Source organism: Xanthomonas albilineans, assembly GCF_002939705.1.
Lineage (GTDB): Bacteria > Pseudomonadota > Gammaproteobacteria > Xanthomonadales > Xanthomonadaceae > Xanthomonas_A > Xanthomonas_A albilineans.
On sequence record NZ_MDCB01000018.1, the window covers coordinates 1 to 53241 of the forward strand.

Sequence of the window (53241 nt, forward strand, 5' to 3'; positions counted from 1 at the left end):
TGGAGATGCTCATCCGAACGCGGTGGGCGCGTCGGCGGGGTATACAACATCGCCTCGCCCGCTTGGCGCTGTTCGTGTTGATGCGACCGGGGGTCTTGGCTGTAGCGCTGTTCGTGTTCGCGTTGCTGCGCATCCATGGCTTGGCGGTGTAACTGCGCGTGGTGCTGCGCTAGCTGGTGTTGCTGTTCGCGCGCTGCCTGCGCTTGCTGTTCCTGCTGCTGCAATTGTGCGATCCGCGCCTGCTCATGCATATCCACGCTGGCCGGTTTTTCATGGGCCGGGTTGCTGTGAGCGGGTGGCTGTTGTGTCTGCCGGTGTGCTTGCGCCAGGTGCGCCGCCTGCTGCTGCGCCTGCCGTATGTGTTCCTGGCGCTGCTGGATGACATGCTCTTCCTGCTGGGCCGTGTGCCTGTCCATGGCCGGAGGCGGCATGGACGCGGCAGCGGATGAGGATGAAGATGAAGAGGCAGATGAAGAGGAGGACGTGTCCGCGTTCGTCGATGTTGGAGGCATGGACGCTGTCGGCCCGCTGTGCTGGAACCACTGCTCAGGATGGGTGAGCGTGTCGTAGGCTTGCCCGGCGGTGTGTTCGACCGCATGGATGCCGCGCTCCACGGTTTGACGATCGGCATCGTAGGCATGTTCGGCACGCACCTGCACCGCCAGTGCTTCCACCTTCGCCGCCATGGCGGCAGTCGCGACAGGATTCAGGGCCATGTTCAGTAGCTCGCGGTCCTGATGGACGTCCTGGCGAAAATGGTCAAAGGCGGCCTTGTTGTGCGCGTAGTTGGCTTGGAACTGCACCAGCCTCTCCGGGGACAGCACGCTCTGCGGGCCAGTGAAGTGTGTGCCGCTGTGATCGCCCAGGCGCATCGCCCGCAACGGATTGGGTGACGATGCGCCGTGGCTGACGTCGAGGTAGTGCGCGTCTTTGAGCGCTTGCACATTTTCTGGAGTCGCCAGGGTCAGCACCGTACCGTAATGCCGACTGGCCGCACTCACCGGATCACCTGCCAGGACGTAATTGGTCACCGCCGTGCCACCTTCCGGCACGTGGTGGCTCAGGCTCACCGCGCCGTAAGCGTTGTAGGTCGCGCCGCGCAGACCGAATTCCGCCGCCTCAATCTGCGCCAGTGCACCGCCGAGGGAGTGGCCGGCGACGGTCACGTGCTCTTTGGGAATGCCCTGTTTGGCTGCCTTGGCGAGCATCTGCGCCGTGAACGCATCAGCGGCGGCTTTTTGCGGGTTGACGGCATCGCGCACCATCGTGGCATCGACGGCGATGTCCTGGACGGTGGTGAGCGCATGGCCTGCTTTTTCCGCCGTGGTATCGCCAGTAAATAGACCTGGGTCGGTGCCACGGTAGGCGATGATGATGCGGCGCGGCACTTCCACACTTTGATACGCGGTTGCGTGGAAACCACTGATAGGATCGTTCGCGTAGCCAAAGACGGTGTAGTGCTGACCGCCAAGAGTTATGGGTTTTGTGCCATCAACTTCACTCTGCAAACGGTTTCTATAGGAATTAACAGCAGCGTCGGCACGTGCTTGATCGGCAGTGTTCATAGCTTGGCTTCCCTGACAGTAATGGTGACTTGGAAGTGAGCATCTGGATGCTGAACAACCTCATCGTCTTCTCCAGTGAGCGTTGGAGCGCCATAGGGAGCGAAAGAAGTATCCCCATACACGCTCTTCTTGAAGTAGAAGGGCCGCTCACCATCACGTAATAGAGGTTCAAGCCCGTTCCCCCAATTGAACCTTACCCCCTTGGCAGTCGCCACAATGACAGCACCGGTCGCATCCCAGTGGCACACGCCAAGCTTGAAGTAGTCCTCATCCAATAAGGCGTCGCGGTAGAAATATCCCTTCCACGTGTGATCGTCCACCTGTGTCATAGGAACATCGAGTCCGGTACCAGGCACTTGCTGCACACCAACGAACGGCATCATCGGCACGCATTTCTCATTGATGACGTCATACCCGATATATGCCTTGATCGTATCCCATGGCCCCGGCGCATGGGAGGTGGCAATCACTTCGTAGCGTCTGACCGGGTGCGGGTTGAGGTGACCGGTGGCGCCGTCATTGCCGACATCGATGCCTTTGGAGCAGCCCGCAGCGGTCAGGGCCAGGGGCATGATGGCGGTGGCGGCAAGGTGTTGCAGTTTCATCGGGTCGTCCTCGGGGGGATGGGTCGCGGATACGGCGGCAGGCAGGTACGGTGGCCGCGCAGGTTTACGCTTGGGCTCCACCGGCAATCCGCCGGGTGGCAGCGGCCCCAGCTCGGCGCGCACCCGCGCATTGATGATCGCCATATCGCGCAGCAGCTGCAGATCGTGCAGCGGATCGCGCACCTTGAGTTTGCGCGGGCGATAGGGATTGTCGCTGTGATCGTCTTGATCGTCGGTGTCCTGGCTCATCGCGCGTGACCTCTCCTTTTGATTTGGACCAAGCCTCTCCCCTGCACCTGCGATCTTACGCCACGCAGCCGATGCCGCAACGGCCTGGGGCGACGAGGCTATGGCCGGGGTGTTCATGGCCTGGCGCTCGCCCAACCAGCGGCGCGACAGGGTTCACCGACAAAGCTGCGGCGCGGGCTTGGTGCGCAACCGAGGCCACATGTTCGCCCATACACTATACGGAAATTCCAATCACGTGTATGGAATTTCCGTCGTTGTGCAGGACGTGTGCGCATCCTGCACCGACGCGTTATATTCCATTGCATTGTGCAGTGACGGGCCCGCGTTGAGTGCCACATATTCGCTCACCTGCCGCTGGATGTCCGCTGGCAGATGGCTAGACCGGAGTGCGCGCAAATCTGGCGCAGCGCCTGGGACAGTGCGCCACGTTCGTGAAACAACTCGCGGCTGAAATGCTTGAAGGCGGTCTGGTGATCCACGTAGCGCTGCGACGTTTCGCTGAAGCGATGCGGGACCAGGCCGTTGTCCGGGCTTTTGCTGCCGAAATACTGTTTGCTGCCGTGCTCGCCCAGCCCGCATCGCCAGCAGCGCATTGCCCACAACGACGCACTGCGATGCGAACGATCCATGCGCGATCGCGTCAGGCATCCACAGCAGCGTCTACAGCGCGCGCCAACTCCCCGGCGCCAGGCCGTCGAGCCGGTGCGTCCCCATCGCCACGCGCACCAGGCGCAGGGTCGGTAAGCCGACCGCAGCGGTCATCCGCCGCACCTGGCGGTTGCGGCCCTCGCGCAACACGATCTGTAACCAGGCATCGGGCACGGTCTTGCGGAAACGCACCGGCGGATCGCGCGGCCACAACGCCGGTGCGGCATCCAACCGGCTGACCTGAGCCGGCGCGGTGGGACCATCATTCAACGCCACACCATCGCCCAAACGTTGCAGTTGCTCCGGCTGCGGCACGCCCTCCACCTGCACCCAGTAGGTCTTGGGCTGTTTGTGGCGCGGGTCGGTGAGACGATGCGCAAGCGCGCCGTCGTCGGTCAACAGCAACAAGCCTTCGCTGTCGTAATCCAGCCGCCCGGCGGCATACACACCACCAGGCAGACCGAATTCGGCCAGCGTCCGCCGCGGCGACGCGCTGCGGTCGGTGAACTGGCACAGCACGTTGAACGGCTTGTTGAAGGCAATCAGCACGACGGTGGGGACCGCGCTACACCCGCGCCGCACGGCACGGTGCGGGACATGTCGCACGCGCGCATACCGCCATACGCAACGACCGCATCAGCGCTTGACGAACTTCAACGTCATCCGGTCGCTCTCTCCGATCGCCTGGTACTTGGCGTTGTCGGCCGCATCGTGCTGGTTGCTCGGCGGCAGCGTCCACACGCCGCCCGGATAGTCCTTGGTGTCGCGCGGATTGGCGTTGATCTCGCTCTTGCCGACCAGGGCAAAGCCCGCCGCCTCGGCCATCGCGATCACCTGCGCCTGCCCCACGTAGCCGCTCTTGTCGTCGGCCGGCACGTCGGCCTTGGCGCGATGTTCGACCACACCGAGCACGCCACCGGGTTTAAGCACCTGGTAGAACCCCTTGAACATACCTTCGGCCTGTCCGGCCGTGCGCCAGTTGTGCACGTTGCGGAACGTCAGCACCAGATCCGCCGATCCAGGCGGACCGAACACCGGAGCGCTCGGGGAATACGCCACGATGCGGGCGTGGTCGTACTGCGCCGGCGCGGCGGCGAATTTTTGCTCCAGGCCGCTGCGGGCCTTCTGCTGATAATCGCGGCGTCCTTCCGGTACCGCCGCCGGATCGACCACGGCGGCGATGTAGTGGCCGCGTTCGCGCAGATACGGTGCCAGGATCTCCGCATACCAGCCGCTGCCGGGAGTGATCTCGATCACTGTCTGCGTCGGCTTGATACCGAAGAAGGCGAGGGTCTGGCCCGGGTGACGATAGGCATCGCGCGCGACGTTGGCAGGGTCGCGCCAGCGGCCATCGATGGCCGCCCGCAGCCCCGCATCCGCTGCGGGCAAGCCCGTGCTGTGAGCGGGCTTGAGCGCCTGCGCCATAGGCGCGAGCAATGTGCTGGCAACGGCCAGCGTACAGACACAGGCAAGCGAGGTTCGAAGCGTCATGGCAGGCGTCCACACAAAGGTGGCAGGAGCCTAGCACGCATGCGCGTCACCGCCGACGGCGACGTGCGCAGATCACGCAGACAGAACGTTATGCTTGCCAACATTGCAGCATCTCCGAAAGCACACGCGACACGCCTGTCGCCGTCCCCACACTGGAGGATTTCGCCATGTGGCACACACGCGAACTCGGCCGTTCCGGCCTGCATGCAGCACCGCTTGCGTTCGGCGGCAACGTGTTCGGCTGGAGCGCCGACACCAAGACCTCGTTCGCCCTGCTCGATGCCTTCGTCGATGCCGGATTCAACCTGATCGACACCGCCGACATTTACTCGGCCTGGGTGCCGGGCAATCGCGGCGGCGAATCGGAAAGCATCATCGGCCAGTGGCTTAAACGCAGCGGCAAGCGCGACAAGGTACTGATCGCGACCAAGGTCGGCAAATGGGCCGAGCGTCCAGGTTTATCCGCCGATAACATCGCCGCAGCGGTGGATGATTCCTTACAACGTCTACAAACCGACGTCATCGACCTCTACCAGGCGCACGCCGATGACGATGCGATACCGCTGGAAGCATCGCTGGCGGCGTTCGGGCGGTTGATCGAGCAAGGCAAAGTGCGCGCGATCGGCGCATCCAACTATAGCGCCGCACGCCTGGCCGAAGCGTTGCGGATCTCGGCGCAATACCACCTGCCGCGCTACGAGACGCTGCAACCGGAGTACAACCTGTACGATCGCGCCGGCTACGAGGCCGCACTGGAACCGCTGGTGCACAAGCACGGGCTGGGCGTGCTGTGCTACTACGCGCTGGCCAGTGGTTTTCTCAGCGGCAAATATCGCAACGCCGGCGACGCCGACAAGAGCCAAGCGCGCGGCGCCAGCGTGGTCGCGCGCTACCTCAACGCACGTGGCCTGCGCATCCTGGCGGCGCTCGACGACCTCGCCGGCAAGCATGCCGCCACCCCGACCCAGGTAGCATTGGCCTGGTTGATCGCGCGTCCCGGCATCACCGCACCGATCGCCAGCGCCACCAGCCTGACGCAACTGCAAGACCTGCTCGCCGCCGCGCGCTTGCAATTGTCGTCCGCGGACATCGCGCAATTGAACGCCGCCAGCGAAGACAGCGCATGAGCACGGCCCCCTGGACCACCCGCATCGTGCTCGCCTCGCGCCCGCAGGGCGCGCCGAGCGCGGAAAATTTCCGCCTCGAACAAGTGCCCCTGGCGCCGCCCGGTCCGGGCCAGGTGCTGCTGCGCAACCGCTGGCTATCGCTGGATCCCTACATGCGTGGTCGCATGAGCCAGACGCCTTCGTATGCGCCGCCGGTGCAACTGGGCGAAACGATGGTCGGCAGCACCGTGGCCGAGGTGCTCGTCTCGCATGCGCCTGCGCTCGCCCCGGGCGATCTGGTCCTGGTGCAGAACGGCGGCTGGCAGACGCACCTGGTCGCCGAAGGTGCCAGCCTGCGGCGCAAGCTCGATCCGCAGTCGCCGCTCCCGCCCAGCACCGCGCTCGGCGTCTATGGCATGCCCGGCTTCACCGCGTATGCCGGCCTGCACGAGATCGGCAGGCCACAACCCGGCGAAACCGTCGCGGTCGCTGCCGCCACCGGCCCGGTTGGCGCTAGCGTGGCGCAGATCGCCAAGCTGCGCGGCGCGAACGTGATCGCCATCGCCGGCGGCGCGGAAAAGTGCCGTTACCTGCGCAAGGAACTGGGTATGGACACGGTCCTGGACCATCGCGCCGCGGATTTCGCCGCGCAGTTACGCACCGCCGCCGCCGACGGGATCGACGTGTACTTCGAGAACGTCGGCGGCCATGTGTTCGACGCGGTGCTGCCGCTGTTGAACGACTTCGCACGGATACCGGTGTGCGGCACCATCGCCACCTACAATGCCGAGGGCGCATCGCCGCCCGGCCCGGATCGGCTACCAGCACTGATGAACCAGATACTGCGCCAGCGCCTGACTGTGCGCGGCTTCATCGTCGGCGACTTCGTCATGCTCTATCCGGAGTTCCTGCGCGAGATGGGCGCATGGCTGGCCGAGGGCCGGGTGCGCTACCGCGAACAGGTGGTGGATGGGCTTGAGAACGCGCCACAGTCATTCATCGACATGCTTGATGGCGGCAACTTCGGCAAATTGGTGGTGCGGCTGAACGTGTAGCCGCAATCCAACCGACAGCACCAGACGACTCACAATGCGCGATGCGGTGGCGATATCCCGCGACACCATCATGCGGCTTATCCAGTCCGCAGCTTAGAGTAGCTAACAAAACTACTGCGTCGCTGTCGTGGATGCCAACCGCAATAAGAAAATCGAAACCGCTAACGTGCTTGTGCTCATTGCGTTGCTCTGCGTTGCACGGATCCTGTGGTGCGATGGGTTATCTTCTCTATACCCGCGCCAGTGATGAATCGATCAACTTCGATTCGACGCACCAGGGTTCTCGCGTTTCATCCGCGTACAACGCAGAGGTCAAATCGTAGACGGGTGGACTTACAAGGCATGGCGTTTGTTCGACGGAAACACGCTCGGCGAGGAACGTCAGGAAGAAATCCTCGCCTTCGGCATCATGCGTTGCAGTTGAATCTTGAGGCCACCCAATCCAGACACTACCATCGGTGATAACGCCGTCGTTGCCTTTTTCATGTCCGATTCTCCAGCTCCACCCCGTGTGCGCCGCAGCCCACGTACCCGCCCGTCAGCGACGACGCCGGAACACGGTCTGCCCGCGGAGCTGATGCGCCGCATCGGCGCCTGCGAAGGCGATCCGAATTTCATGACCTCGCTGGCGCGTGGCCTGGCGGTGCTCAGCGCGTTCGGTCAGCACAGCCGCGACGTCAGCATGGCCCAGCTCAGCGCCGACACCGGCATCCCCCGCGCGGCGGTGCGACGGGTGTTGTACACCCTGGAAAAGCTGGGCTACGTCGGCGTGCATGGTCGCGGTTATGTGCTGCTGCCACGCGCGCTGGGGATCGGCAGCGGCTATCTGTCCACTGCGGCACTGTCGGTGGCGGCACAGCCAGTGCTCGATGCACTGCGCGACACGTTGCACGAGTCCTGCTCGTTGGGCGTGCTCGATGGCGACGATCTGTTGTACGTGGCACGCGCGGAGACGGTGCGGCTCATGTCGATCAGCCTGCGTGCGGGGAGCCGGCTACCGGCGTATTGCACCTCGATGGGACGGGTGCTGCTCGCCGCGCAACCACCTGACACCCTGCACAGTTATCTGGAGCGCAACCCGCTGCGTCCACGCACCGAGCGCACCATCACCGAGCGCGTGCCGTTCCAAACACTGCTCGAACGCGTGCAACGCGACGGCTATGCAATCGTGGATCAGGAACTGGAGATCGGCCTGCGCTCGGTCGCGGTGCCGGTGAACAACCGTCAGGAACGCGTGGTCGCCGCGCTCAACGTCGGCACTTCAGTGTCGCGGATGACGCTAGGCCACCTGCAAAACAAAGTATTGCCTGCGCTGAAACACGCGGCGCAGCAGTTGCGCCTGTTGCTGGATTGACACCTCACCCGATATTGCGGCGACGAAGGCGGATGCAAGCTGTTAGCGCCGAAGTAAAAAGTCGGCCTTGGGCTGCTGCACCCTCAATCCGCAGGCCCGAACGCCGGCAGCTTTTTCAAGTCCTCCGCCGACAGGCCCCGCCGGTCCATGACGGCGGGCATGAAGAATTTCCGCCACCGCTGCTCGAATGCGTCTACCTGGTCCCGATACCGGAGCTGGCTCGCCGCGTCGGTGCCGGCCAGAAATTCGCCCCACAGCACCAGGGCCAGGCCCGGCGACACCCAGGCCCAGCGGTTGACGAAAGCAGCCTGCTCGGCGCGGCGCGCATCGAACGATCGCGCGAGCGGCCCGAGTGCCGCTTCTTGGCCCAGCGCGCGTGCAACGAAGGTCGCAGGCCAGACGGCGGTAGCCGGTGCCTGCACACCGGGGTGTGCCGCGTACCAGGCTTTCGCCAGGTCTTGTTCGTGCGCTTCGCTTTCCTGCTGGGCTGTGCGGATCTGCACGATGGACAGCAGCCGGGAGGGCATCGGCGCGGCGCGTTCTGCCGCCAGCGCCAGCGCAGCGGGCACTGCGAAGGTCAAGGCAAGCCAGAGACCCAACGCGGCCAGCATGCTGCTTGCGCCAGAGACAGGTGCCCACGACAGGCATCCACCGAGCACGACCCACACCGACGTGAATACGGCCAGTGCGCCGATCCAGGCCAGCGTCACTGGCGCGTTCGAACCCGGATCCAGCAGCAGCGCCGGGAGCGTAGCCACCGCGGTGACGGCCCAGATGCAGAGGCAGCGCCAACCCAGCGCTGCGGCCACCAGGGGCCACATGCCGTGCGTCGACTGCACACGCAGCAGGCCGAGGCGACCGTGCTCCCGCTCTTCTTGCAGGAGGCCGCCGCACAGCACGAGCGCCACCAGCGGCAGGAGCAGCGCGACCATGGCCGGTACGCCGGGCAGGCCGGTGTCGTTCAAAAGAGGATTGCGCAGAGGTCCCGGGTCCCGCAATTCGACCAGCCGGTTGTCGAGCGAAGCCTTCAGACGCGTGGGCAGCACCGAGAGCCGCTGCACACCCAAGCCCAGGCCTGCCTGGACCGGCATACGCGTGACACCGAGGTCGCCGCGGCCCAGCTCGTAAGCGGCGATCGCGGCGGCGGGGCCTGGCGGGGTTTGCACCTGCGCCGTTGCGGAGTCGATCGCGGCGGCTCTCGCTGCTGCATCCAGCGCGGCTGCAGAGCGCCATGCACGCGCGTCGAGCCCTGCGGAGACGGCCGAGGCCAGCAGAACCGCGAACAAAGCGCTCAGCGCGATCCACGCCAGGGGCTGTCGCCACAGCTTCGAACCTTCCGCGCGCCAGTAGTGCCGGGACGGGATCAGTTGCATGGGTCGAGTCTCCGCGAACCCAGCCACAGCACGCCGACGACCGCCACGAACCATGCCACCAGCACGGCGCCGTCGGCAACGACCGCACGCAGCGAAAATCCCAGGCCGGGGTCTGCGTACCGCCAGGGCGGGATCGCCTGCCACTGCAGGTCGCCGGCGTATTTGTCTTCGAGCGAGGTGACGCCGCGGGTCGCGGCCAAGTCCCATTCGTCCATCCGCGTAGTGAACTGCTGCCGGTACGCTTCGGCCGATTCCTCGAAATGCTGGCGGTGCGCCAGGTCGGCGCCGGCCAGCGCGCTGGCCACGGACCGCATCGCGGCGTAGGGGCTCAAGACCGTGCACCACCGCAGAAGGCCTTGCTGTGCCAACTGCGCATCTTCGAGTTCCTTGAACCGCAGCGCGTGTACCTTGGTCGAATACGCATCCCGGAACAGGCGCCGTTTGGCGTTCGCGCCGAACGGTAGGTCTTCGAGGCGGGCCACCCGATATTCGGCCAGCAGGTGCGCATCGAAAGCCCCGAGCCGTGCTGCGGCTGCGCCGTCTCCGGGCAGACCGTTCTCGATACCGTCGTGGATGCCCGACCAGAACTGTTCGCCCGTCGGGAGGGGGTCGATGCGCTCCACCCACGATGCCGCCAACCGGGGAACGATGAAGACAGCCGCGACCCAGAACGCGATCATGACCAGCAGCGCCGCGCGCGAGCTGGTGCAGAAAGCCGAGACGAGCACGGTGCCCGCGGCCCAGGTCGCGTAATAGAGCAAGAGGGCTGCGCCCAGCACCGCCGCCGCCGGCATGCCACGCGGCTCCGCCACCATGCCCCAGGCGCTCACGACCAGGGCCGGGGCGAGCACCAGGGCCAACCCGGCACACAACCCCAGCCACTTGCCCAGGAGCAACGGAGTCGCGCGCACGCCACAGGCATGCAACATGCGCAGCGTGCCGAGTTCGCGCTCCTGCGTCACGGTGCTGTGCCCCAACACCGCGATGAGCAGCGGGACCAGCGCGAGCAGAACGAATGCGGGCGTGAAGGCCCCCAGTCCCAGCGCGGGCGCTGCATCGGCCGCGGGCATGAACATCGCCATGTTGCGTTTGTGAGGCTCCAGCCAGAGGGCCTGGCCTGTCTGTGCATCCACGCCCGGTTCTACGCTGGAAAGTGCGGTCCTGGGCTTGAATGCATAGAGGCCGAAATGAGCTGCGCGGTGCGGATTCTTCTCACCCTGGTGGTCCCACTGGTCGCGGACCGCATGTTCTACCGCGCTGCGTTCCTGTTCGGCCTTATCGCGCCGATCGGCTGCCGTGAACAGCATCGCGATGAAGAGCAGCGCCAACGTCAGGCCCAGGCCCCACAGCCTGCCGTCCCGGAGCAGTGCACGGGTTTCCTTGCGCGCGATCGAGGCCATCATCGCGCCATCGCCTCCGGCGTGCCCCGCGCATGCGCGAGGTAGATGCGCTCGAGTTCGGCGTGGGCGACATCCGCGGTTTCGAACTCTGCGACCAACCGACCCTCGCACAGGATGCCGATCTGGTCGGCGACCTGGAGTGCGTTGAAGAGATCGTGCGTCGCCATCAGAATGGCCATGCCCCCCGCCTTGGCCGCAAGGATGCCTTGTGCGAATTCGTTAGATGCCGACGGATCGAGGCCCGAGGTCGGCTCGTCGAGGAGCATCGCCGTGGCCTTGCGAGCCCGGGCGATGGCCAGGCCGACCTTTTGCCGCATGCCCTTGGAGTAAACCGCCACCCGGCGGTCGTGCGCGTCGCCGGCCAGACCGGTGCCGTCGAGCAGGGCCCTGGCCTGTGGCTTGGTCAGCGCGACTTCCGACAGGGCGCAGAAATACCGCAGGTTCTCCACGCCCGACAGATAGGGATACAACGCGACGTTTTCGGGCAAGTACGCCAGGCGCGCACGCGCCGCTTCGGGTTGCCGCGACGCATCGATCCCGTCCACCAGAGCGCAGCCCTGCGATGCCGGAACAAAGCCCAGAAAGGCGTTCAGCGTCGTGGTCTTGCCTGCACCGTTACCGCCGAGGAGCGCATACACGCGGCCTGCGGGAATGCGCAAGTCCAACGCGACGAGCGTGTCTTTGCCGCCCCGGCGAACCGTGAGCTTGCGTGCCTGAAGCGTCGCGTCGTCGCCCATCAGAAGAAATAACGCAGCGTGGCACCGACCGTGGTTTTCGGAACCGGCGAAACCAACAGCCCTGCCGCCGTACCGTAGGCGATTTCCGATCCGTAACGTTGGGGTTGGAACGTCGCGTACAACGAGCACTGGGCGGAACCATAGTCGTAGGTCGACCGTACGTCGTACCGTGTGTAAAGCGGCATGGTTCGTTCCTGCGTCGTGGGTGTCCCGACGTAGTAGGGGATGTCGTCGATCAGGGACGCGTCGGCATTGAGCGTCATCTGGCCCGCGCCGAGGCCGAACTTGTGCTGCGCACCCGCCTTGAGCTGCACGCCGGGAACGGAGAGCTTCGCGCCGGTATTGGCGGCCGGGTTGTTGACCTTGGCCTCCAGGATGCGGCCGACGCTCGCATACACGCTCGATGCGGTGCCGAGCTTCCAGCGCGTCTCGATTTCCACGCCCTTACGCGTGGTATCGCCGACTGACTTGAACGAGCCGTCGGCCTGCGAGACGATCTCGTCGCTGTTCAGAATGTAATAGGCCGCTCCCGAAACCATCACGTCCGTCGCGGGATTCGCGGTGAATCCCATGTCGTAGGAACGCACCTTGCTCGGCTTGACCAGGCTGATGACGCCGCCGGGCGCCCCGAGCGGTCCGGGCGCGCCGCTGCTGCTGATTTGCTCGGTGGCCGGCGACCGCATCCCCTCGGCGACGTTGGCGAAGAGCTCCAGCTGCGGCAGCGCCGTCCAAGAAGCACCCAGCTTGGGCGTGAAGACGCCTTTCCGGTACCCCGTGCTGGCCGCTGGAAGTTTCAGGTTGGCGATGTCGTAGTCGAAGCGGTCGTACCGGGCGCCAGCGCTCAGTTTGAGGTCCCGTGCCACCCTCCACTGCCCCTGCGCGAAAAAGCCGTAGGTGACCAAATCGAGGTCGACGTCGTTCGGGTAGTTCGCGGAAGGCAGCCGGTTCACGTAGATGCGGCGGAAGGCGCTTCCAGAGTCTTTGCGCAGTTCCGTTCCCATCACCAAGCTGGCGTCGCCGAAGACGGTGTTGTGGTAGACGCGGGCACCATACATGTCGCGGTCGTCCTCGCCCAGGAGATGTCGGGTCGCACTCGTCGCGACGGCGCGCTGGCGGTAGAGGCTCTCGCCGTAGGCGGTCGCGTACCAGCCCTCTTCCCCGGTCGTCGGCGCCCGATTCACGACCACGCTGGTGCGCCGCGCAACCCCGAAACCCGGGTTGTTGAATTGGGTCGAGCGCGGGTCCAGGCCTTTCTGCAGGTCGGAGAGCGCCAGGTAGCCAGCGGCCTGGAAATCCGACACATAGCGTGTCAGGCGCAGGCTGTATTTTCCGCTGGCTTGTTGCGTGGACAGCTTCCAGGAGAGGCTGTCCCGATCGGTATTGGACGCATAGCGGTAGCCATCGTTGCGATACCGGTCGGCCACCAGCAGGGAGTCGACTTCCGAGAGCTTATTGGACAGCACCAGAGTCGTGCGCCTGAGCCCGTAGCGCTCGGCGCTGACGCTCACACTCGACGGGGTCGCGTCGCCGCCGTCGCGGGTACGGATGTCGACCGCGCCGGCCCGGTTCTGGTCGCCATAGAGTGCCGAGACGGGGCCCTTGATGACGTCGATGCCGCCGATCAACTCGGGTGTCAGCCATTCGAGAAACACCGCACCGTGGCTAGCGATGCTCTGGATCGACGGGATATTCTGCGGAACACCATCCACGTACACGGCCGTGTCGGCTCCATGCGTGCCCTGGGTCGCGAAGCCGCGCATCCGGAAACCGTTGCCGGTATCCCCCTGGTCGATGTTGTTGGCCAGGACACCCGGCACCCGGCGAAATATATTCGAAACGTCGCGACCGACATTGGTGTTGGCGATGTCTTCCTGACCGACGTGCTGCACGGTGGTGGGCAGGGCCTGCGGGTTGAGGGTGATGTCTGACCGGTCGCCGACTTGGCGGGAGTCGCTGTCGGAACCGTCGAGCACCCGCACCGAGGGCAGCGTGCCGGCCGCCGTGGTGGTGATGGCCGATGGCGCGGTGGCCTCCGCGCTCTGGGCGTGGGCGGTAAGGGCAGTGCCCATCGTCGCCGTCAACACGGCGACGGCGAGCAGGGGGCGGGACAACGGCTGCGGCGATGGGCTGTTGGCGAGGAAACTGTTTTTCATGGAAATATAAATAATTTTTCCTGCGGCCATTTTTATAAATGGCCGCGCAATAGTGATCAAACTGACGGCAATTGCTACTGCAAGCCAGACCAAGAGTAAATCGGAAATATATGCGCCCCAAAATCCCTTAAATTATAAAGATTTCTGGCAACCTCAACAACAACCTCAAACTGACCCACCTTGATCGCTGATCAGCAACTTAGAGTCGCCACGCCCACATCGTGCAGATCAGCGGGGAGAACTACCGATTGAAGGACAAACGCAAGGCCGGACAGACGGCAAAGAGGGCGACGGCGGCGGCATGACCGGCGTAGTGCTGCTGGGCGGCTAAGGGCTTTGCCCTGCGCAGCCGAGCAGCGCGATGAAAAAGACCCTGGTGGGTCAGATTTAAATCGGCGTTGACAGCCAGCACAACGCGGATGGCAACACGCCCGCGGGCGTGGGTCACTCCGTGCCTTCGGCCGCCTGTTCGGCCAGGATCGGCGCGGCCAGGGCGAACGCATGATTGGCGGCGGGCACACCGCAGTAGATCGCCGCCTGCAACAGCACCTCTTTGATTTCGTCGGCACTGACACCGTTGTTGCGCGCCGCGCGCACATGTAATTTGAATTCCTCGTCGTGGCCACACGCCACCATCATCGCCAGGGTCAACAGCGAGCGGGTGTGCCGCGGCAATCCCTCGCGGGTCCACACCGTGCCCCACGCGGTACGGGTGATGAAATCCTGGAATTCCTCGGTAAACGGCGTGCGTGCGGCTAGCGCGCGGTCCACGTGTGCATCGCCGAGGACGGCGCGGCGCACCCGCAAGCCGGCCTCATAGCGCTCGTTCTCGTCCATCGGTATAGCTCCTCGACAGTGGAAAACACACACGCCGCGCGGCTACTGCAACAGAAAGCGCAGCAACGCGTCGTTGAAGGCATGCGGAGATTCCACATTGCACAGGTGTCGACCGTGTACTTCAGTGAAACTACCGTTGGCGACCTGCGCGGCAATCGCCTGCAATTCAGCAGGCGGGCACACTGGATCGTCGTGTCCGGCCAGCGCCAGCACCGGCACCTCGATGACGCCCAGCTGGTCGCGCAAGTCGGCCTCGGCCAGTGCGTGGCAACAGGCGATGTAGGCCTCCACGTCGGTGGCCTGGCACGTGTCCAGAATGGCGTGGACCGTCGCCGGCTGGGACGCGACGAAAGCGGGGGTGAACCAGCGCACGCACGTACCCTCGCGCAGCGACGCCATACCCTCGGCACGCACCTGTTCGATGCGTGCCTGCCAGCTCTCGGCACTGCCGATCTTGGCTGCGGTCGCGCAGAGCGTTAGGCTGAGCAGGCGTTGGCCGGCATGCACGCCCAGCCATTGCCCGGTCAGCCCGCCGATCGACAGACCGCAGAAATGGCTGCGCTCGATCGACAGGGCGTCCCATAGCGCCAAGACGTCGCCGCCGAGATCCTGCAGGCGATACGGCCCCGGAGCCGTCGTCGAAGTGCCATGGCCACGGCGGTCGTAGCGCAGCACGCGAAAATGCGGTGCCAGCGCCGCGATCTGCGCATCCCACATGTGCAGGTCGGTGCCGAGCGAATTGCATAGGGTCAGCCACGGACGGCCTTCGCTGCCGTCGATGCGGTAATGCAGGCGATGCGCGGGCAACTCGAGGATGGGCATGGACGATAAGCTCGCAGAAAAAGGGGACGCCGCAGGCAGACGGCGATGCTTGCATTTTAGAGCGTGCTATGTACTTTGGAATGTGTACGCCGCCACCTGGAGCGGGTTGAGACAAGGCGTGTGCCACCCAGGCAAATGTCGCATCCCCGTCTCGGCGCGCTGCAGTCGGCTTCCCGCCCAGATCGCGCCATCGCCCCCGGTTCAGCCAGGCGCCTGCGCGGCGAGGACGCGCTCGATCCACACCGCCGCCATGCCGCGCCAACTGTCGTCGCCGAATAATGCGTCCAGTTGCGTCGGCGACAGCACGGCGACGACCTGCGCGTCCTCGGCCAAGACCGTGCGCAGATGCCGCTGCGTCTCCAGCGCGCGGTGGACCGCCCTCTCCACCAGGGCATGCGCGGCGGCCTTACCCAACTGCCCGGCCAGATTCACCGCGACCGCTTCGGCATAGAGCAGGCCGCCATGGCTATCCAAGTGCGCAGCCATACGTGCGCGGTCCAATTGCAGACCTTCGATCAACACGCGTATCTGGGCCAGGCTACCGGCACTCAAGCGCACGATCTCCGGCAGGGTCTCCCACTCAGCATGCCAGCCGCCGACGGCGCGCTCGTGTTCCTGCGGCAGCGCCGCGAACAGTGTCGACAGCAGACCCGGCACGCGTGTGGCAGCGGCAATCGCCACCACACAGCCGACCGGGTTGCGCTTGTGCGGCATCGCCGAGGAACCGCCCTTGCCCGCTGCCGCGGGTTCGAACGCCTCGGCCACTTCCGACTGCATCAGCAAGGCAACGTCACGACCGATCTTGCCCAGGCTACCGGCCAGCAGCGCGAACGCCGCGCCAATCTCGCCGACACGATCGCGCGCCGCATGCCACGGCAATGCGGGCAGCGGCAAACGCAGCTCCTGGGCCAAAGCATCGGCCACCTGCAAGCCACACTGCTGCAACGCCGCCAGGGTGCCGGCGGCGCCGCCGAATTGCAGCACCAGCGCATCGTCGCGCAATGCGTGCAGGCGACGACGGCTGCGTTGCAGTGCGTCCAGCCAACCGGCCGCTTTCAGCCCGAACGTGACCGGCACGGCGTGTTGCAACAAGGTGCGTCCGGGTAGGCCGGTGTCGCGCTCGCGTTGCGCTAGCGCTGCCAGCGCGGTGCACAAGGCCTCCAGTTGCGCTTCCACACGGTCCAGCGCGGCGCGCAGTTGCAGAACCGCGCCGCTGTCGATGATGTCCTGACTGGTCGCGCCCCAATGCACCCAGCGTGCGGCCTCGGCGTCGGTGGCGGCCACTTGCGCGGTGAGCGCCTTGACCAACGGGATGGCCGGATTGCCGGCCAGCGCGGTGGCGGCGGCGAGGCTGTCCAGGTCGTAGTGCGCGGCCTCGCACGCGGCGGCGATGGGCGCCACGGCGCTTGTCGGAATCACCCCGCAACGCGCCTGCGCACGCGCCAGCGCCGCCTCGACATCGAGCATGGCTTGCAGACGGGCGCGGTCGTCGAACAACGCATCGACGGCGGGGTCGCCGAACAACGGACGCAATAGCGAATCGGAAACGCTCATCGGATCGTGCGCAATGGCAATGGCGAGGCGGGCAGCGTAACCGCTGCGCGCCGTAGTCAGTAGGAGAAAAACACCGTTTCGCGTTCGCCCTGCATCCGCACGTCCCATTGGTAGCGCCCCGGCGCGCGCAGTTGCGCGATGAGCGTGGCACGGCGCTCGACCGGCACCTGCGCCAGGATCGCGTCGCCGTCCAGATCGTCGTCGCCGAAGTACAGGCGTGTGGGTGCGGCGCGCAACAGCCCGCGCATGAACACCAGCACGACCAAATGGGGCGCCTGCGGTCCCTTCGGTCCGGGCACGCGACCGGGCTTGATCGTGCGAAAAGCGAAACGGCCCTGCACGTCGGTCGGCACCCGGCCCCAGCCGTGAAAGGCAGGGTCGTGGTCGCCACGACGCGGATCGGCGACATGGTCGTAGATGCCAGCGGCATCGGCCTGCCAGATCTCCAGCAACGCATCGCCGACCGGCGCGCCAAGGCCATCGAACACGCTGCCGGCGACCTCCACCTGCGTGCCCTGCGCCTGTGCTGGCGCGATCTCGGTGCAATACAGCGGCTCCAGCCCGATCCGGTAGTAGGGGCCGACCGTCTGCGAGGGGGTTGCCTGGAAACTCATCGCGCTTACTCCCAAGGGGTCTGTTTGCGTCCGCGCAGGACGATGTCGAAACGGTAGGCCAACGCATACTCGTTGGCCGCGTGTTCCCAATCGAACGCGGACACCATGCGCTCGCGCGCTTTGGGGTCGTCCACGCAGTTGAAAATCGGGTCGTAGGCCAGCAGCGGGTCGCCAGGGAAGTACATCTGGGTGACCAGACGCTGGCCGATGCCGTCGCCGTGCAGCGAAAAATGGATGTGCGCCGGGCGCCAGGCGTTGTAGTGGTTGCGCCACGGATACGCGCCCGGCTTGATGGTGGTAAAGCGGTAGCGACCATGCGCGTCGGTCAGCACCTGGCCGGTGCCGGTGAAGTTGGGGTCCAGCGGCGCATCGTGGCGGTCGCCATCATGCAGATAGCGGCCGGCCGCATTGCACTGCCAGACTTCGACCACGCGATTGCACACCGGTTTGCCGTTCTCGTCGAGGACACACCCACCGACGCTGATGCGCTCGCCCAGCGGCGCGCCCGGGAATCCGGCGGTGAGGTCGGCGGCGTGCGCGCCCAAGGTGATCCGGTCCAGCGTGGGGCCGGTGGCTTCGGACAGCGTCACCGCGATCATGATCGGGTCGCGGGTCGGGCCACGGCTGACGGTGGAGGCATAAGGCGGATGCCGATAGGCCGGTTGCGTGCCCGGGTACGGGCGACGGTAGCCGAGCAAGGGATCAATCGGGGAATCGTCGTGCATCGTCGTATTCTCGCGGGCTCCAGGCGGAGCCGGTTGACTGGAAGTGGATCATGCAGGTCCGCACGCGCAGCCGGCTACAGTCGCTCGATCGCCAGCGCCACGCCCTGGCCGACGCCGACGCACATGGCGGCCAGGCCACGCTTGCTACCGCTGGCCTCCAACTGGCGTAGCAGGGTCAGTGCCAGGCGCGCGCCGCTCATGCCCAGCGGATGGCCGAGTGCGATCGCGCCACCATTGGCGTTGACGTGCGGCGCCGCGTCGTCCAGGCCCAGCGCGCGCGTGCACGCCAGCGCCTGCGCGGCGAAAGCCTCGTTCAGTTCGATGGCGTCGAACTGCTCCAGGCGCAGGCCCAGCCGTACCAGCAAGGCCTGCGTCGCCGGCACCGGGCCCATGCCCATATAGTCCGGTTCCACGCCAGCGCTGGCGAAGCCGAGCACGCGCGCGCGCGGCGTCAGCCCCAGTTCGCGGGCCCGGGTCGGCGTCGCCAGCAACAACGCAGCAGCCCCGTCGTTGATGCCCGAGGCGTTACCGGCGGTGACGCTGCCGGGCTGACGGAACAACGGCGCCAGCCTGGCCAGCGCCTCGGCGGTGGTGTCCGCACGCGGATGCTCGTCACGCGACACCGTGACCGTCTCGCCGCGTTTGGCGCCCGGCACATCGACCGCGACGATTTCCTCGTCGAAGAATCCCGCCGCCTGCGCGGCCGCGGCGCGCTGCTGGCTGCGCAGCGCGAACGCGTCCTGGTCTTCGCGGCAGATACCGTGGCGCGCAGCCACGTTTTCGGCGGTCTCGCCCATCAGTGCCACACCGTAGCGTGCGCGCATGCGCGGGTTGACGAAGCGCCAGCCCATGGTGCTGTCCTCGATCTGCTGGTTGCGGGCGAAGGCACTATCGGCCTTGCCCATCACCCATGGCGCACGCGACATCGACTCGACCCCGCCAGCGATCGCCAAGCCCAGTTCGCCGGCGCGCAGCGCGCGCGCCACCGTGCCGACGGCGTCCAGGCCCGAGCCGCACAGGCGGTTGACGGTGCAACCAGGCACGCTGCACGGCAGCCCAGCCAGCAGCAGGCTCATGCGTGCGACATTGCGATTATCCTCGCCAGCCTGGTTGGCGCAGCCGAGGTACACCTCGTCGATGCAGGCCGGATCCAGCTGCGGCTGCCGCGCCAGCAGCGCTTGCAGCGGTAGTGCGCCGAGATCGTCGGCGCGCACGCCAGCCAACGCGCCACCATAGCGGCCAATCGGGGTACGGATCCCATCGATGATGTAGGCTTCGCTCATGCGACCGCCGTCAACGGGGCCAGGTTCAACGCCAGACCGGTGGCCTGACGCAGGTCGTCCAGACTCACCCCATCGACCAGTTCGAGCACCGTGGCACCGGCCGGGCCGAGCGCGAACACGCCCAGATCGGTATACACCCGCGACACGCACCGCAGCCCGGTCAACGGATAGCTGCATTCGGCCACCAGTTTGCTTTCCCCGCGCTTGTTCATGAGTTCCATCATGACGTAGACCTGTTTGGCGCCGATGGCCAGGTCCATCGCGCCGCCGACTGCGGGGATCGCATCGGCCTCGCCGGTGCTCCAGTTGGCCAGATCGCCATGCACCGAGACTTGGAACGCACCCAGCACGCATACATCCAAGCGACCACTGCGCATCATCGCGAACGAATCGGCGTGGTGGAAATAACAGCCACCGATCAGCAACGTCACCGGCTGCTTGCCGGCATTAATCAGGTCCGGATCTTCTTGCCCTGGCGGCGGCGCCGGACCCATGCCGAGGACGCCGTTCTCGCTGTGCAGGAAGATGTCCTTGTCCGCCGGCAGGAAGTTGGCCACCGCCGTCGGCAGACCGATGCCGAGGTTGACGTAGGCGCCTTCGGGAATGTCGCGCGCCACGCGCGCGGCCAGCGCATTGCGATCCAGGCCACGACCGCTCATGGCGTGCATACGCCCTCCTGCCTGGTCGCCACCGCCACCAGTCGTTGCACGAAAATGCTCGGGGTAATCACCGCTTCCGGATCCAGATCGCCCAACTCCACCACGCGCTCCACCTGCGCGATCGTGCAATCGGCCGCCATTGCCATCAGTGGGCCAAAGTTGCGCGCGGTCTTGCGGTAGACCAGGTTGCCCCAGCGATCGCCGTACTGCGCTTTGATCAGCGCGAAGTCGGCGCGGATCGGATACTCCAGCACGTAGTGGCGGCCGTCGATCTCGCGCGTCTCCTTGCCGGCGGCCAGCGCGGTGCCGTAGCCGGTGGGAGTGAAGATCGCCCCCAGGCCGTTGCCGGCGGCGTGGATACGCGCGGCCAGATTGCCCTGCGGCACCAACTCCAGTTCCAGTTCGCCAGCACGATAAGCGCTGTCGAAATGCTGTGAGTCGCTCTGGCGCGGGAACGAACAGACGATCTTGCGCACGCGCCGATGCTTGATCAGCGCGGCCAGGCCCGTCTCGCCGTTGCCGGCATTGTTGTTGACGATAATCAGTTCGCGCGCACCCTGCGCGATCAGCGCGTCGATCAGCGCTTCCGGCATGCCGGCGGTGCCGAAGCCACCGATCATCACCGTCGCCCCGTCGTGGATGTCGGCCACTGCTGCGCCGCACGAGGCCAAGGTCTTGTCGATCATCGTCACGCTCCAGCGGTGACGGCTCGCCAATGCTGCGGATAGACACACCAATGCATCCGGAAAAGACTTGCCACAACGCCGGCTCCTGATCGATCCGGATCCCACGGTAGGATGCCGCTCGGCGGCGGTCAATCCGATAATCGGATATAAAGTTCGATAAACGAACAAAATTTCATGCCCACCCCTGGGCCGGCAAATGCCGTTGATGTATACATTGGACGCCGTCCCATTGCATCGACGGTGCTGCGCCCGCCGCAAATTCCCGACAGGACGCAGACAACACGCAACGCCCCCCGCACGCCTGTTGTATACAACTTCAAGGAGTTCGCCATGGGCCAGCCCATTCCGGCATTTCCGCTCAACGCGTGGTACGCCATCGCCTGGGACCACGAAGTCAAACACGCGCTGCTTGCGCGCAAAATCTGCAACTTGGAGATCGTCCTGTACCGCACCAGCAGCGGTCACGTCGCCGCGCTCGAAGATGCCTGTTGGCACCGATTGGTGCCGCTGTCGATGGGCCGGCTGCGCGGCGACGACGTGGTCTGCGGTTATCACGGCCTGGCCTACGACGCCAACGGACGCTGCGTGCACATGCCATCGCAGGACACCATCAATCCCGCCGCCTGCGTGCGCCGTTTCCCGACGGTGGAACGGCACCGCTACGTGTGGGTGTGGCCTGGCGATGCCGCACTGGCCGATCCGGCGCTGGTGCCGGACCTACATTGGAACGACGATCCCGGCTGGGCCGGCGATGGCCGCACCATCGCGATCCAGTGCGACTACCGGCTGGTCCTGGACAACCTGATGGACCTGACCCACGAAACCTTCGTGCACGGCTCCAGCATCGGCCAGGACGAAGTCGCCGAGGCGCCATTCGACGTCGTCCACGGCGAACGCAGCGTGGTGGTGTCGCGTTGGATGCTGGAGATCGATCCGCCACCGTTCTGGGCTTGGCAGCTCGAGCATGCGCACGGCTACCGCGGCAAGGTGGACCGCTGGCAGATCATCCGCTTCGAGGCGCCCTGCACCATCGCCATCGACGTCGGCGTGGCGGTGGCTGGCAGCGGCGCGCCACAGGGCGACCGCTCGCGCGGCGTCAATGGCTACGTGCTCAACACCGTCACCCCGGAAACCGAGCGTAGCTGCCACTATTTCTGGGCCTTCGTGCGCAACCACTCGCTGCACGAGCAATCGATCACCACCCGCCTGCGCGACGGCGTCACCGGCGTGTTCGGCGAGGATGAGGTGGTGCTGGAGGCGCAGCAGCGCGCGATCGACGCGCACCCGGACCACGTGTTCTACAACCTCAATGTGGATGCCGGCGGGATGTGGGCGCGGCGCCTCATCGAGCGCATGGTCGCCGCCGAGCAACGCGCGCACGCGCTGCACCTGCGCATGGTCGGCTGAACCCACCAGAGACTGAGAACGCCCCATGTCCACCACGCATCCCTTCCGCTCCAGCGCCGCGCAAACCACCCGGGTTCTGCTCGCACTGCGCGAACTGATCCTAGCCGGCGATCTGGCCGCGAACGAACGCTTATCCGAAATCGCCCTGGTGGAACGCCTGGGCGCCTCGCGCACGCCGGTGCGCGCGGCGTTGCAACGGCTGGCCGAGGAGGGCCTGGTCCAGCCATTGCCCGGCGGTGGCTATGCGGTGCAGGCGTTCGGCGAGCGCGACGTCGACGATGCCATCGAACTGCGCGGCACTCTGGAAGGCCTGGCCGCACGCCTGGCCGCCGAACGCGGCGTGGATCCGGCCCTAATGACGCAGGCACAAGCGGTGTTGACGCGGATCGACCAGACACTGGCGACGACGACGTTACGCGAAGAGGATTTCGCCAGCTACGTGAGCTGCAACGAACGCTTGCATGCCCTGCTGATCGAGATGGCCGACAGCCCACTGCTGACACGCGAATGCGCACGAATCGCGCAACTGCCGTTCGCCTCGGCCAGCAGTTTCGTGCTGAACCGCAACCGCGCCGCGCAGATTTTGCGCCTCGCTCAGGAACAGCATCGCCAGGTCCTAGACGCGATCCAGCGCCGCCAGGGCACGCGCGCCGAAGCCCTGATGCGCGAACACGCACGGCTGGCGCAACACAATCTCCATCAAGCCCTACACGAGCACGACACACTCGACCAGATGCAAGGCAACCGCTTGCTCGGGTACCGCCTGCGCGCCTGAAGTGCCCCACTAACGCAGCGCCTGCCCACCCCTTCCCGATCGTCGGAATCCACCATGCGCAAAGACTCCCAATGGAACACCGCTCGCATCGTCGCCGTTACCACGCCTTGTCAGGAGGTGCGCGAGATCAAGTTCGATCCTGGCAGCGCTGGCCGGCATTTCACTGTCGGCAGCCACATCGACGTGCGCGTGCATATCGGCGACACCCCCGACGTGCGCTCCTACTCGCTGGTCGGCGAACCCGCCGCCGATGGACATTACCGCATCGCGGTGCGCGCGGTCGCCGGTAGCCGTGGCGGCTCGCGTGCGATGTGGGCGCTGGCGGTGGGCGACCAAGTGGAGATTTCCGCGCCAAACAACCAGTTCGCCCTGGACGAGAACGCCGAGCACATCGTGCTGATCGCCGGCGGCATCGGCATCACCCCTATCCTGGGCATGGCGCAGCGTCTGGCACGCAGCCCGCTCCCCTTCCAGCTGCTCTATGCCGGGCGCAGCCAAGCCACCATGGCCTACTTGGAACCATTGCAGGCGTTACTCGGCGAACGCCTGAAGGTGTTCTGTCCCGAGCACCTGGGCCGACTCGAACTGGCCACGCAAATCGCGCAGTGGCCGCGCGGCGCAGACGTCTATGCGTGCGGGCCGCTGCCGCTGTTGGACGAACTGCGGCAGCGCTGGCGGGAAGATGGTCGCGCGCGCGCGCGCCTGCACTTCGAAACCTTCGGCAACAGTGGGCATGCACCGGCGCAGGGGTTCGAGGTGGAGATCCCCACCATGGGCAAGACCGTGCAGGTCGGCGCGCACCAATCGCTGCTGGACGCGCTGAGCGCGGCGGGCGTGGAGGTGATGGCCGACTGTCAGCGTGGCGAATGCGGACTGTGCGTGGTCGATGTCCTGGACAGCACCTCGCCGCTGGATCACCGCGACGTGTTCCTGAGCGAGGAACAGCACCGCGACAACCACAAGCTATGCGCTTGTGTTTCGCGCGCGCTCGGTGGACGCATCCGCATCGACACCGGCTACCGCGCCGACGCATTCTGAAATGCAAAGATTCGACGCCGCCCGCCACAGCGGACGACGCCATGGGATGACCGCTGGATCAGGTGCAGATCACTTGGTCGCCGCGTCCCAATGCTCCTGAATCTTACCGTTCTGGATGCGGAACATATCGAACCAAGTGGTCGTGTAGGTCTTGCTCGCATCCTTGGGATCGGGCAGCGTGCGCACCGACACCAGGGTCACGTGGTCGCCTTCGGCCAGAATCGCCACCAGCGGCAATTGCACCCGTGGCTGGATCGGCTGCGGCTTCACGAAAGACGTCAGGAACGCCAGGAACGCATCGCGCCCATTGGCCACGTTCGGATTGTGCTGGATGTAATCCTTCGCCATGTACTGCGGAGCGTACTCGGTATGTCCCGCCTCGAACACGATCCTCCAAAAATCGTAGACCAGACGCTTGTTGGCGGTAGTGCACCAATCCTGACCCTGCAGCAGTTGTGCGTGATTGGGGTTGGCGGTGACGGCCGTCTGCGCGAACGCGGACACGGCGGGAAGCGCAAGCAGCAAAGCCAGCAGATACATCTGAACGCGAATCTTCACGATTAACTCTCCGGAGAAAATAGGCAATGGTGCGCGGGCCGTGCGATCGCTGCGATGTGCGCGGACGACCAATGGCTATGGCGCGGTCGCAGCGTAGCAATGTTCGCCAGCAGAAAAGAGCCGGATACCGGATGAATTGGGGAAATTTCTCAGGTTTTTTGCTGCGATGGGAGAGACGCCACAATTACCAAAACATCAGAAATGGTCATCGCATTTACGCAATTTTCTGCACCGCACACATCTGCGGCCACGCGAGAAAACCGCCCTTCTGCAATGACAATTTTCACGATCTATCGCAGCCACCCAGCATGACGATCATGAACGTATGCGAGGTACACGCGCATCGCATCGTGTCATCCCGCAGCGCATGGGCAACACGATGTAAGCACGGTGCGTGGGCTACGCAGGTACGGCCAGCGGCAAGCCAGCGTAGTTTTCGGCAATGGTGGCACGGCCTGCGGCGCTGCCGAGCAGATAGTCCAGTTCGGCATCGTGCAGGTGTCGGCTGAAGGCATCCTCGTCGGGAAATTGGTGCAGCATCGTGGTCATCCACCAGGAAAAGCGCTCGGCTTTCCAGATCCGCTGCAAGGCCAATTCGGAATAGCGTTGCAATGGGGCCGGGCTGTTTTCCTGCTGCGCTTGCACGAACAGATGCGCAAGCAAGCCCACATCGCCGGCGGCCAGATTCAGGCCCTTGGCGCCGGTCGGCGGCACGATATGCGCCGCATCGCCGGCTAGAAACAGACGCCCATATTGCAGCGGTTCGGCGACGAAACTTCGCAACGGTGCGATGCTCTTCTCCAAGGATGGCCCGATGACGATGGCCTGGGCGACATCATCGGGCAAGCGTCGCCGCAATTCGTCCCAGAAACGTTGATCCGACCAATTCTCCACGCGCTCCTCCGACGGGACTTGCACGTAATAGCGCGAGCGCGTGTGCGAACGCATGCTGCACAGCGCGAAGCCTCTGGTATGGCGCGCATAAATCAATTCCTCGCAGGCTGGCGGCGTGTCCGCCAACACCCCGAGCCAACCGAATGGATACACCCGTTCGTAGACCCGCAGCACCTCGTCGGGGATCGCCTGACGACTGACACCATGGAAACCGTCGCAGCCAACCACGTATTCGCAATCCAGCCGCTGCGCGGCGCCATGCTGGACGAAACTCAGCCATGGCCGTGGCCCGGCGATGTCGTGCAGTTGCACGTCCTGCGCCTCGTAGACGCTGATCGCGCCGACGGCCTGCCGCGCCTCCATCAGGTCGCGGGTGACTTCGGTCTGACCATAGATGGTCACCGCGCGGCCACCGGTGGCCGCACTCAGCTCGATGCGTTCGCGGCGCTGCTCCAGCGCCAGCTCGAAACCATGATGGATGATGCCTTCGCGCTGCATGCGCGCGCCGGCGCCTGCGGCGCACAGCAAGTCGGCGGTTCCCTGCTCCAGCACACCGGCGCGGATCCTCGACAGCACATGTTCCTCGGTATGACGTTCGAGGATGACGTTGTCGATGCCATGGCTGTGCAACAACTGGCCGAGCAACAAGCCAGCAGGACCGGCGCCGACGATCGCGACCTGGGTACGCATAGGACCTCCGCAGCGTTTGTGCCTGTCTCCCAGTGTTTCCGTTTCGACGCCACAAGAACATGGATCATCGCGACCAATTCCTGTACTTTCCGACGATGCCTCGCACCACCACCTCGCCAGCGCCCGCTGTGCCCGCGTTTCGCCTGTATGGGGAAACCGACGACCGCGAAACTCCCGACCTGTTGCACTGGGAATCCATCGCCGCGCGCAGCCATCTGCACGATTGGCATATCCGTCCGCACCGCCACGACGACCTGTTGCAATTGCTTTATCTGCAGCGCGGCAGCGCCAAGGTGCATCTGGACGGCACTCCGCAACGCCTGTGCGGCCCCTGTCTGCTACTGTTGCCGCCGCTGTGCGTGCATGGCTTCCGCTTCCAGCGCAACGTGCGCGGTCATATCGTGACGTTGTCTGCGCCACTGTGGCAGCACCTGGCGGCACAATGGCCCAGCTTGGACGAAACGCTGGCACAACCGTTGTGCCTTGTCGCCGGCGAGCAGCACGCGATGCTGGATGCGTGCTTCGCTGCAATCGCAACCGAGTACCCGCAACATCGCCCCGGACGCGAGCCGATGCTACAGGCGCTGGCGACGCAAGCGCTACTGTGGGCCGCGCGCGGTGCGCTGACACACAAGCACACGGACGCACACGACGCCGATCGCGGCGCACGCCACGTGCGTGCATACGCCGCACTGATCGACGCGCATTACCGCGAACATTGGCCGCTATCCCGCTACGCCGACCGATTGGGGTTGAGCAGCAGTCATCTCAATGCACTGTGCAGACGCCTGGCAGGCGCCTCGGCGCTGCAGTTGTTGCAGCGACGCATCATACTGGAAGCGCGGCGCAGCCTGGTGTACACGACCATGACCGTGCAACAAATCGCCGCCATGCTCGGTTATGCCGACGCCGCCTATTTCAGCCGCTGTTTCAGCCGCCACGCCGGCTGCTCGCCAGTTCAATTCCGCCAGCGCACACAACAAAAGCAGGGCATGTAAGAAACCGCTGATGGATTCTGAGGATCCGTGTTCGGACTCGGGGCGATAGCAGTCGTCCCGCCCATGACGCGGCTTTCCCAATGCGATGCGAGCGCTCGCCGCACCGTGTTGCACAAGCGCATCCACACACCATCGCATGACTGCGCTGCCGAGGCAGGCACCGGCAGCGCAGGATGCCGGATCAGAATGGATACGGTGGCGTGCTGTCGCGGATCGTCACCCACTGCCAGTGCGTGTATTGGCTCCAGTCGGCCGGACCGCCCATGCTGGTGCCGTTGCCGGAAGCGCCGGTGCCACCAAACGGATTGATGACCTCGTCGGCCACAGTCTGGTCGTTGATGTGCAAAATGCCGGTGTTCAAGCGCTCACCCAGCGCCATCGCCCGGCCGACAGAAGCGGAGAGGATGCCAGCCGACAGGCCGTAGTCGGTCTGGTTGGCCAGCGCGACCGCTTCGTCGTCGGTGTCGAAGGCGATCACATTGGCGACGGGGCCGAATACCTCTTCCTCGAACGCACGCATACCAGGCCGCACATTCGACAACACGGTTGGCGCATAGAACAACCCGTCGTGCGTTCCACCCGCCTCAAGCACGGCGCCAGCGGCGACCGACGCATCGACCACGTCCTTGACGTGCTGCAACTGGCGCGCATCGATGAGCGGCCCGAGCGCGACATGCGCGGTCGCCGGATCGCCCACCGGCAGATGCCGCGCTTTTTCGGCCAGGCGCCGGGTCAGTTCGGCGGCGATGCTGCGCTGGACCAGCACACGGCTGGTCGCCATGCAAATCTGGCCCTGATGGAAGTAGGCACCGAACGCAATCGCCGAGACAGCTTTGTCGAGCTCGGCATCTTCCAACACGATCAGCGAATTCTTACCGCCCAGTTCCAGTGCGACCTTCTTCAAATGCTTGCCCGCCAACTCGCCGATGCGGCGGCCGGTGGCGGTGGAGCCGGTGAAGGCAATCATCGGCACGCCCGGCGCCTCGATCAATGCCTGACCCACCTCGGCGCCACCCGGCAACACGTGCAGCAGGCCCTTCGGCAAACCCGCCAACTGCAACACCTCGGCGATGAGGAAGCCGCCGGTATACGGTGTGCGCGAATCGGGCTTGAGGATCACCGCGTTGCCGACAGCCAAGGCCGGCGCAACCGAGCGCAGCGACAGAATCAATGGGAAATTGAACGGGGAAATCACGCCGACCACGCCCAACGGCAGACGCCGGGCAAGGCTTACCCGCCCCGGTGCGCTCGGCAGCAACTGGCCTTGCGCCTGTAGCGGCATCGCCGCTGCCTGCTGAAAGAGCAGGATCGCTTCGCGCACTTCGTGTTCGCCCTTGGGCAAAATGCCACCGGTCTCGCGCGCGACTAGCTTCGCCGCGACCTCTGCCTGCTGCTGCAACAAGTGCGCGGCGCGGTGGAAGACTGCCGCGCGCTCGCGCGGTGCGAGAGCGGCCCATTGACGTTGCGCGACGCGCGCCTGCGCCACCGCCGCCGCCACATCCGCGACATTCGCGTGGCCAGCGTGGTGCAGCGGCTTGCCGCTGCCTGGTTCGATCACTTCGAGCGTGCCGCCCTGGGCGGCGATCCACTCGCCATTGAAGATACGTCCACTCCAGCGAGTGGACGATGCCAGCGCATCGCTATGGGTACTGTTCATCGAATATGCTCTCATCGAATGGAAGAAACACTTGGCTCAGATCGCTGTGACCACCAAACCGTCACTCAGACCCACGCCTTCGATACCGATGCCCGAGACGACAGCAGTGGCGAACCGGGTCTTGTCGCGCCACTGCATGGCAACGCGGTTTGCTTACGCGGCGTGGCATCAAAACACATGTACGTACTGAAAATTGACGTTATCGCCGGAGGGTGCATTCTTCACCTCCACCGGCATGTAGAAATTGGCATTGAAAATGTTGTGGTGGTCGATCCTCCACGATAATCCGGGCCCGAGGTAGAACTGCGTCTGCTTGCTATCGGCCACACGCAGGTCGTTGGTCCGGTTGTCGCGCAGTTGCTTCAAGTAATAGCCATTGATACCGATGTGCAGATCCTTCACCAATTCCAGCGAGCTGGCGAAGTTGAGCCACACCGCATCGCCCGCCTGGCCGTTGTGGAAGACGAAACCACCGAACTGCGGCACGTTCGACGCCTTGTCCGCACGGAAGTTGTAGATGTAATTCAGACGCCCGCTGATTTCCCAGCGCGGCGTCGGCAGGATGCTGAAAGCCCAATTCGGCAACACCGACCAGTAACCCGATCCCTGGTTGATGTCGCGATGCTGGTCGAATGTGCCGATCGGCACCAATGCATCCAGCTCGAAACGTTGCGAAAACACCGGGCGGCCATCGCGGATCACCGGATCCATCTGCAAATACGGGCCGATCGTGAGGTCGCCGAGACCGACCCCATTGGCGCGCAGTGCCATCGGACTGTTGCGCGCGAAAGACGCATCCAAATCGACCAGCGCCGCCAACGCGTTGAAACCCAACGCACCACCGAACATCTTGTAGCCACTGACGTAAACCACCTGAGTAATCCAGACCGATGAGCCGATGTGTGGATCGCGGAACACCGACACGTCATCGCCGTGCGCGTCCTTGATTGCATCGAAGTCGTAGCGTCGCAGGTATTGAATCGCCGCCCAGCCCGGTTTGGTGCTGGTGAAGCCATCGAAGAAGCTGGTGCCGCCGGTGTCCAGGCCGGTCGGCAGGGTGGCGCTCTGCGGCACGGATTGCGCCGCCGCTGGCGCCGCATGGACGATGGACAGCAGAGCCAGCACCGACAGCCGCTGGCGAATGCGCGAAGGCAACGGGAAACGCGTGCGGGAACGATTCATGGACATGCACTCCAGGCAAAGTGGATACGGCATGGGGCGGGGGGAATGGTGAAGCGGGCCAACGTTGACGTCAGCGCGGCACGGTGATCGCACGGCGGCGCACGCCACGATCACGCTGAATACAACACGGAAATCGAGAAAGCAGCGGCGCGGCCGCAAGCTGGCACCGGCCACGCATATAGCGGCTAGAGCGCCTCCAGCCGGTCGAGTGCCCGCAACAATGCACGCGCCTGATTCATGCCAAGCGCACTGACGAGTTGCTGCTCCATGCGTACCACTTCGACCTCGGCCTGCGCCAGCAGCGCGCTGCCGGACGCGGTCAGGTGCAGATGCTGCATGCGCCGATCCTGACGTCCACGCACCTGACGCAGCAAACGCCGCTTGACCAGACGCGCGACCACGATGGCCAGGTTCGGCGGCGAGACGTTCAGCACCTCGCCCAGTTGCCGTTGGTGAATGGCGGGATTGGCATCCACCAACACCAGCAGCGAATAATCCACCGGCTTCAGATCGAAGCCACGCACGCACTCTTGAAACAGACGCCGCACCTGCAACTCGCTGCGGGTGATGCGGTAGCCGAGTAGGCTGGTCAGACGGCGCTGATCCACACTGTCCACCGTGTTCGCGTCGGCGGACAGCGTGCTGTTGGATATCTCGGGAATCGGTTTCGAGCGCACGGCGCTTCCTGCAAAGGGTATCTTGCGACAACGCCACGGCGCATGCGCACGCAGCTTCCACTGGCACTGGCCGACAACGCCATCGCCGCTGCATTGTAAGGACACCGCCGCGTATCTTCATAACGCCGGATCCACACGCCGTAGCAACGCCCGGTAAGGCGCAGCCGCGTACCACAGGCACAGCGCGCCAAGCAGCGCCGCCCCCATGCACACCACGCCCAGCGACAAGCCGACCTGACGCTCGTCGACGAGCACGTAGTCGGTGCCTAACGCCACCACATAAGGGCCCAATCCCAATCCGATCAAATTGACCAACAGCAGATAGATCGAGGTGACCTGGCCACGCAAACGGTTCGGCGTGACCGCCTGCAGGATCGCCGGGGCTAACGCCACCGGCATGCCCAGCAAGAATGTGGTCAGCGCGATCGCCGCCAGCGCCATCCACGGCCCTGACGCGAACGCGAACAGCCCGCTGCTGACACTCAGCAACAGCGCGCCGATCAGCGAAATCCGCAGCACCACATCGCGGTGTCCACGCACCATTAGACGATCGCCGAGGAAGCCGCTGAACAGCATGCCGGCGATGCCGAAGGTCAGGATGATGAGCCCATACGCCGGACCGATTTCACCGGGCGTCCATCCCCACCGACGGATGAAGGTCGCCGGTAGCCAGGCGGTGATGCCGAAGGTCACCATCGCGATCACGCCGTTAGCCAAGAACAACGCGATGTAGATCCGCGCGTTGTCGCGCAGATGCGCCAGGTCCGGACGCGCACTTGGCGTCGCCATGGCTTGCTCGCGTCGCAGTGGCTCGCGCACCGTGGCCATCAAGGCGATCGCCGCCAAGCCCGGCAGCGCCACCAGGAGGAACGCCGCCTGCCACGGCCGGAAGCTGCCCAGTAACGGGAAGACGACCAGGCTCTGCTTGCTGGTCGCCGCGATCACCAGGCCACCGACGATGAACGCTGTCGCCGAGCCGATGTACACGCCGGAGGTGTATACGCTCATCGCCCTGGCCCGCCGCTGCGGCGGGAAGTAATCGGCCAGCATCGAATACGCCGCTGGCGATAGTGCCGCCTCGCCGACACCGACGAACACCCGCGCCATGAACAGGGTGAAAAAGCTGGTGACGTAGGCGCCAGCCGCCGTCGCCACGATCCACACCACGATGCCCAGCACGATCAGGTTGCGCCGGTTGTGGCGGTCGGCGACGCGCCCCAGGGACACCCCGATCAAGGTATAGAACACCGCGAAAGCAAGGCCGTGGACCAGACTGAATTGCGCGTCCGACAGCAGCAAATCGCGTTTGATCGGTTGTACCAAGAGCCCCAGGATCTGCCGATCGACGAAGGACAGGGTGTAGGCCAGCAACAACACCACGGTCACGTACCAGGCGTACAGCGGACGGTACGGCGTCGGCGATGGCAATGAATCGTGCATGGGACTGCTCCGTGGCGGCTCAGAAGCGCAAGGTCAGGACGAGCGTGGGCAGACGTCGTCGCGGACATAACGACATGCATCGCGCAGGAATGCACCGGCCTGGCTGGAATGCAGGTCCATATACAGGCTGGCGTCAGCGCCATCTTCATGGCCGGCCAACCGCTGCCTTTGCACAGCCCTGGATTGGACATCGGCCTGGCCGGAACCGACGCTCCTCGGCACGGCCAAACCGCGTCTGCCTGGCGTAGGGTGAACGCGCGGATGAAATACAGTCATCGATCCCCTCCCAAGTCTCGAAGCCAGTGGAGCAGTACGGTCGCAGCGCTGACGGCAATTTCGCACCGTCGGCACACAGGCCAACGCGTTATCGCATCACGTCGGCGCCTCGACCGCGCCTGGTGCAGCACCGGTGTACAACTGGTCCACCAACACGGCGCGGGTGCGCAATACGTTGCGCTGGTTGATCGAGCCCTTGTCGGTGATCTCGCCGGCTTCCAGGTTCGGCGGCTGTTCCAGCCACGCCGCGCGGGCGATGCGGCTGGCGTTACCGGTGGCGCTGCGGTTGAGCACCGCGAGTAGATTTTGCAGCCAGGCACGCACCGGCGCAGCTTGCAAAAGCTGCGCCGCCTCCGCCGCTGATGGCAACCCGGCCAGAGCCTGCAACGCGTCCAGGCGCGGGAACAGCAACAGGCCGATGTCGCCGCGGTCGGCCCCAGTCACCACCACATCCTGCACGTATGCGGCGCCTTCCATCAGCACGCGCGTGCGCAACGGACCGACGCTGACAAATACGCCAGAGGATAGCTTGAAGTCCTCTGCCAGACGCCCGTCGAACAATAAGCCGCGTTCGGGATACTGCGGATCGATCAGCTTGAGTGCATCGCCGGAACAGTAGAAGCCTTCCTCGTCGAACGCCTCGGCCGTCTGCTGCGGTGCGTTCCAATAGCCGGGCATCACGTGCGGGCCACGGAAGCGCGCTTCCAGCTTGTCGCCCACCGGGACCAACTTGACCTCGCAGCCCGGTGCCGGCACGCCGACCTCGCCGGGTGTGTTACTGGTGCCGTGGGTGAAGGTGCACGACGGCGCGCATTCGGTCATGCCCAGACCGGCAAGCATGCGGATGCGTTCGCCGCAATGCGCCTCGGCAATACGCTCCAGACGGTCCCAGATGTCTTGCGACAAGGCGGCGGCGGCAAAGAAGAACATACGCATGCGCGACAGGAACGTCTCGCGCAGTGCCGGATCCTGTTCCAGCGCCTGCGCCAATTGTTCCCAGCCGCGCGGCACGCTCAGATACACCGTGGGCGCGATCTCGCGCAGGTTGCGCAGGGTCTGCGCGAACAATGCCGGGGTCGGCTTGCCATCGTCGATATAGAAGCTGCCACCGTTGTATAACGCGATGCCGATATTGTGGCTGCCGCCGAACGTATGGTTCCACGGCAACCAATCGACCAACACCGGTGTTTCGCCTAGCACCGGGAACGTCTGCAGCAACATCTGCTGATTCGCGCACAGCATGCGTTGCGTGGTGATCACCGCTTTCGGCAACAACGTGGAGCCGGACGTGAACAAAAATTTGGCGATGCTCTCTGGGCCGGTGGCGGCAAATGCGGCATCGGCCGCGACCAGGGGGCGTGGCGCCAGCATCTCTTCGAAGCGCACGCACGCACGGTCGCTCACCATGCCACGCACGCACACCACAGGCACATCCGTGGGGAACACGGCCGCGATGGCGGTCGCGAATGCCGCACCGTCGCTGGCGAACAGCAGCCCCGGCCGCAGCACCTGCGCGACGTGCCGCAGTTTGGCGAAATCGCGCGAAAGCAACGCGTAACCGGGAGACACCGGACAATACGGAATGCCGGCATACATCGCCGCGAACGCCAGTTGCAGATGTTCCAGATCGTTGCCGGACAGGATCGCCAACGGACGCTGCGCCGACAGCCCCATGTCCAGCAGATGCGCCGCGATACAGCGGGTGCGCTCGAGCATCTGCGCATAGCTCAGGCCCCGCCAATGTCCATCTTCGCCACGCTGGGCCACGAAGGTCGTTTCGGGCGTGTGTTGCGCCCAGTGCTGCAAGCGCAGCAGCAGATGCCGCGGCAGCGGCGCCAGCGGCTCGCGGGCACGCATGCGCAACACGCCATTGGCATCGCGATAAACTTCGGTATCGGCATGGCTGAGCCCGACCGGACGATAGCGGGCGACAGGTGCATCGTGCTGTGCAGAGATCATCGAAACCATCCGGAACAGGGAAACGGCATGGTGACGGGCATCGCGGCGACGGCACGTCACCGCGCTGCGGCCAGGGTCAGCGCTTGTAAGTCTGCAACCCGGGCTTGATGGTTTTATCGTCGAGGAATTGCTTCAGCCCTTGCTGACGACCCTTCTCCGGATCGCGGTGGTTGGACTGGTCGACCTTGGCGTAGAGGTAATCCTCGTTCTGCTCCCAGGTCAGCTCGCGGCAACGCTTGAAACCGTGCTTGGCGAAACGCAGCACTACCGGATTTTTCTGCTGTAGTTCCTGTGCCAGCTTGGTCACCTCCGCACGCAGTTGCGCACGCGGCACGCTGGCGTTGACCAGCCCCATCTGCGCGGCCTCGGTCCCGGTAAAGGTGCGGCCGGTCATGATGTACAGCATCGCGTTGCGGTGTCCCATGGTATCGGCGACGGCCTTGCTCACCAGGTTGCCCGGCGGGATGCCCCAGTTGATTTCCGATAATCCGAACACCGCTTCGTCCGCCGCGATGGCCAGATCGCAGGCCACCAGCGGCGAGAACGCGCCACCGAAGCACCATCCGTTGACCGCCGCGATGGTCGGCTTGCTGTAGAAACGCAGCAAGCGCCACTGCCACTGCGAGCAGTCGCGACGCATGCGCTCCTGCACAATCTCTTCCTTGCCGTCGGTCTCGCGGAAGTATTCCTTCAGGTCCATGCCGGCCGACCACGACTCGCCGGCACCGGTCAACACCAGGACTTCCGCGGCGCTGTCCAGTTCCAGCGTCTCCAGCACGTCGATCATCTCGCGATTGAGCGTCGGACTCATCGCGTTGCGCTTTTCGGGACGATTCAACGTGACCCAGGCGACACCTGCGTCGATCTGGACCTGGACGGTCTGCCAGCGGTCTTGGTAGTTGCTCATGGACATGCCTGCGGGGGAGGTGACGNGTTTCAATAATAGTTATAGATCATCATTATTTTGGCGCAAGCTGCACCGCAGCATGGAATGGCAGCATGCCCGGCTAGCAGACGCGCTGTTCGTACCGATCATGCCGCGCGTTCATCGTGAACGGGGATGATCGCGCGCGCCGCGCAAGTCGCCACCACACCCGCGCAACACTCCCGGCGTGTGTGTTTTATACTGCTCCCCCGCGCATCTTCCCTGCGCATGTTCGGTTCTTTGCGCCCCACCATGACGCCACCCTGACCCTCGCACTCCACACCGGCTTGCCCCTTGCGGCAGGCCTCGGGTTGCTGGCTTTCCTTCGTGAATCGCGTCGTCCCGCCGCAGGGGCGGCGGCAGGAGTGTGTATCGTGAAACTGTATCCTTCGCTACGCCAGCAATGGTGCGGCAATCTCCGTGGCGACGTGCTCGCCGGTTTGGTCGTGGCCTTGGCGCTGATTCCGGAGGCGATCGCGTTCTCGATCATCGCCGGGGTGGACCCCAAGGTCGGGCTGTATGCCGCGTTCTGCATCTGCGTGACCATCGCCTTCGCCGGCGGGCGCCCGGGCATGATTTCCGCCGCCACCGGCGCGATGGCGTTGTTGATGGTCGGCCTGGTCAAGCAGCATGGCCTGCCTTATCTACTGGCCGCGACGCTATTGACCGGCGTACTGCAGATCCTGGCCGGGTTGCTCAAGCTCGGCGCATTGATGCGCTTTGTCTCGCGCTCGGTGATCACCGGCTTCGTCAATGCGCTGGCGATCCTGATCTTCATGGCACAGCTGCCCGAATTGATCGGCGTGCCGGTGCCGGTCTATCCGCTGGTCGCACTGGGATTGCTGTTGATCTACGGCCTGCCGTGGCTGTCGCAGCGCAGCTTCCCCGGTATCGGCTTGTGGCTGCTGGTGTTGGGCGCTGCGCTCACCGCGGGCAGTCTCGCTGCCAGGACCCTGCTGCCGGTGGCGGGAATCGGGACGGCGGTGCTGCTGCTAGGCCACCGCTGGACACGCACCCTGGCGTTACCGCCCCCGCTGGTCGCCATCGTGCTGTTGACCGGGCTTTCATTGTATTTCGGCATCCATGTCCCCACCGTCGGCGACAAGGGCCAATTGCCCGACAGCCTGCCGACCTTTCTGCTGCCGGCCGTGCCGTGGACGCTGGAGACACTGAAGATCGTGTTCCCAGTGTCGGCAACGATGGCGGTGGTCGGCCTGCTCGAATCGATGATGACCGCGCAGATCGTCGACGACATGACCGACACCCCCAGCGACAAGAACCGCGAGTGCATCGGCCAGGGCACGGCCAACCTCATGAGCGGGCTGATCGGCGGCATGGCCGGCTGCGCGATGATCGGGCAATCGGTGATCAACGTGAAATCCGGCGGGCGCGGGCGCCTGTCCGCATTGGTTGCCGGCAGCGTGTTGTTGCTGTTGGTGGTATTCGCTGGCGCGTGGGTGCGGCGGATTCCGATGGCCGCCCTGGTGGCGGTGATGATCATGGTCTCGATCGGCACCTTCAGCTGGCGCTCGCTGGCGCAACTGCGCACGCACCCGACCAGTTCCAGCGTGGTGATGCTGGGCACCGTCGCGGTGACCGTGGCCACCCACGACCTGGCGCGTGGCGTCCTCACCGGCGTCTTGCTATCTGCACTGTTCTTCGCGCGCAAGGTCGAGCGGATGCTCGACATCGAGAGAACCGAAGACGCCGATGGCAGCCACACCTACCGCATCCGCGGCCAGCTGTTCTTCGCATCCGCCGCCGGCTTCGCCAATGCGTTCGATTTCGCCCATGCGCCGGCGCAGGTCACCCTGGACCTGTCGCACGCGCATATATGGGACATCAGTGCGATCGGCGCACTGGACAAGGTGGTGCTGAAGTTCCGCCGCCACGGTGCGCAGGTGCAGGTGGTGGGACTGAATCCGGCCAGCGCGACGATGGTCGGACGGCTGGGCATCCACCACCGCGATGACGCACAGACCGTCCCGCTCCACTGAAGCGGGGTCCGAACGCGTCTGCGCCCCGGCCCGGCGCAGACGGCTCGCGGCACTGCGCTGTCACCTCAGTGCGCGGTCATGCCGGCAGTTCAGGCAGCCGAGACCAACGCGTGCCAGTACAGACTGTTACCGCCCTGGCGCTTGGCTTCGTAAAGCGCCGCATCGGCGTTGGCATACCAATCGTTCCAGTCCGAATGCGGATCCACCTGACTGATGCCGATGCTGACCGGACAAATATGCGGCACCTTCTGCGGCACACCGAGCAGATTCTGCACGGTGGCGATCACGAATTCGCCGATGCGGCGCAGATCCTCGACGGTACCGTTGGCCACCAGCAGGCAGAACTCGTCGTCGTCGAGACGGCAAGCGATGTCGTCCTGCCCGGTCACCGAACGCAGGATGTTGGCGACGTTCTGCAATACGCGGTCGCCGACCCGATGGCCGTGGACGGCGTTGATTTCCTTGAAGCCATCGCAGTCGATCAGCAACAGGCCCGGGCCGGGCGATTGGCTGTCGCGGCGGCATTCCTGCATGCGTAGAATCAGCCCACGACGATTGTGCAGCCCCGTCAGTTCGTCGGTACGTACCAGCTCTTCGGCCTGATGGAGTTGATACGTGGTGGTGCACACGTTATCCAGCGCCGCTTCCAATTCATCGTTGCGGCGGCGCAACTGGCGGATCAACGTTTGCTCGTTCGTCACCACGTCCATGATGGTGCGGCGGAGAAAATAGGCGACGATGACCGGGTCGCGCTCCACCAGAAGCTGGAAGTCCTCGTGATCCAACTCCACCAGAACGCCATCGCTGACGGCAATGGCATCGGCGCTGCGCATATGACTGCCGATCAGCATGCCTAGTTCGCCGAAGAACTCGCCATGCCCCAGGTGCTTGACCAGCAGATCTTCACCGAAATCCAGGTCGATCACCCCACTGCTGATGACGAACATGTTCCGGCCGCCATCGCCGCGCCGGAACAACACCTCACCGGCGCGAACCGCGCGCGAGCGTCCGAACTCGGAAAACAAACGCAATTCGGCCGCCGTCAATATCGCCTGCCCGTTCGCCGTTGAAACGACCGCAGCTACCTTCGGCATCATGCTGCGTATGTTTGTTGCGGTGCTGGCGCAACTCATCCTGCCCACCTCATTTATGTGTCGCTGGCCTTATCTGGTCAGCATAGCATCCGCCTAAAGCGCTCAAAACGATGTCGCAGACGATCTCGCAGCGGAGAAAGAGCAGGAAAACACGCTAAAACTGCTTTTTTGCGCCCATCTCTCATGCCGTAGACAGATTTACATCAGCGCGGGAAAAGCCGTCGTGAACCCTGGCATGGCGATCTTCCTGCCTGAGGGACAGGGCGCCGCACACCATCGTGCAGTTTCGGCCTGCCCCTGTCGCCATGGGAAAATGCTTCCAAGAGTAACTAACAAAACTACGGGGTCGCCAGCGGACGCGCGCGGACAGTACTCGCCTCATGTACCGCCTTGTACACGGCTGTTTCTGCGCGCTGTCCGTGCCCACCCGACAGCAACCCGCAACGTTTTGTTAGCCACTCTAAGCCGCTGATCGGCCTGAGCGCATCGCCGCATGCCAAACAGAACGGTCGTGGTCGCATTTTGTCCACGGCCAACGACCGCGAGCGGGTCCGATCGCGGCTAATATTGCGGTGAACGGCTGCACATCGGATATATCGCAACCACCATCAGACCCGCAGGGGACGACATGGACGATCTATCGCCTTCGGATCTGAAAACGATCCTGCATTCCAAACGCGCCAACCTCTACTACCTGCAACACTGCCGGGTGCTGGTGAATGGCGGCAGGGTCGAGTATGTCACCGACGCAGGCAAGCGCTCGCTGTACTGGAACATCCCGATCGCCAACACGACGACGCTGTTGCTCGGCACCGGCACATCGATCACCCAAGCGGCCATGCGCGAACTCGCCAAGGCCGGGGTGCTGGTGGGCTTTTGCGGCGGTGGCGGCACCCCCTTGTTCTCCGCCAACGAGATGGATGTCGAGATCGCCTGGTTCTCGCCGCAAAGCGAGTACCGTCCCACCGAGTACCTGCAGGCATGGGTCGGATTCTGGTTCGATGACGCGCTTCGCCTGAGCGCCGCCAAAGCCTTCCAGCACGCACGTGCGCGCCGCATCGGCGCGCAATGGCAACAGCGAGCATTGCACGATGCCGGATTCGCGCCGGATCTGGCGCGCTTGCAGACACTGCTCGAACGAACGGCCAGCGCCATCGCACTGGCGCAGGACAACACCGCCCTGCTCACCGAGGAAGCACGGCTGACCAAGGCACTGTTCAAACTGGCGGTGGAGACCGTGGGTTACGGCGACTTCACCCGTGCCAAGCGCGGGACAGGCAGCGACGCGGCCAACCGCTTCCTCGATCACGGCAATTACCTCGCCTACGGGCTGGCGGCAAGCGCGACCTGGGTGCTGGGTCTGCCGCACGGTCTTGCTGTCCTGCACGGCAAGACCCGGCGCGGGGGGCTGGTGTTCGATGTCGCCGATCTGGTCAAGGATGCCAGCATCCTGCCGCAGGCGTTCCTATCGGCTATGCGCGGTGACGACGAGCAAACCTTCCGGCAGCACTGCATCGAAGCGCTCGCCCGCAGCGAGTCCTTGGATTTCATGATCGACACGCTCAAGGACGTGGCACTGACGACCCGGGCACAGCAACGCGAGCACACGCGATGAATATCTTGCTGGTTTCCCAATGCGACAAGCGTGCCCTGAAAGAAAGCCGCCGCATCCTGGACCAGTTCGCGGAGCGGCGCGGCGATCGCACCTGGCAAACGCCGATCACCCGCGCCGGCCTGGACACCTTGCGCAAACTGCTGCGCCGCACCGCACGCAAGAACACCGCGGTGGCCTGTCATTGGATTCGCGGCCTGGACCACAGCGAGTTGTTGTGGATCGTCGGCGACGCCAGTCGATTCAACGCACAGGGGGCCGTGCCCACCAACAGCACGGCGCGCGATGTTTTGCGCGGCGAAGACGAAAACGACTGGCACTGCGCCGAAGACATTCGCCTGCTGGCGCAACTGGCCGCGTTGCTGCACGACCTCGGCAAAGCCAGCCTGGCGTTCCAGGCACGCCTGCGCGGCGAATTGCAAGGACGCAACCTCTACCGCCACGAATGGGTGTCTTTGCGCCTGTTCCAGGCCTTCGTCGGCAAGGATGACGATGCCGGCTGGTTGCAACGGCTGGCCGATCCCGATCACGATCATACGCCGTGCTGGACCGCCGAAGGACGCTACCGCCGCGACGGCCTGGATGCCGAGCCCGGATACCCGTTCCGCACCCTGCCGCCCCTGGCCGCGGCCGTCGCCTGGTTGATCCTGACCCATCACCGCCTGCCGCTGGCGCCCTTCAAGACAGACGGTCGCCAGGACTGGCTGGGCCGACGCGTGCAGCACACCATCTCGACCTGGATGGAACTGCCGCTGTCTCTGGTCGAGCACGATTGGAACGAGATCCGCGTGCAAGCGGAACCTGCCAGGATCGCCACGTACTGGACGCTCGCCGGCCCATTGCCGGTCGCCACGCCAACATGGCGCGCACAGGCGGCGCGGTTGGCTAAACGCTTGGACGCACTGCGCGTGCGCAGACCCGAAGGCTGGCTCGACAATCCCTACGTCATGCATCTGGCGCGGCTCAGCCTGATGTTGGCTGACCACAGCTATTCGCGTCTGGTTATGGACCGCAACGAACAACAGGATCTGAAAAAAGACGCCACGCTTGCCGCCAACACCACCTTCAACCGTGCCGGCAAGCTCGTCCGCAATCAGTCACTGGACGAACATCTACTCGGCGTTGCGCATACCGCGGGATTGGTCGCATATGCGCTGCCCGGCTTCGAGCGGTCTCTGCCGCGACTGGCGCAACATCGCGGCCTGCGCAAACGCAGCGCCGACGCCCACTTCGCCTGGCAGAACAAGGCCGCCGACACGGCCACGGCGCTGCGCGAGTCCGCACGCGAGCACGGTGCCTTCATCGTCAACATGGCTTCCACCGGCTGCGGCAAGACCCTGGGCAACGCGCGCATCCTCTACGCACTGGCGGACCCGCAATTGGGCCTGCGTCTGACCTATGCGCTCGGCCTGCGCACCCTCACCCGACAAACCGGCGACAGCTATCGGCGCGATCTGCACCTCGACGACGACACGCTCGCCATGCTCGTCGGCGGTTCGTCCAGCCGTCCCCTGTTCGATCACCACGAACGCGAAGCCGACACACGCGGCTCGGCCTCGATACAAGCGCTGATCGAGGAAGACAGCCACGTCCTCTACGACGGTGCCGAAACCGAACATCCGTTGTTGTCGCGCGCACTGCACGACCCGCAGATGCGCAAACTGTTGTCGGCGCCGATGCTGGTCTGCACCGTCGACCACATGGTGCCGGCCACCGAATCGCTGCGTGCCGGCCGCCAGATCGCGCCGATGCTGCGGCTGATGAGCGCCGACCTGATCCTTGACGAACTGGACGACTACGACATCGACGACCTGCCCGCCCTGACGCGGCTGGTGTACTGGGCGGGCCTGCTCGGGACGCGTGTGCTGTTGTCCTCGGCAACGTTGGCACCGGCCTTGGTCGAAGGCATGTTCGCCGCCTATCGCGCCGGACGCGCCCACTATCGGCGCAATCGCGGTGTCGATGGCGGGCGCGCCGATGCACGCATCGAGGTGCCTTGTCTGTGGACCGACGAGTTCGATGCGCATACCGCGCATTGCGTCGATGCCGACACATTCACCGCCCAGCATGCGCAATTCGTGACAAAACGTGCGGCCAAATTGCGCACGACCGAGCCGCTGCGACGCGGCGAATTGGTTCAATTACAGATCCAGGCGCGGCAACCGGAGCAGATCCATGCCGAGTTCGCAACACATGTCCGCGACGCGATCCAGCGCCTGCACAGCGCACACGCGGAAACCGACCCGGTCAGCGGCAAGCACGTCAGCTTCGGTCTGGTGCGCATGGCCAATATCCGACCGCTGATCGAGGTGGCACAGGAACTGTACCGACTCGGCGCAGCACCCGGCATCCGCATCCACCTGTGCGTCTACCACGCGTGTTTTCCGCTGCTGGTGCGCTCAGCGACCGAACACCTGCTCGATGCAGCATTCGACCGCCGCCAAGCCGACGCGGTGTATCGCTTGCCCAGCGTCCGCGCCGCGCTCGATGCACATCCGGAACAGGCGCATGTATTCGTGGTCCTGGCCTCGCCAGTGTGCGAGGTCGGACGCGACTGGGATGCGGATTGGGCCATCGCCGAACCCTCTTCACTGCGCTCGCTCATCCAGTTGGGCGGTCGCGTGCAACGCCATCGGCGCACGCCTGGCACCACCGCGAACATCCTCATCTTCGACACCAACCTGCTGCATTTCCGCAACCTCGACCAAGACGCCCCGGCCTATGTGCGACCGGGATTCGAACAGAACGACGCCGACGGCACGCATGCTGGACGTTTCCGCCTACAGACCCATCGCCTCGGCAAACTCCTGCGCGAGGACGAGTACCGTGTGCTCACCGCGCTGCCCCGGATCCAAGCGCCGGAGCCCCCCTGGCATCCGCGAGAGCGCCTGTGCGATCTGGAACATGCACGGCTGAGCGAGGCCATGCTGCCCAAATCGCGCCAGGCCGCTCCGCCATCCCGGCGCAGCGCCCCGCGGTTCTCTTTGGATGCGGCATGCGCGTGGCAATACCCGCACGCCATGCTGACCGGCGTGCTGCCGCAACAACAGCCGTTCCGTCACGACACCAGGCCAACGGCCACTTTGGTGTTTCTACCCGATGAGCACGAGGAGCGCGTGGTGCTGCATCGCATCGAAGACGACGATGACCATCGCGGCGACAAAAAACTCTACCCGGTCGTGGAGCAGAGTGCGTGCGCGCCGCTGGCGCTCGAACCTGGTCCCGGCATCGCGCCCTGGGGTGAATACGACCTGATGACGCTGCTCACCGAGCAGGCCGAGCAGCTCGACCTGTCGTTGCAGGACTGTGCCAAGCGGCTGGCGACGGTGAACGTGCCGGAACGCAAGGACGGGAAGAAGTGGAGATATCACCCCCTACTGGGCTTCAAGTCGGGGGAATGAGAAGGGCTTCCGTGCCCATGTCTGCTTTTTCAGCAGTAGATTTTTCATCAGCAGATAAAGGGCGGCATTTTCTGAGCTGTCTACTCGACAGTATGATTATGGGCGGCATGGATTGACATGCGAACTTGATCGGTGCATTGTGCCCACCTGGGGCCGTAGGGCGGCCCCAGGTGGAACAGCCTGCCGGTAGGAACCCGGCCCCTATGCACGAGGTTGACGTGCGGAAGGAGTGATGCGGTGTGATTAGCAATCGCAGGATTGGCATATCAGGTTGAGGGCTTTTGCCCTCTTCTTTGCACCTCACGGTAGCGACAAGCTGCCGTGGGGATTCTACAGAAATGCTCATAGAAAGCGAACGAAAGGATTCCACATGACAGAAGACCCGCAACATCTCACCCGCTCCGAACGCTTCCGCTCGGCCATCGCCGCGTTCATCGACGCGCGGCGCGAGGCCAAGCTGAAGGGCAATGAGGGCGATAGCGACACAGACTCCAAGTACGACTACGCCACCTGGCTGTCGGACGCGGCCCGCCGGGTCGGCCAGATCCAGGCCGTGACCCATGTGCTCAAGGCCACCCACCCCGACGCGCGCGGCAGCAGCCTGCACGTCGCCCCCGCCCGCTTGAAGACGCACACGGAAGTCGGCACCCACATGCTCGGCACGGACTATGCCGAGGACGTGGTCGGCAACGCCGCGGCGCTGGACGTGTTCAAACTGCTCAAGCTTGAGGTCGACGGTCGGCGCCTGCTTGACTGGATGCAGGACGACGACGCGGATCTACGTGCGGCACTGCATGACAATGCCAAGGTCGCCTCGGACTGGATGGGAGCATTCTGCAATCTGGTCCGTCACGATGCCCAACCCAGTTCGCACCAGGCCGCCAAGCAAGTGTACTGGCTGGTCGGCGACGAGCCGAAAGACGATACCCACTACCACCTGTTGCAACCGCTGTTTTCCAGCAGCTTGGCCCACGCGGTGCATGCGGACATTCAGGACGCGCGTTTCGGGGAACGCAACAAACAAGCGCGCCAGGCTTACCGCGATAAAGATGCATTCGACGGCACCTACCGCGACTACCGCAATCTGGTCGCACGCAAACTGGGCGGCACCAAGCCGCAGAACATCAGCCAACTCAATAGCGAGCGTGGCGGCATCAACTACCTGCTGGCCTCGCTGCCACCGCGCTGGACGCAAGAAGAGCGTCCTCGCACGTTGCTCAAGCTGAACTCGGCGCTGGATCGCTTCTACCGGTTCGAAGGTGTGCGACACCTCCTCAAGACACTGAGCGATTTTCTGCTGAGCAATCCGCCGGATAACAAAGACACCCGAGAACGACGCGAAGCAATCGAGCAAGCACTTGGCCTACAACTGAGCTATTTCGCCAGCACCATCCACGCCAGCTTCGAGCCTGGCTGGACCCGCGATCCAGATTGCCAACTCCCCATGTGCGAACAATTGTGGCTGGACCCCGAGCGCACCGCCCTGGCCGACCGCGAAGACGCTGCACATCCCGAGTGGACGCAGCAGGATCGCGCCTTCAAAGCCGCCTACGATTTCGGCGACTGGCCTGACGAGGTCGCGGGATCCTTCGCCACCTGGGTCAACGACCAGTTGCGCAAGGCGGGGCTCACCGGCCTCGGTGACGACCAGTACCGTCATTGGGCCAAGCAAGCCATCATCGATGCCGCCTGGCCCGTGCCGATGCGCCGACGCGCACCGGCCGGAGGTGCGGCATGAGCAATTGCCCGCCCTTCGATCACTTGCTGGTGGTACCGCACCTGCGCGTGCAGAACGCCAATGCCGTTTCCAGCCCGCTCACCCACGGCTTCCCCTCGATCACCGCGTTCCTGGGCCTGATGTGGGCGCTGGAACGCAAGACCATCGAGGCCGGACTGGATCTGGCCTTCAACGCAGTGGGCGTGGTTTGCCACGACCATCAGGAACAGGTCACCGAAGGCGGCTTCGTCAAGAGCTTCCGCCTGACCCGCAATCCGGTGAACAAAGACGGTGCAACCGCGGCGATTGTCGAGGAAGGCCGCATCCACTTGGAACTGAGCCTGGTGTTCGCGGTGCACAGCATGCGCTGGCTGGGCGATCCGGCCACTCACGCCGCGGATCTGGCCGTGGTGACCGACCTACTGGCCGGCATGCGCGTCGCCGGCGGCAGCGTGTTGCCGCCGCCGCACCCCCAGCGTCCACGCTATCAAGCGCAGGTCATCGCCTGCACTGGCACGCCGTCCGACCAGCAGGCGTTGTTCCGCAAACTACGACTGCGGCTGTTGCCCGGCTTCGCCCTGGTGGCACGCGACGACCTGCTCGGCACGCGGCTGGCCGAACTGCAAGAACACACGCCCGAGGCCACCGGCCTGCACGCTTGGCTTTCGCTGTCGCGCATCAACTGGCGTCACGTGCCGGATGCAGCGGCTGGCAAAGGCGAGTGGCAACACGATCGCAGCGGCCGGGGCTGGATCGTGCCCATCCCGGTGGGCTACGGCGCACTCGGAGCCGTGCACAAGGCCGGCAGCGTGGCCAACGCACGCGATGCCAACACCCCGTTCCGCTTCGTCGAGAGCCTCTACTCGGTCGGCGAATGGATCAGCCCGCACCGCCTGCAAACGCCGCATCACCTGCTCTGGTACGCCGACAGCCAACCCGCTGCCGACCTGTACCGCTGCCGTAACGATTATCGCCCCGCCACCACCCACCACTTCGATTGACCACACGCACGACAAGGAATTCCATCATGGCTCACGATACCCTCAAGACCGCATCCGTCCTCGCCTTCGAGCGCAAACTCGATCCGTCCGACGCGCTGTTCTTCTCCGGCAGTTGGTCCGCACGCCATACGGCGCGCGATTGGCAGCCGGTGCGCATCCGCGAAAAGTCGGTGCGCGGCACCATTTCCAACCGGCTCAAGGACAAGAGCAAGGAACAATCCGACCCGGCCAAACTCGACGCCGCCATCCAGAACCCCAACCTGCAAACCGTGGACGTCGCCGCACTCCCGCTGGAGGCGGACACGCTGAAAGTGCAGTTCACCCTGCGCGTGCTTGACGGCACTGGCGAACCTTCGGCCTGCAACGATACCGACTATCGCAAGAAACTCCTCGGCACCGTCAGTGATTACCTGCAGCAGCATGGCTTCAGCGAGCTGGCACGGCGCTACGCGGCGAATCTCGCCAATGGTCGCTTCCTCTGGCGCAACCGCATCGGTGCAGAACAGGTGGAGGTGCATGTCGCGCACCTGCGCGACGGTAACCCAGTGACGCAGTGGACCTTCCAGGCGCTTGACCATGCCCTACGCACGCTGTCCGCACCCAGCGACGCAGCCGAGAGCCTGAACGCCTTGGCCGCGACCATCGCCGACGGCCTGACCGGCAAGACACATGTGCTACTGCAAGTCACCGCCTTCGTCCGCATCGGTGCCGGTCAGGAAGTGTTCCCCTCGCAGGAACTGATCCTCGATCGCGGCCGCGGCGACAAAAGCAAGACGCTCTACGCCGTCGGCGAAGGCAACAAAGCCGTGGCAGCCATTCACTCGCAGAAGATCGGCAATGCACTGCGCACCATCGACACGTGGTATCCGGGTGTCGAGGAAAACGGCGCGATTGCCGTCGAACCCTATGGCTCAGTCACCACGCAAGGCAAAGCGTATCGACAACCGAAGGACAAGCAGGACTTCTACAACCTGCTCGATGCGTGGGTGATCAAGGACAAAGTGCCGAGCGTGGAGCAACAGCATTTCGTCATCGCCACGTTGATTCGCGGCGGTGTGTTCGGCGAATCGAACTGAGGCAAGGCTATGCAGCATTATCTCGATCTGCATCTTCGCCCCGACCCGGAGCTTGCGCCTTATCAACTGCTTGGTGCGCTGTACGCGCGCCTGCACCGGTCACTGGTGACATTGAACACCACCAGGATCGGCGTCAGCTTCCCCGGCCATGACAACAACGTGCCGACTCTAGGGACGCATCTGCGGCTGCATGGTGACGACAGCACCCTGCACCATCTGATGGCAACCACCTGGCTGCATGGCGTTCGCGACCATGTGACCATCACCAGCATCGGTGCCGTGCCATCCGAGGCAGTGCACCGACAAGTGACGCGTGTGCAGGCCAAAAGCAGTCCCGAACGCCTGCGTCGGCGCGCCATGCGCCGACATGGGATAAGTGGGGATCTCGCCGTCCAACGCATTCCAGATTCGGCGGCAGAACAGTTGCGACTTCCGTTCGTCGTACTGGGCAGCCGCAGCACCGGCCAAGCCGCGTTCCCGGTCTTCGTACGGCATGGCCCCGTACAGCAAGAACCCGTACCTGGCGACTTCAGCAGTTATGGACTCAGCCGGGGAGCCACCGTTCCCTGGTTCTGACCCTTTTTTTCTTACGACCAAACCCACCAAGGAAAAACAAACACTTAGCAGCCGCCCCAGAAAAAGGGGTTGGCTGCTTTTCTTTATGCGTTTATCTTTCAAGTCAAAGACTTGGATAATAGAACGCCTAGTTCACTGCCGTGTAGGCAGCTCAGAAAGATATGTCACGAGCTGCAAGGTCGCGCTTAGAGTTCACTGCCGTGTAGGCAGCTCAGAAATGGGGTGGTGTTCGGTGGGAACTGGCGAACACGTTCACTGCCGTGTAGGCAGCTCAGAAAAATGCTCAGCGATATCATGCCACTTATGCTTAGTTCACTGCCGTGTAGGCAGCTCAGAAATCATGATGTTGTTGCAGCGCGGTCGGCTGCGGGTTCACTGCCGTGTAGGCAGCTCAGAAATGTGGGAAAAGTCTGATCTGCGGATTTTGTAAGTTCACTGCCGTGTAGGCAGCTCAGAAAACCCGGTAGTGCCGGGCGACGTGTCGCAGGAGGTTCACTGCCGTGTAGGCAGCTCAGAAATCATTGAATTTCTGCCACGGGGTTGGCAGCCCGTTCACTGCCGTGTAGGCAGCTCAGAAATTTTTTGCTGCCCTGTGCCGACGCTGCCAGCAGTTCACTGCCGTGTAGGCAGCTCAGAAAGTGAGCGCTGGGCGCGCGTGTATCCGGCGGCTGTTCACTGCCGTGTAGGCAGCTCAGAAACATCGACCATTACCTTGCTCATCATTTCCATTGTTCACTGCCGTGTAGGCAGCTCAGAAATAATCCGGTCCGGATCGCCGTGCAACTAGGGAGTTCACTGCCGTGTAGGCAGCTCAGAAAGGAACTGGATGGGGAAGGATTCCGAGAAGTCGGTTCACTGCCGTGTAGGCAGCTCAGAAACAGCCCAGCCGCTGCGCCCAAGGCAGCGTTACGTTCACTGCCGTGTAGGCAGCTCAGAAAAGTCCGAGCAGGACGGCGGTCTGTAGGCCGAAGTTCACTGCCGTGTAGGCAGCTCAGAAAGTGCGCAGCATCGAAGCATGGATGATCGAAAAGTTCACTGCCGTGTAGGCAGCTCAGAAAGGAAGATTTCGACTGCGAAAGCGCTGCTTATGGTTCACTGCCGTGTAGGCAGCTCAGAAAAGAAGGCCATCGGCGCGGTCATCGCGCAAGGCGTTCACTGCCGTGTAGGCAGCTCAGAAATATTAGCTTGCGCTACCTCCTGGTAATTTACCAGTTCACTGCCGTGTAGGCAGCTCAGAAATGATCGCCTACCCACGTCGCAGCATCCGCACGGTTCACTGCCGTGTAGGCAGCTCAGAAACAAAGGAATCGCCACATTGCCACCGAAAAATCGTTCACTGCCGTGTAGGCAGCTCAGAAAAAGCTGCGTCACGCTCAATGCGCGCGGACTGGGTTCACTGCCGTGTAGGCAGCTCAGAAAAAGCTGCAGGCATGAACCAGCCTCAATTTGCTGTTCACTGCCGTGTAGGCAGCTCAGAAATAGCGCCACGAGTGCCGGTGCTTCCCCGCCGAGTTCACTGCCGTGTAGGCAGCTCAGAAACATGCCGTTTTACCTACGCTTCCGATTGCTGCGTTCACTGCCGTGTAGGCAGCTCAGAAACCTCCACCCATCGACAACACAGGAGAACGGATGTTCACTGCCGTGTAGGCAGCTCAAAAAAGTCATTTCGCCCTCGTCGCGGGCCCTGGAAAGTTCACTGCCGTGTAGGCAGCTCAGAAAGTCAACTGGCTGGACAACGCCGGCCTGGTGACATTCACTGCCGTGTAGGCAGCTCAGAAACATACCGCCCGCAATCGTTCCACCGACAGCGCGTTCACTGCCGTGTAGGCAGCTCAGAAATGCATAAGAGGAATGAACATGGGCTTTCTGGAGTTCACTGCCGTGTAGGCAGCTCAGAAAATGGTGTGACGCTGGAAGATCCAACCGAATACGTTCACTGCCGTGTAGGCAGCTCAGAAATTGACGGCGCTTCGCTATGTGGCAGGAGGTTTGTTCACTGCCGTGTAGGCAGCTCAGAAAATTGAATCGGTATCTTGCACAATCTATATAACGTTCACTGCCGTGTAGGCAGCTTGTCACCAGCACTTTCAATCTTCATCTTCATGGCGTTGCGCATAGAAATCTGCCGCCGCCTCGATCAGGTAGGTATAGCGTTTCACCATCGCCTGCCAGGCCAGCGCCTCCACTTGGTGTTCGACGTGGATATCCTCCGGCACCTCGCTAACCTCATCGATCAACTTTGGGACTTCGTGATTCCACCAACGCAGCATCAGGTCTGGCCGCTGATGCGTGCGAATCAGCGACTCCACCAGCGACTGCATCGCCGCGAATTGCCGCACCGTGCGAATGCGCTGGCCTTCCAAGAAGTGCGTGCGCTCCTGTTGCTCAGCCAACGCCTCTTCCAGGGCATCCAGCCGCTGGCGGAGGTCAGCAGGCCCTCGACCGAAAACTCTCATGCGATTACTCCCCGCCCAGCGCGAGCCGGGGCACCTGCGGTGCTTTCAGCAACAGCTTCTTGAAGTAGCTGTCCTTGTAGTAAAAAATCTTGTCCGCCAGGATCGGATAGCCAATGCCCTCAATGAACACGATGGCTTTATCCGGCGCCAGTCCCTTGACCTCATCCGGATTCATCAGCGGACGCCGATCCAGCACCTCGGTATAGCTGTGGCTGTTGCCTTGGCCGTAAGACTGCGTGCGCTGCCGACGGCGCACGGTAGTCTCGCCCAACATCTTCGAGTACTCCTCGGCATCGCGTTGCTCTCGCGGAGTGAACACGATCCGCACGCCGAGATTGGTGATCAAGCCGCGCGCTGTGTCGGCACCATAGACCGATTCCAACTGCGCAATCGACTGAATCACGATCACGATGCGGATGCCATAGCCGGCCACCCAGCCCACGGCCACCGGAACGATCTCCACCCGACCCAGCGCGGTGAACTCGTCGAGCATGAACATGCACTGGTATTTCAAATCTGGGTTGTGCTCGGGCAACTCGCGGCCATTGAGTTTGATCGCCTGCTCGAAGAACAGATTCAACACCCCTTTGGCTTCGATCAGTTTGGCCGGACTGACGCCGACGTAGATGGACTGGACGGTCTTGCGCAACTTGCTCAGGTCGAAATCGTTGTCGCTGGTGGCCGCGTCCACAATCGGGTTGCTGAAAATGTTCAACGGCGCCAGCGCCGTTTCGATGGCGGAGGTGAAGGTTTCCGGCGCCAGGCCGGCCAGGTTGTTCAGGCCGGTCCGCGCATGTGAACCAAGCATCGGCTGCTTGAGCAATTCGGCCAAGTACTGTTGCAGCGACTGCCCATGTTTGAGGTCTGCGCCGGCGAGCAGACGATAGACGCCCCCCAGTGTAGGCAAGTCCGTCTCGGGTGCAGTCCTCTTTTTGGAAACATACTGGTCGAACAGGTACTCGCAGGCAGCGGTGAACGTCTTTCTCGCAATGGCCGGCCAGAATGGATTGTCGCCGCTCATCTCCTTGTACAGCGTGGCGGCGATAGCGACGATGTCGCCGTTACGATGGTTCGGGTCCAAGCGCACATAGCCCAGCGGATTCCAGCGGTGCGTGCTGCCATCGTCGCTGAACGGATCGAACAGATACACCTTGCCGTATTTGGCGCGCTGGCCTGCGGTTTTTTCCCATGCCTCGCGCTTGACGTCCAGGATCACCGCCGACTCCAGCCATGCCAGCAAATTCGGAATGACCACGCTCACGCCCTTGCCACCACGTGTACTGGCAGCTAACAACAAATGCTTGGACTTGATGCGGATGAAGCGGCGACCGAAGCGGCAGGCAATCAACCCATGCGGATCATCCTTGAGCACATCGTGCCGGGACAGATCCCCGCTGCGCGCCCAGCGCACATTGCCATACAAATCCGGCACCTTCGTCCGCAGCATGGCATACACCATGATGAGGTAGAGCATGACAGGCAAGCCGAAGCCGCAGATACCCGACAGCTTGATTTTCGTTGCATATGGATGCCACACAGGCTGATACACCACCTGCCAATAGCGCCAATAGGTCAGCAGATGAACCTGCGCGTGTTCCCCGAGCAGGGTCAGCACAAGAACGCCGGACAGATACAGCCCAGCAATGGCAACGGGCAGCAACGCGATGAGGGCGGTAATGCCTTTGGTGCGCGAATTCATCGGGGGAACTCTTCCTTGGAAAATCGGGTGTGAAGGAGACTGCAACGCCCCGTGGCGGGTGAAGTGTCAAGTGCGATGTTGCTCGGCGCATGGTCGTCCATGCGGTGTTGCCTGGATGAATTTCGGTTACCGCCTACATCTTCATGACCATGCCCTGCCCTTGCATCTGCGCCGCGCGCTGGGCCTGCATGGCCTGCTGCTCGGCGAGGTTCTGCTGCTCCACCGTCTGCAATTGCTGGCTGACCTGGGCCACGTCCGGCGCTTGCGTCAGTTGCGGCGCAGACACTGTCGCCCATAATTTCCCGTTGGATTCCACCACGTAATCCGGCTTCTGGGTCATAGCACCCTGCGACAAATCCAAGTAGACCTTGTCCACTTCAGTCTGGCCCAGCTTGCGTGTCTCCACGACAACTTGCGCCGCGTGGCGGTCCAACTGCTCCGCATCCGGCACGGGACGGCCCCAGCGTTCATGCACCTCGGCAATGGCATCGCGCGCCTGCTCGAACAGCGCATGGCGCGGATGCGCCGGATGACGCATATCCTCGGCGGTGATCGCCACGGGGGCGATGGCACGACTGGGCGGTGCCGGTGCATGGGTCGCTTCCCGTGCACGCCAGGTGGCGGCATGCTGCTCGGGCGATTGCGCCAACGCATGCTCGGGATCGATCCGCAGCACTTTGTTCTTCTCGTACATCGAGAACGGATTTTCGTAGGCCAGCAATTGGCCCTGGTGCTGTTTGAAGCCTTTGATGCTGTGTTCGAAAGTGTTATCGACGCCCAGGGTATTGGTGAACGCGGCAGCCAGTCGTTCCTGCTGCTCCGGACCGTAGGGTAATTTGTCGCCATTCCTGGGCAAGATATGGGACTCGTGCAGCGCGCTCTTGAACAGGGTATAACGCGAGTGCAGCGGATGGCCCGGATGACGGAAGTCTTGGAGATGCTCATCCGAACGCGGTGGGCGCGTCGGCGGGGTATACAACATCGCCTCGCCCGCTTGGCGCTGTTCGTGTGGATGTGACCGGGTGTCTTGGTTGTGGCGCTGTTCGTGTTCGCGTTGCTGCGCGTCCACGGCCTGACGATGCAACTGCGCATGTTGCTGCGCGAGGCGCTGTTGCTGCTCGCGCACTGCCTGCGCTTGCTGTTCCTGCTGCTGCAATTGCGCGATCCGCGCCTGTTCCTGCATGTCCACGCTGGCTGGTTTTTCATGGGCCGGGGCGCTG

45 protein-coding genes, 1 other RNA gene, 1 pseudogene and 1 CRISPR repeat array are annotated in these 53241 nt (G+C 64.0%); of the genes and pseudogenes, 17 read left to right on the forward strand and 30 right to left on the reverse strand.

The window, feature by feature from the left end:
• From XalbCFBP2523_RS13765 to XalbCFBP2523_RS13790, 5 genes are all read right to left on the reverse strand, one after another.
• On the reverse strand, positions 1-1565 hold a 1565-nt coding region (locus XalbCFBP2523_RS13765; RefSeq protein ID WP_430523483.1), incomplete at its 3' end, for a Tle-like phospholipase domain-containing protein.
• The gene (locus tag XalbCFBP2523_RS16865) at positions 1562-2419 is read right to left on the reverse strand and encodes a hypothetical protein (RefSeq protein WP_196297602.1); all 858 of its coding nucleotides are present in this window, start codon (positions 2417-2419) and stop codon (positions 1562-1564) included. The genes XalbCFBP2523_RS13765 and XalbCFBP2523_RS16865, both read right to left, overlap by 4 nt.
• Positions 2420-2763: 344 nt before the next feature.
• On the reverse strand, positions 2764-3048 hold the full coding sequence (locus tag XalbCFBP2523_RS13780; protein ID WP_012917486.1) for a hypothetical protein: 285 nt from the start codon (positions 3046-3048) through the stop codon (positions 2764-2766).
• A gap of 31 nt (positions 3049-3079) precedes the next feature.
• The gene (locus tag XalbCFBP2523_RS13785; RefSeq protein WP_045766848.1) at positions 3080-3616 is read right to left on the reverse strand and encodes a pseudouridine synthase; all 537 of its coding nucleotides are present in this window, start codon (positions 3614-3616) and stop codon (positions 3080-3082) included.
• Positions 3617-3703: 87 nt separating this feature from the next.
• Entirely contained in the window at positions 3704-4558 is an 855-nt protein-coding gene (locus XalbCFBP2523_RS13790; RefSeq protein ID WP_045766454.1) for a class I SAM-dependent methyltransferase, read from the reverse strand.
• Positions 4559-4725: 167 nt separating this feature from the next.
• On the opposite strand from XalbCFBP2523_RS13790, the gene XalbCFBP2523_RS13795 reads away from it, so the two are divergent.
• The 3 genes from XalbCFBP2523_RS13795 to XalbCFBP2523_RS13805 all read left to right on the forward strand — a co-directional run bounded on the left by XalbCFBP2523_RS13795 (position 4726) and on the right by XalbCFBP2523_RS13805 (position 8073).
• Positions 4726-5685, forward strand: a complete 960-nt coding sequence (locus tag XalbCFBP2523_RS13795) for an aldo/keto reductase (protein WP_045766455.1) — start codon at positions 4726-4728, stop codon at positions 5683-5685.
• On the forward strand, positions 5682-6719 hold the full coding sequence (locus tag XalbCFBP2523_RS13800) for an NADP-dependent oxidoreductase (protein WP_045766456.1): 1038 nt from the start codon (positions 5682-5684) through the stop codon (positions 6717-6719). The genes XalbCFBP2523_RS13795 and XalbCFBP2523_RS13800 overlap by 4 nt, the downstream gene beginning before the upstream one ends.
• 484 nt (positions 6720-7203) lie before the next feature.
• Positions 7204-8073, forward strand: a complete 870-nt coding sequence (locus tag XalbCFBP2523_RS13805) for an IclR family transcriptional regulator domain-containing protein (protein ID WP_080928161.1) — start codon at positions 7204-7206, stop codon at positions 8071-8073.
• An 83-nt stretch (positions 8074-8156) separates the two neighbouring features.
• Here the strand turns inward: XalbCFBP2523_RS13805 and XalbCFBP2523_RS13810 are convergent, their stop codons facing one another.
• Genes XalbCFBP2523_RS13810 through XalbCFBP2523_RS13825 form a run of 4 tightly spaced genes read right to left on the reverse strand, consistent with a single transcriptional unit; the run spans position 8157 to position 13829 of the window.
• Complete coding sequence (locus XalbCFBP2523_RS13810) at positions 8157-9446, reverse strand: DUF3526 domain-containing protein (RefSeq protein WP_230599171.1); 1290 nt, start codon at positions 9444-9446, stop codon at positions 8157-8159.
• A complete protein-coding gene (locus XalbCFBP2523_RS13815; RefSeq protein WP_045766459.1) occupies positions 9437-10849 on the reverse strand; it encodes an ABC transporter permease in 1413 nt (470 codons plus the stop codon). The genes XalbCFBP2523_RS13810 and XalbCFBP2523_RS13815 overlap by 10 nt, the downstream gene beginning before the upstream one ends.
• The gene (locus tag XalbCFBP2523_RS13820; RefSeq protein WP_045766460.1) at positions 10846-11583 is read right to left on the reverse strand and encodes an ABC transporter ATP-binding protein; all 738 of its coding nucleotides are present in this window, start codon (positions 11581-11583) and stop codon (positions 10846-10848) included. Before XalbCFBP2523_RS13820 ends, XalbCFBP2523_RS13815 begins: the two co-directional genes overlap by 4 nt.
• Positions 11583-13829 carry a TonB-dependent receptor gene (locus XalbCFBP2523_RS13825; RefSeq protein WP_230599174.1) on the reverse strand — a complete coding sequence of 749 codons (2247 nt, stop codon included), beginning with the start codon at positions 13827-13829 and terminating at the stop codon, positions 11583-11585. Before XalbCFBP2523_RS13825 ends, XalbCFBP2523_RS13820 begins: the two co-directional genes overlap by 1 nt.
• A gap of 116 nt (positions 13830-13945) precedes the next feature.
• Here XalbCFBP2523_RS13825 and XalbCFBP2523_RS13830 point away from each other — a divergent pair.
• A pseudogene (locus tag XalbCFBP2523_RS13830) lies at positions 13946-14041 on the forward strand (AAA family ATPase); the annotation flags it as partial.
• A gap of 139 nt (positions 14042-14180) precedes the next feature.
• On the opposite strand, the gene pcaC reads toward XalbCFBP2523_RS13830, so the two are convergent.
• From pcaC to XalbCFBP2523_RS13870, 8 genes are all read right to left on the reverse strand, one after another.
• The gene (pcaC, locus tag XalbCFBP2523_RS13835; protein WP_045766462.1) at positions 14181-14573 is read right to left on the reverse strand and encodes a 4-carboxymuconolactone decarboxylase; all 393 of its coding nucleotides are present in this window, start codon (positions 14571-14573) and stop codon (positions 14181-14183) included.
• 42 nt (positions 14574-14615) lie between these two features.
• Entirely contained in the window at positions 14616-15395 is a 780-nt protein-coding gene (pcaD, locus tag XalbCFBP2523_RS13840) for a 3-oxoadipate enol-lactonase (protein WP_045766463.1), read from the reverse strand.
• 201 nt (positions 15396-15596) lie between these two features.
• Positions 15597-16949, reverse strand: coding sequence for a 3-carboxy-cis,cis-muconate cycloisomerase (locus tag XalbCFBP2523_RS13845; RefSeq protein ID WP_045766464.1), 1353 nt, complete (start codon positions 16947-16949; stop codon positions 15597-15599).
• A gap of 56 nt (positions 16950-17005) precedes the next feature.
• Positions 17006-17563 (reverse strand): protocatechuate 3,4-dioxygenase subunit alpha, encoded by a 558-nt coding sequence (gene pcaG / locus XalbCFBP2523_RS13850; RefSeq protein ID WP_045766465.1) that lies wholly within the window; start codon positions 17561-17563, stop codon positions 17006-17008.
• Positions 17564-17568: 5 nt separating this feature from the next.
• Positions 17569-18288, reverse strand: coding sequence for a protocatechuate 3,4-dioxygenase subunit beta (pcaH, locus tag XalbCFBP2523_RS13855; RefSeq protein WP_045766466.1), 720 nt, complete (start codon positions 18286-18288; stop codon positions 17569-17571).
• Positions 18289-18362: 74 nt separating this feature from the next.
• Complete coding sequence (gene pcaF, locus XalbCFBP2523_RS13860; RefSeq protein WP_045766467.1) at positions 18363-19571, reverse strand: 3-oxoadipyl-CoA thiolase; 1209 nt, start codon at positions 19569-19571, stop codon at positions 18363-18365.
• Entirely contained in the window at positions 19568-20230 is a 663-nt protein-coding gene (locus tag XalbCFBP2523_RS13865) for a 3-oxoacid CoA-transferase subunit B (RefSeq protein ID WP_045766849.1), read from the reverse strand. Before XalbCFBP2523_RS13865 ends, pcaF begins: the two co-directional genes overlap by 4 nt.
• Positions 20227-20916 carry a 3-oxoacid CoA-transferase subunit A gene (locus tag XalbCFBP2523_RS13870; protein WP_045764800.1) on the reverse strand — a complete coding sequence of 230 codons (690 nt, stop codon included), beginning with the start codon at positions 20914-20916 and terminating at the stop codon, positions 20227-20229. Before XalbCFBP2523_RS13870 ends, XalbCFBP2523_RS13865 begins: the two co-directional genes overlap by 4 nt.
• Before the next feature lie 330 nt (positions 20917-21246).
• Here XalbCFBP2523_RS13870 and XalbCFBP2523_RS13875 point away from each other — a divergent pair, with 330 nt between their 5' ends.
• From XalbCFBP2523_RS13875 to XalbCFBP2523_RS13885, 3 genes are read left to right on the forward strand one after another with little or no spacing between them, the layout of a single operon-like run.
• Positions 21247-22323, forward strand: coding sequence for an aromatic ring-hydroxylating dioxygenase subunit alpha (locus tag XalbCFBP2523_RS13875; RefSeq protein ID WP_045757759.1), 1077 nt, complete (start codon positions 21247-21249; stop codon positions 22321-22323).
• Positions 22324-22348: 25 nt separating this feature from the next.
• On the forward strand, positions 22349-23098 hold the full coding sequence (locus XalbCFBP2523_RS13880; protein WP_045766468.1) for a GntR family transcriptional regulator: 750 nt from the start codon (positions 22349-22351) through the stop codon (positions 23096-23098).
• Positions 23099-23152: 54 nt separating this feature from the next.
• Positions 23153-24136: a PDR/VanB family oxidoreductase gene (locus XalbCFBP2523_RS13885; RefSeq protein WP_045766469.1), complete on the forward strand. Its 984-nt coding sequence runs from the start codon at positions 23153-23155 to the stop codon at positions 24134-24136.
• Positions 24137-24205: 69 nt separating this feature from the next.
• Here the strand turns inward: XalbCFBP2523_RS13885 and XalbCFBP2523_RS13890 are convergent, their stop codons facing one another.
• From XalbCFBP2523_RS13890 to pobA, 3 genes are all read right to left on the reverse strand, one after another.
• Positions 24206-24697, reverse strand: a complete 492-nt coding sequence (locus XalbCFBP2523_RS13890; protein WP_407071011.1) for a nuclear transport factor 2 family protein — start codon at positions 24695-24697, stop codon at positions 24206-24208.
• Between the two features lie 146 nt (positions 24698-24843).
• Complete coding sequence (locus XalbCFBP2523_RS16605) at positions 24844-24981, reverse strand: hypothetical protein (RefSeq protein WP_155393864.1); 138 nt, start codon at positions 24979-24981, stop codon at positions 24844-24846.
• Positions 24982-25093: 112 nt separating this feature from the next.
• Positions 25094-26278: a 4-hydroxybenzoate 3-monooxygenase gene (pobA, locus tag XalbCFBP2523_RS13895; protein WP_045766471.1), complete on the reverse strand. Its 1185-nt coding sequence runs from the start codon at positions 26276-26278 to the stop codon at positions 25094-25096.
• 95 nt (positions 26279-26373) lie between these two features.
• On the opposite strand from pobA, the gene XalbCFBP2523_RS13900 reads away from it, so the two are divergent.
• Positions 26374-27276 (forward strand): helix-turn-helix domain-containing protein, encoded by a 903-nt coding sequence (locus XalbCFBP2523_RS13900; RefSeq protein WP_045766850.1) that lies wholly within the window; start codon positions 26374-26376, stop codon positions 27274-27276.
• A 181-nt stretch (positions 27277-27457) separates the two neighbouring features.
• Here the strand turns inward: XalbCFBP2523_RS13900 and XalbCFBP2523_RS13905 are convergent, their stop codons facing one another.
• The 6 genes from XalbCFBP2523_RS13905 to XalbCFBP2523_RS13930 form a co-directional block, all read right to left on the reverse strand.
• Positions 27458-28933, reverse strand: coding sequence for a benzaldehyde dehydrogenase (locus XalbCFBP2523_RS13905; RefSeq protein ID WP_045766472.1), 1476 nt, complete (start codon positions 28931-28933; stop codon positions 27458-27460).
• A gap of 168 nt (positions 28934-29101) precedes the next feature.
• On the reverse strand, positions 29102-30115 hold the full coding sequence (locus XalbCFBP2523_RS13910; RefSeq protein ID WP_052687966.1) for a SphA family protein: 1014 nt from the start codon (positions 30113-30115) through the stop codon (positions 29102-29104).
• Between the two features lie 185 nt (positions 30116-30300).
• Entirely contained in the window at positions 30301-30768 is a 468-nt protein-coding gene (locus tag XalbCFBP2523_RS13915; RefSeq protein ID WP_045766851.1) for a MarR family winged helix-turn-helix transcriptional regulator, read from the reverse strand.
• A 141-nt stretch (positions 30769-30909) separates the two neighbouring features.
• Positions 30910-32232: a spinster family MFS transporter gene (locus tag XalbCFBP2523_RS13920; protein ID WP_012917513.1), complete on the reverse strand. Its 1323-nt coding sequence runs from the start codon at positions 32230-32232 to the stop codon at positions 30910-30912.
• A 372-nt stretch (positions 32233-32604) separates the two neighbouring features.
• Positions 32605-34467, reverse strand: a complete 1863-nt coding sequence (locus XalbCFBP2523_RS13925) for a feruloyl-CoA synthase (protein ID WP_045766852.1) — start codon at positions 34465-34467, stop codon at positions 32605-32607.
• 76 nt (positions 34468-34543) lie between these two features.
• Complete coding sequence (locus XalbCFBP2523_RS13930; RefSeq protein ID WP_045766474.1) at positions 34544-35374, reverse strand: p-hydroxycinnamoyl CoA hydratase/lyase; 831 nt, start codon at positions 35372-35374, stop codon at positions 34544-34546.
• Between the two features lie 389 nt (positions 35375-35763).
• On the opposite strand from XalbCFBP2523_RS13930, the gene XalbCFBP2523_RS13935 reads away from it, so the two are divergent.
• Positions 35764-37389, forward strand: coding sequence for a SulP family inorganic anion transporter (locus XalbCFBP2523_RS13935; RefSeq protein WP_407071012.1), 1626 nt, complete (start codon positions 35764-35766; stop codon positions 37387-37389).
• Positions 37390-37478: 89 nt separating this feature from the next.
• Here the strand turns inward: XalbCFBP2523_RS13935 and XalbCFBP2523_RS13940 are convergent, their stop codons facing one another.
• Complete coding sequence (locus XalbCFBP2523_RS13940) at positions 37479-38435, reverse strand: GGDEF domain-containing protein (RefSeq protein WP_407071013.1); 957 nt, start codon at positions 38433-38435, stop codon at positions 37479-37481.
• Between XalbCFBP2523_RS13940 and XalbCFBP2523_RS17450 the strand changes: the two genes are divergently transcribed.
• The 8 genes from XalbCFBP2523_RS17450 to cas6f all read left to right on the forward strand — a co-directional run bounded on the left by XalbCFBP2523_RS17450 (position 38326) and on the right by cas6f (position 47866).
• A complete protein-coding gene (locus XalbCFBP2523_RS17450; RefSeq protein WP_407071016.1) occupies positions 38326-38580 on the forward strand; it encodes a hypothetical protein in 255 nt (84 codons plus the stop codon). The two genes, XalbCFBP2523_RS13940 and XalbCFBP2523_RS17450, sit on opposite strands and share 110 nt — an antisense overlap.
• A gap of 283 nt (positions 38581-38863) precedes the next feature.
• Positions 38864-38940: non-coding RNA, sX9 sRNA (locus XalbCFBP2523_RS13945), on the forward strand.
• 171 nt (positions 38941-39111) lie between these two features.
• A complete protein-coding gene (gene cas1f, locus XalbCFBP2523_RS13950; protein WP_045766476.1) occupies positions 39112-40098 on the forward strand; it encodes a type I-F CRISPR-associated endonuclease Cas1f in 987 nt (328 codons plus the stop codon).
• Positions 40095-43496, forward strand: coding sequence for a type I-F CRISPR-associated helicase Cas3f (gene cas3f / locus XalbCFBP2523_RS13955; protein ID WP_045766477.1), 3402 nt, complete (start codon positions 40095-40097; stop codon positions 43494-43496). Before cas1f ends, cas3f begins: the two co-directional genes overlap by 4 nt.
• Positions 43497-43866: 370 nt before the next feature.
• The gene (gene csy1, locus XalbCFBP2523_RS13960) at positions 43867-45234 is read left to right on the forward strand and encodes a type I-F CRISPR-associated protein Csy1 (RefSeq protein WP_045766478.1); all 1368 of its coding nucleotides are present in this window, start codon (positions 43867-43869) and stop codon (positions 45232-45234) included.
• A complete protein-coding gene (csy2, locus tag XalbCFBP2523_RS13965; RefSeq protein WP_045766479.1) occupies positions 45231-46214 on the forward strand; it encodes a type I-F CRISPR-associated protein Csy2 in 984 nt (327 codons plus the stop codon). The genes csy1 and csy2 overlap by 4 nt, the downstream gene beginning before the upstream one ends.
• Before the next feature lie 26 nt (positions 46215-46240).
• On the forward strand, positions 46241-47290 hold the full coding sequence (csy3, locus tag XalbCFBP2523_RS13970) for a type I-F CRISPR-associated protein Csy3 (protein WP_045766480.1): 1050 nt from the start codon (positions 46241-46243) through the stop codon (positions 47288-47290).
• A 9-nt stretch (positions 47291-47299) separates the two neighbouring features.
• Complete coding sequence (gene cas6f / locus XalbCFBP2523_RS13975) at positions 47300-47866, forward strand: type I-F CRISPR-associated endoribonuclease Cas6/Csy4 (protein WP_045766481.1); 567 nt, start codon at positions 47300-47302, stop codon at positions 47864-47866.
• Between the two features lie 130 nt (positions 47867-47996).
• Positions 47997-49945: a CRISPR direct-repeat array (repeat unit 28 nt; unit sequence GTTCACTGCCGTGTAGGCAGCTCAGAAA).
• A gap of 8 nt (positions 49946-49953) precedes the next feature.
• Here the strand turns inward: cas6f and XalbCFBP2523_RS13980 are convergent.
• The 3 genes from XalbCFBP2523_RS13980 to XalbCFBP2523_RS16610 all read right to left on the reverse strand — a co-directional run.
• A complete protein-coding gene (locus XalbCFBP2523_RS13980; RefSeq protein ID WP_146084089.1) occupies positions 49954-50322 on the reverse strand; it encodes a hypothetical protein in 369 nt (122 codons plus the stop codon).
• A 4-nt stretch (positions 50323-50326) separates the two neighbouring features.
• Positions 50327-52021: a type IV secretory system conjugative DNA transfer family protein gene (locus tag XalbCFBP2523_RS13985; RefSeq protein ID WP_045766483.1), complete on the reverse strand. Its 1695-nt coding sequence runs from the start codon at positions 52019-52021 to the stop codon at positions 50327-50329.
• A 133-nt stretch (positions 52022-52154) separates the two neighbouring features.
• The coding region (locus tag XalbCFBP2523_RS16610; RefSeq protein WP_343251076.1) for an XVIPCD domain-containing protein at positions 52155-53241 on the reverse strand (1087 nt) is incomplete at its 5' end.

Excerpts from the sequence above, each read along its gene's own strand:
- pcaH (WP_045766466.1), bottom strand. The coding sequence starts at position 18,288 with ATGCACGACGATTCCCCGATTGATCCCTTGCTCGGCTACCGTCGCCCG.
- XalbCFBP2523_RS13820 (WP_045766460.1), bottom strand. The coding sequence starts at position 11,583 with ATGGGCGACGACGCGACGCTTCAGGCACGCAAGCTCACGGTTCGCCGG.
- XalbCFBP2523_RS13875 (WP_045757759.1), top strand. The coding sequence starts at position 21,247 with ATGGGCCAGCCCATTCCGGCATTTCCGCTCAACGCGTGGTACGCCATC.
- XalbCFBP2523_RS13845 (WP_045766464.1), bottom strand. The coding sequence starts at position 16,949 with ATGAGCGTTTCCGATTCGCTATTGCGTCCGTTGTTCGGCGACCCCGCC.
- XalbCFBP2523_RS13800 (WP_045766456.1), top strand. The coding sequence starts at position 5,682 with ATGAGCACGGCCCCCTGGACCACCCGCATCGTGCTCGCCTCGCGCCCG.
- XalbCFBP2523_RS13925 (WP_045766852.1), bottom strand. The coding sequence starts at position 34,467 with ATGATCTCTGCACAGCACGATGCACCTGTCGCCCGCTATCGTCCGGTC.
- XalbCFBP2523_RS13885 (WP_045766469.1), top strand. The coding sequence starts at position 23,153 with ATGCGCAAAGACTCCCAATGGAACACCGCTCGCATCGTCGCCGTTACC.
- csy2 (WP_045766479.1), top strand. The coding sequence starts at position 45,231 with ATGAGCAATTGCCCGCCCTTCGATCACTTGCTGGTGGTACCGCACCTG.
- XalbCFBP2523_RS13900 (WP_045766850.1), top strand. The coding sequence starts at position 26,374 with ATGCCTCGCACCACCACCTCGCCAGCGCCCGCTGTGCCCGCGTTTCGC.
- XalbCFBP2523_RS13905 (WP_045766472.1), bottom strand. The coding sequence starts at position 28,933 with ATGAACAGTACCCATAGCGATGCGCTGGCATCGTCCACTCGCTGGAGT.
- XalbCFBP2523_RS13865 (WP_045766849.1), bottom strand. The coding sequence starts at position 20,230 with ATGAGCGGTCGTGGCCTGGATCGCAATGCGCTGGCCGCGCGCGTGGCG.
- pcaD (WP_045766463.1), bottom strand. The coding sequence starts at position 15,395 with ATGCCCATCCTCGAGTTGCCCGCGCATCGCCTGCATTACCGCATCGAC.
- XalbCFBP2523_RS16865 (WP_196297602.1), bottom strand. The coding sequence starts at position 2,419 with ATGAGCCAGGACACCGACGATCAAGACGATCACAGCGACAATCCCTAT.
- XalbCFBP2523_RS13810 (WP_230599171.1), bottom strand. The coding sequence starts at position 9,446 with ATGCAACTGATCCCGTCCCGGCACTACTGGCGCGCGGAAGGTTCGAAG.
- XalbCFBP2523_RS13980 (WP_146084089.1), bottom strand. The coding sequence starts at position 50,322 with ATGAGAGTTTTCGGTCGAGGGCCTGCTGACCTCCGCCAGCGGCTGGAT.
- pcaG (WP_045766465.1), bottom strand. The coding sequence starts at position 17,563 with ATGAGTTTCCAGGCAACCCCCTCGCAGACGGTCGGCCCCTACTACCGG.
- XalbCFBP2523_RS13805 (WP_080928161.1), top strand. The coding sequence starts at position 7,204 with ATGTCCGATTCTCCAGCTCCACCCCGTGTGCGCCGCAGCCCACGTACC.
- XalbCFBP2523_RS13930 (WP_045766474.1), bottom strand. The coding sequence starts at position 35,374 with ATGAGCAACTACCAAGACCGCTGGCAGACCGTCCAGGTCCAGATCGAC.
- XalbCFBP2523_RS17450 (WP_407071016.1), top strand. The coding sequence starts at position 38,326 with ATGACGAACATGTTCCGGCCGCCATCGCCGCGCCGGAACAACACCTCA.
- pobA (WP_045766471.1), bottom strand. The coding sequence starts at position 26,278 with ATGCGTACCCAGGTCGCGATCGTCGGCGCCGGTCCTGCTGGCTTGTTG.
- pcaF (WP_045766467.1), bottom strand. The coding sequence starts at position 19,571 with ATGAGCGAAGCCTACATCATCGATGGGATCCGTACCCCGATTGGCCGC.
- XalbCFBP2523_RS13910 (WP_052687966.1), bottom strand. The coding sequence starts at position 30,115 with ATGAATCGTTCCCGCACGCGTTTCCCGTTGCCTTCGCGCATTCGCCAG.
- XalbCFBP2523_RS13880 (WP_045766468.1), top strand. The coding sequence starts at position 22,349 with ATGTCCACCACGCATCCCTTCCGCTCCAGCGCCGCGCAAACCACCCGG.
- XalbCFBP2523_RS13920 (WP_012917513.1), bottom strand. The coding sequence starts at position 32,232 with ATGCACGATTCATTGCCATCGCCGACGCCGTACCGTCCGCTGTACGCC.
- cas3f (WP_045766477.1), top strand. The coding sequence starts at position 40,095 with ATGAATATCTTGCTGGTTTCCCAATGCGACAAGCGTGCCCTGAAAGAA.
- XalbCFBP2523_RS13780 (WP_012917486.1), bottom strand. The coding sequence starts at position 3,048 with ATGGATCGTTCGCATCGCAGTGCGTCGTTGTGGGCAATGCGCTGCTGG.
- pcaC (WP_045766462.1), bottom strand. The coding sequence starts at position 14,573 with ATGGACGAGAACGAGCGCTATGAGGCCGGCTTGCGGGTGCGCCGCGCC.
- cas1f (WP_045766476.1), top strand. The coding sequence starts at position 39,112 with ATGGACGATCTATCGCCTTCGGATCTGAAAACGATCCTGCATTCCAAA.
- XalbCFBP2523_RS13815 (WP_045766459.1), bottom strand. The coding sequence starts at position 10,849 with ATGATGGCCTCGATCGCGCGCAAGGAAACCCGTGCACTGCTCCGGGAC.
- csy1 (WP_045766478.1), top strand. The coding sequence starts at position 43,867 with ATGACAGAAGACCCGCAACATCTCACCCGCTCCGAACGCTTCCGCTCG.
- cas6f (WP_045766481.1), top strand. The coding sequence starts at position 47,300 with ATGCAGCATTATCTCGATCTGCATCTTCGCCCCGACCCGGAGCTTGCG.
- XalbCFBP2523_RS13985 (WP_045766483.1), bottom strand. The coding sequence starts at position 52,021 with ATGAATTCGCGCACCAAAGGCATTACCGCCCTCATCGCGTTGCTGCCC.
- XalbCFBP2523_RS13870 (WP_045764800.1), bottom strand. The coding sequence starts at position 20,916 with ATGATCGACAAGACCTTGGCCTCGTGCGGCGCAGCAGTGGCCGACATC.
- XalbCFBP2523_RS13790 (WP_045766454.1), bottom strand. The coding sequence starts at position 4,558 with ATGACGCTTCGAACCTCGCTTGCCTGTGTCTGTACGCTGGCCGTTGCC.
- XalbCFBP2523_RS13795 (WP_045766455.1), top strand. The coding sequence starts at position 4,726 with ATGTGGCACACACGCGAACTCGGCCGTTCCGGCCTGCATGCAGCACCG.
- csy3 (WP_045766480.1), top strand. The coding sequence starts at position 46,241 with ATGGCTCACGATACCCTCAAGACCGCATCCGTCCTCGCCTTCGAGCGC.